The sequence below is a fragment of the Streptomyces rubrogriseus genome, from assembly GCF_027947575.1.
Classification (GTDB): Bacteria; Actinomycetota; Actinomycetes; order Streptomycetales; family Streptomycetaceae; genus Streptomyces; species Streptomyces rubrogriseus.
Genome location: NZ_CP116256.1, coordinates 1,199,128 through 1,256,798 on the forward strand (window position 1 = coordinate 1,199,128; position 57,671 = coordinate 1,256,798).

Here is a 57,671-nt window from a genome sequence, read left to right on the forward strand (position 1 = left end):
TGATGAGGTGGGCCCGGCGGTCGGTCGAGTAGGTGACCAGCCGGTCCGCGTCCACCCAGGAAACGTCCTTGATGGCGCCGTCGTGGCCCGCGTAGTGCACCCCGGGGACCAGTTCGCGCCCCGTCCAGGCGTACAGGTCGAGCCCGCCCTCGTAGTCGGCGACCGCCAGCCGCTTCCCGTCCGGCGACCACGCGGCCCGGTTCACGGGGTGCTCGCGCTGCACGGCGGCGACGTCGCGTCCGGTCACGGCGTCGGCCACGCCCACCCGCCCGGAGAACGATCCGTAGGCGACGAGCCCCGGCAGCTCGGCCGAGACGGCGACCGTGTTGACCAGACTGCCGTTGCCGACCGGTACCTCGGTCGCGGTGGCGCCGCGGTGGCCCCAGACCCGGATCGTGCCGTTGTCGCCGCCCGCCGCCAGCACCTCGCCGGCGGCCGAGACGTGATTGACGCCGTGCGTGGGCACCGACGCCTCCAGCGTGATCTCCCGCACCTCGTCGGGCAGGGCGTCCGCGGGGATCTCGGGCACGTCGATCACGGCGGGCCGGGCCGAGAAGGTGCCCGCGACCACGGTCCTGCCGTCCGCGGACCAGTCCACCGCGCGGGGCCACAGGTGCGCGCCGTACCAGCGCACCAGCGGGCGGCAGTCGGCGATGTCCCAGAGGGTGATCGTGCTGTCGTAGGCGCCGATGACGATCCGTGAGCCGTCCTGGGACCAGGCGACCGACTTCACGGCGGCGGTGTACGGGCCGACCTTGGTGACCAGCTCGCCGTCGGTGCGCACGATGTGCACGAAGCCGTCGTCGCAGCTGGCGGCGAGCAGGGTTCCGTCGGGGGACCAGCGGCACATCTCCGCGTGACCGGCCTGGGGCAGGTCGCGCAGCAGGGAGCCGTCGGTGTCCCAGAGGCGGATGGTGGCGTCCTCGCCGCAGCTGGCCAGGACACCCGTGGGCGCGGCGTCGACCGACATGCAGTGGTCGGCGTGGAAGATGACCCCCTCCTGGAGCACACCGGTACGGATGTCCCAGATCCGGCCCGTACCGTCCTGCGAGACGGTGACCAGGCGGTTCTCGTCCAGCCAGGCCAGTGCGTTGAGGTCGTCGGGCTGCCGGGCGAGCAGCTGGACCTGACGGCCCGTGGACACCTCCCAGACACGGCAGGTCTTGTCGGCCGACCCGCTGGCGAGGAGCCGGCCCGAGGGGGAGAACCGCACCCCGTTGACCAGCCGTGAGTGACGGCCCACCCAGCGGGGGGACGTACCGGAGCGGTCCCACAGGACCACCCGGCCGTCGTACCCCGCGCTGGCGTAGTGGGTGCCGTCGGGGCTGAACGCCACGGTGGTCTGGGGAGAGGCGTGGACGGCCGCGCTGTTGCTCGCGGCCTGCGGGTGGAACACGTCGACTGTCCGCATGGTCTTCTCGAACTCCTGACAGAGCAGTTGGAAGGAACAGAGAGCAGAGAGAGCAGAGAGGGGGGAAGAGAGGGGGAGGGGGCAGGGCGTGCCGCCGGGTCAGTCGCGCGTGGCAGTGGCCAGTTCCGCTCCCGCGCGCAGGCCCTCCTCGGTCAGCCTGCGCAGCGGCTCCGTGACCCGGTGCAGCAGGGGAAGTCCCACGACCTGGGCCAGACCGCCCAGCGGGATGGTCTCGACGGCCCGCGCGCGGACCGCGGGGTCCGGGCCCCGGGATCCGGCGTCCGTGGGGGCGGGAAGGCGTTCCAGGGTGATGCCGTACAGGACGGCCGCCGTCCACGCCGCGGTCGCGTGGTGGATGTGCAGCCCGGCGCCCGCGAGGTCGCGCAGCAGCGCCGCCGGCGTCGGTTCGCGCCGGGCCGCCTCCCGGACCAGGACCGGATCGACGCCCGTCCGTTGGACGGCCTCGTCCCAGTAGGCCTTGGTGTAGCGGCCGCCGGGGCCCGTCGGGACGATTCCGTAGACGTGCCCCTTGAAGAAGTGGGGGTAGAAGTCCAGCGCTCCGAGGGTGGAAGAACCCCGGTGGCCCCCGGCCGCGTCGTCCGCGAAGCACGGCGAGAACCGGGGCCCCTGCACGTCGTTGCCCACGAGGCTGTCACCGCCCCGGTGCTCCACCAGGTTGGGGACGGCGATGAAGAGTGCTCGGCCGCGTTCCCGCAGGAACGCGCTCAGGGCCTCGTCGTCCGGGGGCGTGCCGTGCGCGAGCAGCCGCCGTGCGTGGTCGGCGAAGTCGGCGGCCAGGGCGCGGGGGAGGACCACGGCCAGCGAGGGCGCGTACTCGTCCGGGATGGCCCGGGCCCAGCCGGCGCCACTGAGCGCGGCGAGCCGTACGGCGGAGCCGTTCCAGTGGTTCCAGTTGCTGTAGAAGGCGATCGGATCGTCCGGGCGGCTGCGGACGGCCTCCGCGACCAGGTCCAGGAAGTTCTCGGCGGGTACGACGTCGTCCTGGAGCACGAGTCGGTGACGTGCCTCGCCGTACGGGCCGGCCCACGCGGCGGCCGCGGTGCGCAGGGGGCCCGGCGGCCCCTCCGGGTCCGGGTCGAGGACGAGGGCACGGTCGTCGCCGTGCAGTCGGGCGAGCAGGGCCTCCGCCTGGTCCCGTCGCCGGGGGTGGGCCATGACCCTGATGCCGGGGAGGCGGGGGCGGTGCGGGCGGGAGCGGGGGGGAGGCCGTGGGCACCGGCCGAGGTCTGCGTCATGTCACATCCTTGGTGGACACGGGGCGGGTGCTCTCGCCCGGCCCCAGGTCGAGGGAGGCCGCTTCGTCACTCGGGTGGCCCGGCGGGGGAGCACCGGTCTGCGCTCCCCGGGGAGTGGGGCCGGGCCGGTCGGCGGGCGCGATCCGGTACGCGGTGGCCTGGATGCCGATCGCCGCGAGCAGGGCGATCCCACCGAACGCGGCGCACACCCACAGCGCCCCGCGGTCCAGCACGAACCCGGCGAGCAGCGGGATGAAGAGGCCGGAGATCGCCCAGGAGAGCTGGAAGAGCGACATGTAACGGCCGCGGATCGCCGCCGGAGCGCTGCTCGCCACCAGGGCGTTGGCCGCGGGCAGGCTGATCATCTCGCCCAGCGTGAAGGTCAGCATCACGGGGACGAGCACCACGATCGCCGTGGTGGCCGGCACCTTGGTCACCAGGTAGAGGCCGGTGAAGACCACGACGAAGATCAGCCCGGAGCGCACGATCAGCCGCTGCCGCGGAACGTGGGACACCCTCGCCGTCACCGGCATCTGCGCCAGCATGATGGCGACGCTGTTGATCCCGAGGAAGAGGGCCGGTGTCCAGTCGGGCAGCTCCATGATCTCCACGGCGTAGGCGGGCAGGATCGTCGAGGGCAGGGCCCAGGCGAAGGTGAGGAGCATGAAGAAGAAGCAGAACCCGGTGAACGCGTGATCCGTGAAGGCGTCCCGCCAGCCGGGGGCCGGCCGGCCGGGGTCCTCCTCCGTGGCCCCGGGCTCCGGGCCCGGCCGGGTCGCCGGGATCCGGACTCCGGCCAGCAGCACCGCGGCCACGAGTGACGTGACCACGTTCAGGGCCAGCACCAGGTCGGCCGCCCCGTGGCCGAAGACGACGGTCAGTCCGGAGCTGGCCAGGGCCCCGGTGGCCACGGTGAAGTTCTTGATGGTCCCGACCGCGGCATAGGTGGCGTCCAGCTTGCGGCCCGAGGCCAGATCCACCACGATCACCGGCCAACTCGCCCAGTACAGGCGGTCACCGGTCATGACCAGGAACGTGGCCACCGCGATCAGCGTCCACTCGGAGGCGAACGGGTAGAGGCCGTAGCCCAGCGCCGTGACCAGGTTGCTGGAGACCAGCACGGCCTTCGGGGAGAACCGGTCGACCAGCCAGCCGGCCAGCAGCGCCGTCGGCAGGGCGGCGAGTGTGCCCGCGCTGACCGCCGAACCGATGGCCGAGAAGGACAGCCCGGTGTTGTACGAGAAGTAGAGGAACGCCAGCGGGGCGAACAGACCCCAGCCGAAGGTGTCGATGAACACGGAGGAGAAGATGCGGCCGCGCTGCGGGATGCGGGGCAGGCCCAGACTGATCACGTCGTGCGCTCCCCGGTCTCGGGCCGTACCTTGTGCCAGGTGTCGCGGCCGGTCGCCAGCTCCCAGACCGCGCGCCAGGCCGACGTCGACTCCAGGAGTTCGAACGGCAGCAGCAGGGCCCAGCCCGAGCCGATCCGCAGCACCTCCCACACCGGGTCGCGCGAGACGCTGCGGACGCGCAGTGCCTCGCCGAGGAGCAGTGCGGCGGCGGGCAGGCGCAGCGCGCGGTAGCGCACGGCCGCGGCCGTCACCGGCAGCACGCCGAGCTGGCCGAGCAGGCTGAGGGTCATCAGCGCCACGGCGGTCCGCGGCCGGGCCGGCAGTGGCTTCCCGCGCAGGAAGCGGACCCCGATGTCCAGTTGGCCGCGGATCCACCGGGTGCGCTGCCGCAGCGCGGGCCCGACCACCGAGGTGCGGGTCCCGTACGAGAAGGAGACGATGCGTCCCATGCGCACTCCGGCGGCGGCGGCCCGCACCGCCCACTCGTACAGCTCCTCCACGCCGTCCTCGCTGAGCGGCCCGACCTCGCTCAGGGCCGTACGGCGGAAGTAGACCGAACTGCCGAGGAGCATGTGCATGCCGGTCCGGCGATTGACGTACTCCATGGCGCCGAAGAACGCCGCCGACTGGGCGAGCGTGATCCGGTTGACCAGGTCACCGCCCGCCTCGGGCAGCTCGATGGCGTCGACGACGTCCAGGCCGCGGGCGTCGAGCGCGGCCACGGCCTGCCGCAGCTGGCGCGGGTCCGGGACGGTGTCCGCGTCGTACAGGGCGACGAACGGGTCGTCGACCGAACGCAGCGCGTGGTTCAGGGCCTTGGCCTTCGGTGTCATCGAGGGCACCGGCACGACCCGCAGCCCGCCGCCGAAGTCCGCCCGCGCCGACGCGGCGACGTTCTCGGCGGCCGCCACGTCCTCGGGGTACCGGGCGTCGACGAGCCAGCACACGGTCAGCCTGTCGTGCGGATAGTCCAGGGACCGGAGCATGTCGGCGGAGCGTCGCAGGATCGCGGCGGTCTCCCGGTAGAAGGGGACGAGGACCGTGACCGGGGGGAGCGCCGACGTGGCGGCCCCTGGGTGTTCCCGGGGTGTGAGACGGGCGTTGGGGAGGAGAAATCCGGTCACCGTGTCCCTCCGGTCCTGACGGGAGGCCGCAGTTCGATCCGCAGGTCGGGTCCGATCCGGTCCACCGAGGTGATGCGGAACCGGTGCGCCTCGCGGATCGACCCGATCCCGAGCGGTCCGGTGGCGCTGACTCCCTCGGAACCCAGGAGGAGGGGCGCGACATAGGCGACGACGCGGTCGACGAGCCCGGCGCGGACGAAGGAGGCGGCGAGTGCGGGGCCGCCTTCGACCAGCACGGACCGCACCCCCCGGCCGTCCAGCGCGGCGAGCAGGTCGGGGGGCGGGAAGTGCCCGCGCGCGTCGGTCTTCAGACGCAACACGTCGGTGTTGTTGCTGTTGCTGTTGCTTTCGTCTTCGCCTTCGCCTTCGCCGGGGTCGGCGGTTCCGGTGGCCGGATCGGTCACCACGAGCGTCGGGGCCGCGCCGTCCAGCAGCCGGGAGTCCGGCGGCAGCTCACCGCGGGCGTCCAGCGCGATCCGCAGGGGAGGGTGCCCCACGACGTCGTGACGCAGGTCGAGCCGGGGATCGTCGGACCGCCAGGTGCCCGAGCCGACGAGGACCGCGTCGTGCCGGGCGCGCAGTTCGTGGGCGTCCGCCCGGGACTCGGCCGAGCTGATCCAGCGGGCGGAGCCGTCGGCGGCGGCGCTGCGGCCGTCCAGGGTCGCGGCGAACTTCCAGGTGACGAAGGGGCGTCCGACGCGTACGGCGGTGAGCCACATCTCCAGTACGGCCTCGGCCTCGGCCCGGAGGACCCCGCCGACGACCTCGACCCCGGCGTCGGCCAGCCGTCTCGCGCCGCCGGCCGCGATCCGGTTCGGGTCCGCCACCGCGTACAGGACGCGGCGGACCCCGGCCTCGATCAGGGCCCTGGAGCAGGGCCCGGTGCGGCCCTGGTGGTCGCAGGGTTCGAGGGTGACCACGGCGGTGGTCCCGCGGTGCCGCCCCCGAGCCCGCCGCAGCGCGTCGACCTCCGCGTGCGGGGTGCCCGGCCCCCGGTGGACACCGGTCGCGACCGTCGCGCCCTCCGCGTCGAGCAGTACGCAGCCGACCGCGGGATTCGAACCGGTCGACCCCACCTCGGCCCCGGCCAGCTCCAGCGCCCGGCGCATGGCGGCCAGTTCCCGCGGGGCGACCGCGGCCGGCTCCTCGGGGCGGCCGAGCCCCTCAGACCTCGAGCGCATGACCGGCTCGTTCGCGCTTGGCCGTCAGGTAGGCCTGATTGTTCTCATTGACGAAGGTCCCCGTGGCGACGACGTCCGATATGACAACGCCGTGCGAACGGAGCTGGTTTCCCTTCTCCGGGTTGTTGGACAGCAGACGGATTCTGGGCACGCCCAGAGCGCTCAGCATCTCGGCCGCCACCCGGTAGTCCCGCAGATCATGGCTGAAATTGAGCACTGCATTCGCTTCGAAGGTGTCCAGGCCCCCGTCCTGCAGCAGGTAGGCGTCGAACTTGTTGTACAGCCCGATACCGCGCCCCTCCTGTCGCAGATACAGGATGATGCCGCCTTCGTGGGAGCACATGGCGAGTGCCTCGTGAAGTTGTGGACCGCAGTCGCAGCGCTGAGATCCGAAGACGTCACCGGTGAGGCATTCGGAATGCAAACGCACCAGTGGATCGCTCTTCCTTTCCCAGCCCGGCATAAGGAGCGCGACGTGCTCGCGACCGTCGTGCAGTCCGTCGAAACTGACCATGGTGCTCGCCCGGCGTCCCAGGCCGGGGACGTCGATGGGAACCTCCACCCGGGCTCTCACCTGCACGGCGGGGGAGGGTGCGACGATCACGTCTTCGTTCTCTTCGGTGCGCATGGTCATCCCCACTGCGAGTCGTCCGTCGAATCGGTGAAGGCAGAGATCTCGAACTGCGATTCGTGCTGCGCTGTGTCAGTAAATGCGGCGAACGCTCCCAGAGAAAGGAACGCGGAAAGGGTGAACGCGGCGATCGCCGTGCGTAAAGGCGCGGTCTTGAACATACAGCTGCCCCCTGTTTTCGCCCGCCATCAATGCCGGGTCGAGTTGCCGTGATGTCTGCTGAAGATCTTCTGTCCCGCACCGGCCTTGTGCCAAGAGGAAAATGTGGCATGATCATGCATTGCCGGAATCTGAAGGATGTACAGATGTGTGTGAAACTGGACATACCGAACAATATTCAGGTGCTTGAGATCTGCCAGAAGGGGTTGCACTTCTATGCGCGAATTTTGAAAGGACGCTCAATAAATCAGGAAATCCCGGAGTGCTTGACGAGCCTGGGTCTTCTGCGGCGGGCGCCCGACGGCGGGGTGGTGGCCATTCCGCCGGGGCTGGCCGCCGGCGGCATCGTGCGGCCCCTGGAGGCGGCCATCGGCCGTCAGCAGCACGCGCTCGACGCGGTCCACGCCTCGATCCACCGCGCCGAGCAGGTCTACCGCGACAGCTACCGCGAGGACGGGGTGCAGGCCGCGCGGGTCATCAGCGGGGCGGACGTCATCAGCACCACCCTCGCCTCGGCCGTGGACTCCTGCCAGGAGGAACTCCTCACCGCCCAGCCCGGCGGCGGCCGACCGCAGGAACTCCTGGCCAAGGCCCTCGCCAGCGACCTGCCGGCGCTCCGGCGCGGGGTGCGGCAGCGCACGATCTACCAGCACACCATCCGCACCCACAACCCCACCCTCTTCTACGTCGAGCAGATCTCCGCCGCCGGGGCGGAAGTCCGTACGCTGGACGAGGTCTTCGACCGGATCATCGTCTGCGACCAGCGCATCGCCTTCGTCCCCGACCCTGGTGAACGGCGCAGCCAGACCGCCCTGGCGATAGAGCACCCGGGTCTCATCCGCTACCTCGTCGGCATGTTCGAGCACGCCTGGGAGCGGGCCACTCCGCTCCGCTACTCCCCCGGGGCGCACCGCCCGCCCCTGCTGGCCGACGAGACTCGCCGGTCCGTCCTGCAGCTGATGGTGAACGGCTACACGGACGAGGCCATCGCCGGGCGGCTCGGTATGAGCGTGCGGACCGTGGCCACCCATGTGCGCAAGGCGTCGGAGGCCTTCGGCAGTCGCAGCCGCGCCCAGTTGGCCTTCCTCATCGCCAAGACCGGCGTACTCGACGAAGGGCCCGTGCGGGCGGGTGACGACCCGTCGGCCCTCGCGGCCGACTGACCCGCACCGGCGGGGCGAGGCGTAGTCCGCGCCGGAGGAGGTGCCCTCCTGGAGGGAGGGGTGTCCCGGCGCCCCCGGCAGGACTCGAACCTGCGGCCAAGCGCTTAGAAGGCGCCTGCTCTATCCACTGAGCTACGGGGGCCTGGTGTGGTGGCCTCGGTCGTGCGTGCCCGGGTGTGGGCCGGTCCGTGACCTCGCCGGGGACAAGGATAGGGCTCCCGGCTCCATGTCCCGGACGCTTCCCCTCCGTGGCTCGATGTGGAGGTTCGGTGAAGCGATCCCGATAATCGCAGGCAGTTACGAATCGTGCATCGCTTTTGGCGCCTCGCGCATCGGGTGTTGTCCACTCGTTATGCCTGGCCTGTCCTCGCGTCCCAGTAGTCCCTTCCGTCCGGAGTGTCCGGTCGGCGCGCAGACATGCTCATCATGCTCATATGCTTCAGAATTCCCTCAAAATTGGGCATTCTTCACATGTGGTGACCTTGGACGTACGGCCTCAGCTGCTCGACGCACTCTCCGCCCTGCGCGACCGTGTCGCGGCCGCACGCTTCCCGCTGCCCCTCGCGGGGGCCCCACGCGCGCGTGCCAACCGTGACGAACTGCTCGCCCAGCTCGACGACTACCTGGTGCCCCGCCTGAAGGAGCCCGAAGCGCCGTTGCTGGCCGTGGTGGGCGGATCCACCGGCGCCGGAAAGTCGACGCTGGTGAACTCCCTGGTGGGACGCCGGGTCAGCGAGGCGGGTGTGCTGCGGCCAACGACCCGTACGCCGGTCCTGGTCTGCCACCCGGAGGACCACCACTGGTTCAGCGGCATGCGGGTGCTGCCCGACCTCACGCGCGTGTGGGTGCCCCACCGGGACCCGGACGACGACCTGCTGCTGCCCGGCGAGAACCCCGCGCGCGTGCTGCGGGTCGAGACCGCCGACACCCTGCCGCCCGGCATCGCCCTCCTGGACGCGCCCGACGTCGACTCCCTCGTCGCCGACAACCGCGTCCTGGCGGCCGAACTGATCTGCGCCGCCGACATCTGGGTGATGGTCACCACGGCCGCGCGGTACGCCGACGCGGTGCCCTGGCACCTGCTGCGCACCGCCAAGGAGTACGACGCCACCCTGGTCACCGTGCTCGACCGGGTGCCCCACCAGGTGGTGTCCGAGGTGTCGCGGCAGTACGGGGCCCTGCTCACCAAGGCCGGCCTCGGCGACGTCCCCCGCTTCACGGTCCCCGAACTGCCCGAGTCGGCCTGGGGCGGCGGCCTGCTGCCGGCCAGCGCCGTGGCACCGCTGCGCTCCTGGCTCGTCCACCGGGCCCAGGAACTCGAGGCCCGGCACCACGCCATGGCCCGCACGGCGCACGGCATCCTGGACTCGCTCAGGTCCCGGATGCCCGAGCTGGCCGGTGCCACCGCCGCGCAGTACGCCGCCGCGCTGCGGCTCACCGCCGCCGTCGACGGCGCCTACGACGCTGAGCACGCGCGCGTGCGGGGCCGGTTGCAGGCGGGCGCCGTGCTCGCCGGGGACGCGCTCAAGCGCTGGCGGGCCTTCCCCCTCGACTGCTCGCCGGAAGAGCTCCTCGACTCGCTGGTGGAGAGCCTGAGCGCCCTGCTGCTGTGCGCCGTCACGGCCGCCGACGAAAGCGTCGACGAGGCCTGGCGGCACGAACCGGCCGCGGGCGCCCCCGGACTCGCGGACCACGTCCCCGCGCCGGAGAGCGCCGAGCAACGCATCGGGGTGGCCGTACGGCGCTGGCGGCGCGAGCTGGAGGAGTACGCCGAGGACGAGGTGCGCGAGCTGGACCGGAACCTGGCCCCGGACCCCGGGGTGGTGGCCGGTCTGGTCGCCACCGTGCTGCTGGGCGGGCGGCGGGCACGCGTCGCCGGGGAACGGCTCGCCGAGCGGATCGGCGCCCACGGCGCGCTGCGGCTGCGCGACCGGGGCGGGCGGCTGCTCGAGGAACACGTCGACCGGGTCATGCACGTCGAGCGCGAGCGCAGGCTGGCGCCGCTCGACGGTCTCGAAGTGCACCCCGAGCCGCAGGCAGAGCTCATCGCCGCGCTGTCCGTACTGCAGAAGGAGAGGTGACCCGGTGACCGCCGTCACTGACCAGGACCCCACCGAGCACACGACGAAGGAGGCGGCGCGGCCGGACCGTACCGGCGATTCGGACACCCGGGACGAGCGGGACCGGGGGGATCGCGGAGACCCCGGGGACGGCCGGGACGGCCGGGACGAAAGGGACCGCCGGGGCCGCCGGGACGACCGGAATGACCGGGAACGCCGAGAGCACCGAGACAGCCGGGACGGTCGGGACAGTAGGGACGGCCGGGACGAGGAGAGCCTCGCCGAGAAGGCGGTCCTCCGTGAGCGCGCCGGGCGGAAGGGCGTCGGCCGGGAGCGCGCCACCGGGGATGTCCCGGACGCCGGGGATGCCGGGGACGTCGCGGACGCCGGGCGCGGGACGCGTCGGCGGGAACGCGGGAGCGAGCGCTCCGGCGACGGCTCCCGCGCGCGCGTGCCGGACGACCTCACCGGTGCGCACCGCCGCGCTGAACGCGCGGAACGCGCGGAGCGCGCCGATGCCCCGGCCGACGGTTCGGCCAACGGTCCGGCCGCTTCCGGCGACGGGGGCGGGGGCGGGGGCGGGGAGGAAGCCTGGGGCGACGGGCTGATCGCACGGCGGGTGGACGAGAACGGCGGGGCCGAGCAGTTCGCCGTCCTGCCGAGCAGGCCCGCCGCCTCCTCGGCCGCCCTGATGCCGCTCGCCTACGACGGGAACCTCAGGTCGCGCCTGGACGCGCTGCGCGAACTGGTGGGCCTCTCCCGGACCCGGCTCGACAGCGCGACCCTGGCCGAGGCGGGCCGCGTCCTGGACGAGGCCGCCGCGCGGCGCAGGCTCTCCGGACAGCACACCGTCGTCGCCATCGCCGGCGCGACCGGCAGCGGCAAGTCGCAGCTGTTCAACACCCTCGCCGGGGTGACGATCTCCGAGACCGGTGTCCGCCGGCCGACCACCGCCGCGCCCATCGCGTGCAGTTGGAGCGACGGCGCGGCCAGCCTCCTCGACCGGCTCGGCATCCCCGGCCGGCTGCGCCGCCGGCCGCTCCAGCACCCGGACTCCGAGTCACCGCTGCGCGGACTGGTCCTGATCGACCTGCCCGACCACGACTCGGCCGCCGTGCAGCACCGCGAACAGGTGGACCGCATCCTGGCGCTGGTCGACGCCGTCATCTGGGTCGTCGACCCGGAGAAGTACGCCGACGCCGTACTCCACGAGCGCTATCTGCGGCCGATGGCCGGCCACGCGGAGGTCACCCTCGTCGTCCTCAACCAGGTCGACCGGCTGCCCGGGGAGGCCGCCGAGCAGGTCCTCGACGACCTGCGGCGCCTGCTCGACGAGGACGGCATCGCGCTGGGCGAGTACGGCGAACCCGGCGCGACCGTGCTCGCCCTGTCCGCGCTCACCGGGGAGGGCGTCGGTGAACTGCGCGAGACGCTCGGCCAGTTCGTCGCCGAGCGGCAGGCCCCGGCCCGCCGTATCGCGGCCGACGTGGACGCCGCCGCCCGGCACCTGCGCCCCGTGTACGTCACGGGGCGGCGCACCGGGCTCAGCGAGGAGGCGCGCGAGGAGTTCGCGGACCGGCTGGCCGACGCGGTGGGCGCCACCGCGGCGGGCGAGGCCGCCGAACGCGCCTGGCTGCGCAACGCCAACCGGGCCTGCGGGACACCCTGGCTGCGGCTGTGGCGCTGGTACCACGACCGGCGCGATCCCGTCACGGGACGGCTGTCGACGCGCGCCCAGACGGACGAGGAGGCCACGGCGCGTCAGCGCGTCGAACAGGCGGTGCGCACGGTCTCGGACCGGGCGTCGGCCGGACTGCCGGCACCGTGGGCGCTGGCGATGCGCGAAGCGGCCGTCCGCGGCGCCCAGGGGCTCCCCGAGGCCCTCGACGAGCTGGCGGTGCGCGCGGGGCTGCCGCCGGGGCGTCCGCCGAGGCCCGGATGGTGGCCGGTGGCGGTCCTCGCCCAGGCGACCATGACCCTGCTCCAGGTGGTGGGCGGCCTGTGGCTGCTCGGCCAGATCATCGGCTTCGTGCCGCCGAACCTGGGCGTGCCCGTGCTGCTGATGGTGGCCGGCATCGTCGGCGGCCCCCTCATCGAATGGAGCTGCCGCCTGGCGGCCCGCGGCCCCGCCCGGCGCTACGGCCATGAGGCGGAACGCCTGTTGCGGGAGGCGGCCGCGGGGTGCGGCCGGGCCAGGGTGCTGGATCCGCTCGCGGCGGAACTGCTGCGGTACCGCGAGGTGCGGGAACAGTACGCGCGGGTCACGGGAGCGGGCCTGGGGGCAGGGACAGGGGCAGGGGCAGGGGCAGGGATGGGGACGGCGACGAGGTAGCGGCGCGCGTCCGCGGCTGCCACCGGGTGGCTCGACGGCCGCCACCCGTGCGGGTGGCGGAGTTCTCCACAGGCGCCGGGCCGGTCCACAGCCCTCGGCGGACCGGCCCGGGCGCGGGCAATCTGGCCTCCACGGCGATCGCGACGGACGCGGTCGCCCCGGCCGCCGTACGGGACAGACCCGTGCGGGAGGGAGGACTCGCGATGAACGAGACGATGATCTGCGCGGTGGGGAACGTGGCCACCACACCGGTCTTCCGCGACCTGGCGAACGGACCGTCGGTGCGCTTCCGGCTCGCGGTCACCGCGCGCTACTGGGACCGCGAGAAGAGCGCCTGGACGGACGGGCACACCAACTTCTTCACGGTGTGGGCCAACCGGCAGCTCGCCAGCAACGCCTCCGGGTCACTGGCGGTGGGCGACCCCGTCGTCGTGCAGGGCAGGCTGAAGGTGCGCACCGATGTGCGCGAGGGGCAGAGCCGGACTTCGGCCGACATCGACGCGGTGGCGATCGGCCACGATCTCGCCCGCGGCACGGCGGCGTTCCGGCGCACCGGCAGGACGGAGGCGTCGACCTCCCCGCCCCAGCCGGAACCCAACTGGGAGGCCCCGGCCGGGGGCACGCCGGGGGAGCCGGTCCCCGAACAGCGGCCGGACCCCGTCCCGGTGGGATGAGGCGAACCCGGGCGGGACGGACAGGATGGATTTGTCGATAATCCCTGTTCGAAAACGCTCTCGGCGATAACGATTCCGATTCGGATCACCGCGGGGACGACGATCACCGGCGAGCCCGGTCCCTCACGTCCTTAGGATGCCGAACGAGCCTTGTGAGGCTGCTGATTCTGCTGGTGGGACCGTTCCCCCCACGCCAACGGGTCCTGCTCGAAGGGGAATTTGGTGTTTTCTTCGCACGCTGCGCCGTCTCTGCCCGGTCGAGGGGCGGCGCGTCTCGCCGCCGGAGCGCTGGCGTCCGCGCTCGCGGTCGCCGGTGTGGTGACCGGTGCGGCTCCGGCCGCCGCCCAGGACGGGGCGGCGCGGGGCCAGGGCGGGGCGACGGCCACCATAGGCGGCCTCAAGACGCACGGCGCCGCGGTGATCCACGGTCAGGACGGCGACCAGCAGGTGCCGGCCGGTCTGTTCGAGATGTCCGTCGAGGGCGGCGGCATGCTGCAGACGTACTGCGTCGACATCCAGAACCCGACACAGAAGGACGCCAAGTACCAGGAGACCCCCTGGAGCGGGACGTCGCTGGGCACCAACAAGGACGCCGGCCGCGTCCGCTGGATCCTGCAGAACAGCTACCCGCAGGTCAACGACCTCGCCGCGCTCGCGAAGAAGGCGGGTCTCCGCGGCGGGCTCACCGAAGAGGACGCGGCGGCCGGCACCCAGGTCGCCATCTGGCGCTACTCGGACGACACGGACGTCGAGGCCGTCGATCCGCAGGCCGAGCGGCTCGCCGACTACCTGGAGGAGAACGCCCGCGACCTCGCCGAGCCCGCGGCGTCCCTCGCCCTGGACCCGCCGGCCGTCTCGGGCCGCCCCGGCGAACGGCTCGGCCCGGTGACGGTCCACACCAACGCGGGCGGCGCGACGGTGACGCCACCGGTGGACGCCACGAGCGAGGGCGCGGTACGGATCGTCGACAAGAAGGGCGAGCCCGTCACCAAGGTCACCGACGGCGCCCAGGTCTTCTTCGACGTGCCCGAGGACGCGGCGGCCGGTACCGCCCAGCTGTCCGTCCAGGCCTCGACGACCGTGCCGGTCGGCCGCGCCTTCGCCTCCGAGAGCCGGAGCCAGACGCAGATCCTGGCCGGGTCGAGTGAGTCGACGGTCGCGGCGACGGCGACCGCCACCTGGGCCGCCGACGGCGCGATACCCGCCCTGTCCGCAGAGAAGAACTGCGCCGAGGGCACCCTGGACATCACCGCGCTCAACAAGGGCGACGAGCCCTTCACCTTCGAGCTGCTGGACACCGAGTACACCATCGCGCCGGGCGAGACCCGGACGGTACCGGTGCCGCTGCCCGAGGACCGCGCCTACGACTTCACCATCCGCGGCCCGGCCGGCTTCGAACAGCGCTTCACCGGCGTCCTCGACTGCCGCACCCAGAGCGCCACCCTGTCCGACACCACCCACACCCTCAGCGAACCGGCCCCCGCCACCGTCGTCACGCCCTCCCCCGAGCCCAACCCCAACCTCGCCGAAACCGGCAGCTCCGACGCGACCCCGCTGATCGGCGGCGCGGCCATCGGCCTCGTGGTCCTCGGCGGCGCGGTCCTGCTGTTCGTCCGCAGGAAGAACGAGCAGTGACGAAGGCGCGGGGCCGGTGAGCGATTGACCCCGGCCCCGATCCCGGCCCACGGCGCAGACCGGGGCTAACGGCGCTTCCGACGCATGCCCTGGCGCGCCCCCGCCTTGCGGGCAGAGAGCAGCTTCTGCGCCTCGTGCCGCTTGCCCACGGCGGTCAGTTCGTTGGCGAGCGCCTCGGTCACGTCCTTGGTGAGCTGGTGGTCCTCACCGAGAGTTCGGCGGCTCCGAGTGCGAGTGTCCTTGAGCAGATGCACCGCTGTCGCATGCTCCCGCAGGGCGCTCAGGGTGACCGCGAGGCTGTAGGCGGACTGGAGGGTACGCAAGTGGTCCTCGCCGAGGATGCGACGACGGCCGTCGAGGGCGTGCTCGTCCATGCGGCGGGCGTCGGCGTACTGTCCGAGGTTGTGCAGGGTGGCGGCGAGGCTGTGGGCGGAGTCGAGCGTGTCGGGGTGGTTCTCGCCGAGGGTGCGGCGGCGGCGTTCGAGGGTGTCCTCGTCCATGCGGCGGGCGTCGGCGTACTGTCCGAGGTTGTGCAGGGTGGCGGCGAGGCTGTGGCCGGAGTCGAGCGTGTCGGGGTGGTCTTCGCCGAGGATACGGCGGCGCCGTTCGAGGGTGTCCTCGTGCATGCGGTGAGCGTCCTCGGGCTGTCCGAGAGCGTTCAGGGTCACCGCCAGGCTGTGGGCGGAGGCGAGGGTGCGGGGGTGGTCTTCGCCGAGGGTGCGGCGTCGTCGTTCGAGGGTGTCCTCGTGCATGCGGTGAGCGTCCTCGGGCTGTCCGAGAGCGTGCAGGGTCACTGCCAGGCTGTGGGCGGAGGCGAGGGTGTGGGGGTGGTCGTCGCCGAGGGTGCGGCGGCGGCGTTCGAGGGTGTCCTCGTCCATGCGGCGGGCCTCGCCGTAATGCCCGAGATTGTGCAGGCTGGCGGCAAGGTCGTGGGTGTAGGCGAGGGTTTGGGGGTGGTCGTCGCCGAGGGTGCGGCGGCGGCGTTCGAGGGTGTTCTCGACCATGCGGCGGGCCTCGGCGTACTGCCCGAGGGCATGCAGGCTGGCCGCTCGGTCGTGGGCGGAGACGAGAGTGTCGGGGTGGTCCTCGCCGAGGATGCGGCGGCGACGGACGAAGGTGTCCTCAATCATGCGTTGGGCATCCGTGTACTGCCCCAGGTTGTGCAGGCTGCTGGCGAGGCTGTGGGCGGAGTCGAGGGTGTCCGGGTGGTCGTCGCCGAGGGTGCGGCGTCGTCGTTCGTGGGTGTCCTCGTGCATGCGGCGGGCTTGGGAGTACTGCCCGAGATCGTGCAATGCGCCGGCGAGGCTGTGGGCGGAGTGCAGAGTATCGGGGTGCTCTTCGCCGAGGATGCGGCGGCGGCGTTCGAGGGTGTCCTCAACCATGCGGCGGGCCTCGCCGTAATGCCCGAGGTGGTGCAGGGTGGCGGCGAGGCTGTGGGCGGAGTCGAGGGTGTGGCGGTGGTCTTCGCCGAGGGTGCGGCGTCGTCGTTCGAGGGTGTCCTCGTGTACCCGGCTGGCCTCGCCGTACTGCCCGAAGTAGCTGATGACGTGGCCGAGGTAGTGGGCGGAGTCGAGGGTGTCGGGGTGGTCCTCGCCGAGGACGCCGGTCCAGTTCTCGTGGAGGGCGGAGATGAGGTCGCGGGCGGTGCGCTCCTGGCCGCTCTTGATCAGGTAACGCGCTGCCCGAACGAGCGCCTGGCGCAGCTCCGGGCGACTGGTCGCGGTGTCCTTCCGGGCGGCGAGGTGGGTCGTGTAAGCGGCCCACCCGGGCCAGGCCGCGGGCGTGTCGGGGTCGCCGGGGGCCACGGTGGTCAGGATCGTGGCGACGTCGTCTTCCGACCTGACGGTGTCGGCCTGACCGGACCGGTCGCGGAGGATGGCCTGGGTGAGCCGGTGGATCTGGAAGGTCTCGTGGTCGACGCGGGCGAGACCGTAACGGGCCAGGGACCGCAGGGCGGTCTGCGGCCACATGATGTTGTCCGGGTCGACGGCGATGGTGCTCAGCCGGTCGCGGACGGCTTCCAGCCAGGCGGTGGGGATCGGTTCGGGGCCGAGGAAGGCGCCGAGGCGGAGCAGGTCGGCGGCGTCCGGGTGGTCGCCTGTCAGGCGGTTGGTGGCGATGTCCACGGCGGCGGCCAACGGGGCGGGGTAGCCGGGCGGACCGCCGTTGGCCATGAGCGCGGCGGTCTTCTCGGTGAGCAGATGGCGATAGCGGTCCAGGGTCATGCCGCTGGTGATGACGCCGACCGCCTGGGCCAGGGCGAGGGGCAGGTCGCCGAGGTCGTCCGCGAGGCCGCCGGCCTGGTCGGGCGTGATGCCGGGCATGCGGGCGGTGAGGTAGGCCAGGGAGTCGCTGCGGGCGAAGACACCCAGGTTCAGGCTGTGGACCCGGTCGTTCCAGCCCGGGTTGCGGGACGTGATCAGGACGTGGCCGGGTCCGGTGGGGATCAGGCTTTCGAAGTCGTGGGGGTCGTCGGCGTTGTCCAGGATGATCAGCCAGCGGTCCTGGGTGTGCAGATGCTCCAGCAGCGTGCGGGCGTTGTGTTCGGCGCCGGCCTCCGGTTTGGCGATGCCCAGCCGGGCGGCCAGTTCGGTGTAGCGGACGAGAATCTGGTCGGCCTGCGCGGCGTCGATCCACCAGACGGTGTCGTACTGGCTGGCGAAGCGGTGGGCGTACTCCAGGGCGATCTGCGTCTTGCCGATGCCGCCCAGGCCGTGCAGGGCCTGGACCACGGCCTGCCGGCCGCCGAGCAAGCCCTCGCGGATCCGCGAGATCAGAGCCTCGCGCCCGGTGAAGTGCGGATTGCGGTCTCGCACGTTCCACACCCGCGGCAGGCCCGCGCCGCTGGGCAGCCGGGGACGCTGCCCCTGTGCGCCCCCTGCCGGAGCGGCGTGCACCGGTGCGGGGGTGCCGGGGAAACTGGGCGCCGTGCGCGGGCCGGTGGGACCGTTGACGGCCTCCAGTAGCGCCGTGATGGCGGCCTGCTCGTCCAGGCTGTGCAGGTCTTTGCGGATGACGGCGGTCAGGATGTCAGGGATGTCCGATGCCGTGAGGGGTTCGATGGTCACCGGGACGATGCGCTCACGGCGCGCGACGACGGAGGTCCACTCCTCCCGCGTCCACCGCGCGGGATCGAAGTAGTTGTTGGAGAACAGCGCCACCACCGTCGTGGCACGCCGCATCGCGTCGTTCATCCGCTCGATGAAGTTGTCGCCGATCCGCCAGTCCCAGACGTCCAGCTCCACGGCATGGCCGACCTCCCGCAGGTGCCATGCCGCCCACTCCGCCCAGGCCCGGTCCGGCCCGGCATAACTGACGAAGACCGACTCCACCGCTGCTGGCACGCTTCCCCATCCCCCTCGCTGCGACCCCGTCACGACGTCGCACCCAATGATTCCCCGCGGGCGGTGTCCGCAGGGCGCGAATCGGCGACGTCGGCGAAGTAACGCAGGCGCTCCACGGCACCGGTCACGGCGGCACGATGGCGGACGTAGAGCCAGCCGAGGCGGGTGACGGTGACGGCCGGGTGTCTGCGCCGCTGAGTGAGCGACCGCTGCGGCGGCCAAGGGGGTCCACGCGGGTATCCTGCTGCGGGAGTTGCGGGTGACGGGTACGAGCGGACGCAGTTTCAGGCGGGGGCAACGTGGTGCGCGTGCTTAAGGCGGTAGTCCCGGTCCTCGCCCTGGTGGCGGTGACGGCCGGGTGTTCCTCGTCCGAGGGCGGGGACGAGGAGCGGCTGACCGCGCAGCGGGAGAACTACTGCACGCAGCTGGGGGCGTGGCAGAAGGCGCGGAACGCGGCGGGCACGGACACGCCGGAGCCGTCGGGGTACGACGAGGTCGGGGCCGTCGCTCAGAACGCCTTCCTCGCGATGCGACCGCTCCGGGATGAGACCGTTGGCGGAGGCCGCACCTTGGCGGAGGCGACGGTGGCGGCGATGAGCAACAGTGACTCCGAGGCGGAGGGGCGCGTTGTGCAGTACTGCGACGATGTCGGCTTCGAGACGCTGACCCGCTAGCCGGGTTTGGATCACGACGATCACGTATGAGTGGCGGGGCGACGTCGACAACTCGGCTCTCGATCGAGCCTGAGATGTGCTCATCTCGGCACGACGGCATCGAGCCATGAGGCGAGCGCGCCAAAGTCGGCGCCATTGAGGCCCTTGGCCGGCTCGACCCGGTGCAGCAGTGAAGGCCCGGGGTGGCCGGCGTCGACCCAGAGGCGGTCTATCGCGCTGATCTCGTCGTCGACCCGGATGAAGGGTCGGCCGGCGGCCCACTCGACCATGGGGCGAGCTGGTCACGGCAGCACCGTAGCTCCGCGCGGCGGGGGAGCGGTGCCCTGGGGCTGGGCCGTCCCTCGGCCGTGCGAGGGTGTCCGAGGCCGATCGACGGCGACCGGCAGTGGCAGGCGAGGGTCCGGCGGCATTCAGGAAAGGCCAGGTCAGAGGCCCCGCTCGGAACGCGTTTCCGCGCAGGGGTGGCGGTGCGGCAAGATGGGGTGTATCTGCCCACTGCCTGATCAAGCTGCCGGACGGTTTCTCTTGGCTGAGTACATTTACACCATGCGCAAGGCGCGCAAGGCGCACGGCGACAAGGTGATCCTTGATGACGTCACCCTGAGCTTCCTGCCCGGCGCGAAGATCGGTGTGGTCGGACCGAACGGTGCCGGTAAGTCGACCGTTCTGAAGATCATGGCGGGGCTGGAGCAGCCGTCGAACGGGGACGCCTTCCTGTCCCCGGGCTACACCGTCGGCATCCTGCTCCAGGAGCCCCCGCTCAACGAGGAGAAGACCGTCCTGGAGAACGTCCAGGAGGGTGTCGCCGAGGTCAAGGGCAAGCTCGACCGGTTCAACGAGATCGCCGAGCAGATGGCGACCGACTACTCGGACGCGCTCCTCGAGGAGATGGGCAAGCTCCAGGAGGAGCTGGACCACGCCAACGCCTGGGACCTCGACGCCCAGCTGGAGCAGGCCATGGACGCGCTGGGCTGCCCGCCCGGCGACTGGCCGGTCGTGAACCTCTCCGGTGGTGAGAAGCGGCGCGTCGCGCTGTGCAAGCTGCTGCTCGAAGCCCCCGACCTGCTGCTGCTCGACGAGCCCACCAACCACCTCGACGCCGAGTCGGTGAACTGGCTGGAGCAGCACCTCGCCAAGTACGAGGGCACCGTCGTGGCCGTCACCCACGACCGGTACTTCCTGGACAACGTCGCCGGCTGGATCTGCGAGGTCGACCGCGGCCGCCTGCACGGCTACGAGGGCAACTACTCCAAGTACCTGGAGACCAAGGCCACCCGCCTCAAGGTCGAGGGCCAGAAGGACGCCAAGCGGCAGAAGCGCCTCAAGGACGAGCTGGAGTGGGTGCGCTCCAACGCCAAGGGGCGGCAGGCCAAGTCCAAGGCCCGCCTCGCGCGCTACGAGGAGATGGCCGCCGAGGCCGACAAGATGCGGAAGCTGGACTTCGAGGAGATCCAGATCCCGCCGGGCCCGCGCCTGGGCAACGTCGTCGTCGAGGTGAACAACCTCAGCAAGGCCTTCGGCGAGAAGGTGCTGATCGACGACCTCTCGTTCACGCTGCCGCGCAACGGCATCGTCGGGGTCATCGGGCCCAACGGCGCCGGCAAGACCACGCTGTTCAAGATGATCCAGGGGCTCGAGGAGCCGGACTCCGGCGACATCAAGGTCGGCGACACGGTCAAGATCTCCTACGTCGACCAGAGCCGCGAGCACATCGACCCGAAGAAGACGCTGTGGGCCGTCGTCTCCGACGAGCTGGACTACATCAACGTGGGTCAGGTGGAGATGCCGTCGCGGGCGTACGTCTCCGCCTTCGGGTTCAAGGGGCCGGACCAGCAGAAGGCGGCCGGGGTCCTCTCCGGCGGCGAGCGCAACCGGCTGAACCTGGCGCTCACCCTCAAGCAGGGCGGCAACCTGCTCCTCCTCGACGAGCCGACCAACGACCTCGACGTCGAGACCCTGAGCAGCCTCGAGAACGCGCTGCTCGAGTTCCCCGGCTGTGCCGTCGTCGTCTCCCACGACCGGTGGTTCCTGGACCGGGTGGCCACCCACATCCTCGCCTACGAGGGCGAGTCCAAGTGGTTCTGGTTCGAGGGCAACTTCGAGTCGTACGAGAAGAACAAGGTCGAGCGGCTCGGCGCCGACGCCGCCCGTCCGCACCGCGCCACCTACAAGAAGCTGACCCGGGGCTGATCTTGCGGCACATCTACCGCTGCCCACTGCGCTGGGCGGACATGGACGCGTACGGCCACGTCAACAACGTGGTCTTCCTCCGCTACCTGGAGGAGGCCCGTATCGACTTCCTGTTCCGCCCGGAGAAGGACTTCAAGCAGGGGTCCGTGGTGGCACGCCATGAGATCGACTACAAGCGGCAGCTCGTCCACCGGCACCACCCGGTCGACATCGAGCTGTGGGTGACGGAGATCAGGGCGGCTTCGTTCACTCTCACCTACGAGGTCAAGGACGGGGACGTGGTCTACGTCCGCGCCTCCACCGTGATCGTGCCGTTCGACTTCGAGGCTCAGCGGCCCCGGCGGCTCACCGCCGAGGAGCGGGAGTTCCTCGAGGAGTACACGGACGCCAAGGAGGAGGCCGTCGCCGCATGACGGTGCTCCACCTCGCCGACGAGGGGGAGGCCGCGGACCTCGCGGCCTTCCTCTCCCGGCTGCTCCACTACGACCGTTCGGCCGCGGTACGCCTCCAGGCGGCCGGCACGGCCCTCGCCGTCTTCGGCCGGCCGCCCTCCTTCGAGGTGCTGGCGGTGCGCGCGGTACGGCTGGCCAAGCCGTACGAGAACGGGCTCGACGACACGCTCGACGTGACCGTCTCCGCCGGTGAACTGCTCGAGTCCGTGGACGAACGGGCGGCCACCTCCGGCGTGCCGGGCGCGGTGACCGGGCCGCCCTGGGCCGGGGTGCTGCCCCCGCGCGGGGGCTGGCGGACCGAGGCGGGGCTGCCCGGCCCGGACGCCCTGCGCGCGCTGGTCGCCGCCGCGGTGGCGGAGTTCCGTACGCGCATGGAGGAGCTGGCCCCCGAGAACCGGACGCGGGCCGAGCTGGACCGGGTCGGGCGGGAGATCTGGTCCCGGACCGTCGGGGAGACCGGGCTGCCGGTGCGGGCCGTGCATGCGGCCCAGTCGCTCGGGTTCCTGCGGACCCGCGGAGCGTCCGGCCCCGGTCAGGGCTCACGCTCCGGCTCCGGATCGGACGAGGACGCGCCCAAGCTGCTGTCCTCCGGCGCGTGGCTCCGGCTGCGTACGCCCTTCGGGTCCGTCGCGCTGCGGCGGGCGGGGACCGGGGCCCTGGGCATCAGCGTGCGCTGAGGCCGTCCGGGCCTCCTCCCCCGCCGTCGCGGCCGCTCAGTGCTGGGGTTCGCTGTCGTCCGGGCGTACGGCGATGTGGTCGCTCTCCAGTTCCAGGGCCACGCGGTCGCGCATGCCGAGGGCGGCGGTGTAGTCGGCGGGCAGCTGGAGCCGGCCGGCGCGGTCGAGCATGGCGTACTCGCGGGCCACCACCGTCTCGTGGCCGGTCTCGGCGTCCACCTCGCTGCGGCGCAGGACCTCCGTGGAGGTGCGGCCGTCGCGGATGGCGACGGTGCGGCGGACCTCACCGGCCACCGCCTGGTCGTGGGTGACGATGACGACCGTGGTGCCCAGGTGCTCGTTGGCCGTGCGGAACGCGGCGAAGATCTGTTCCGCGGTGTGGGAGTCCAGCTCGCCCGTCGGCTCGTCCGCCAGCAGGACGGACGGGTTGCCCGCGAGGGCCACGGCGATGGCGACCCGCTGCTGCTGCCCGCCGGACATCTGCTGCGGGCGCCGGTCGCGGCAGTCCGCGACGCCCATCAGCTCCAGCAGCTCCAGCGCGCGTTCGGCGCGCTCCGCCCGGCGCCCGCCGGTGCCGGACAGCTGCATGGGCAGGGCCACGTTCTGCGCGGCCGTCAGGTAGGGCATGAGGTTCCGGGACGTCTGCTGCCACACGAAGCCGACCACCGTACGGCGGTAGGCGAGGCGGTCCTTCGCCGTCATCGCGAGCAGGTCGCGCCCGGCGACCCGGGCCGCCCCGGCGGTGGGCGTGTCCAGACCGGCCAGGATGTTCATCAGCGTGGACTTGCCGCTGCCCGAGGCGCCCACCAGGGCCATCAGCTCGCCCTCCCGGACCAGGAGGTCGAGTCCCTGGAGCGCCTGCACCTCCACCCCGTCCGCGCTGAAGATCCGGACCAGGCGGTCGCAGGTGATCAGGGCGTCGTGCCCGTAGGCGGGCCGGTCCCGGGACGCCGTGGCGCGGTCGGCCAGCTCCGCGAGGGTGGGGTCGGTCGTCATCGGGTCTCCTCCGTGTCCGCGTCCGCGGTCCGCCGTGTCTGCGTCCGCGCCCTCACCGCGCGTCGCCCGCCCTGAGTTCCGCCACCGCTCCGCGCCGGCCCGACCACCACGCCTGGACGGCCGCCACCCCCACCGCCAGGACCAGCACCGCCACCGCCGGGACGGCCAGCGACCAGGGGTCGGCGCTCAGCTCCGCGCGCCCCGCCGGGGACGTCGTCGCCGGCACCGCGAGGGTCGTCAGATCGATGCCGGGGGAGAGGAGGCGCACGGCGGCCCAGCCGGTCAGAATGCCGCCCAGAGCCGCGGGCAGCGCCTGCGGGAGGGACTCCAGGACCAGCAGGCGGCGGCCCTGGGCGCGGGTGAGGCCCATGGTGCGCAGCCGGGCGAGGAGTGCGGCGCGTTCGGGGGCGGCGCTCGCGAGGGACAGCAGCAGGGCCAGGGTGGCGTAGCCGGCGGCTGCGGCCACGGCGGCCGTGTAGATGCGCTCCCCGCCGGACTGCAACGGGGAGTCCACGTAGCTGCCGCGCTCCTCGGACCGCAGGTGGACGGTGCCGGCGTCGTCCGCCGCCCGGTGCACCGCGCCCGCGTCCAGGTCGGCGCCGGTCAGCAGCGCCACGTTCGGCCGGGTGGCCGCGGCCGGCAGTCCGGCCCGGTCCACGACGAGGAAGTCGTCGCCGTTCACGGCCGGAGTGCGGTCGCGGACCAGCACGATCCGCAGGGTGGCGAGGGCGCCGTCGGCCAGCCGCACCTGGAAGGTGCCGTCGCCCAGCCGTTCGGCGACCGCGGGGGAGGCCAGCGCCGGCCGGACGGCGTCCTCGGAGCCGCCCTCGGCGCCGTCGGGCCGTCCCAGCTCGCCCGCGGGGAAGGCGCCGAGGCCCGTCCGTCCGGCCAGCGCCGCGTAGTCGGCCGGGTCCACCGTCGCGAGCGGCAGCGACTGGCGGCCCTCCTGGATCTTGGCCTGGTAGTCGATGCCGACCTCGGTGACCTGCCGCACCCCGGGCGCCTGCCCGAGACGGCCGGCCAGCCCGGCGGGCAGCGCGGCCTCCGCCTCCACCCGGGCGTCGGCGCCGACCGAGAGCAGTGCCGCCCGGTCGCGGGCGTCGGTCACGCCGTTGAGGACCGACCCGCCGAACGCCGCCACGGTGAACGCGGTCAGCAGCGCGAGGAGGGGCAGTACGGCGGAGGCGGAGGTACGGCCCGCCCGGGCCAGCGCGAGCGGCCCGACCGCGCCCCGCAGCCGCCCGGCCGGGCGGGCCAGCCCGCGCAGCGGCAGCGGGTACAGGCGCACCAGCACCAGCGCGGCGATCACCCCGACCAGGACCGGGGCCACCGCCACCAGGTCACCGGCGCCGTCCGTCGCCCCGCGCCGGCGCAGCATCTCGACCGCGCCGAGCGCGAGGACCACGACGGTCAGTTCGGCGACGGTACGGCGCCTGGACGCCCGCGCGGACGCCACGTCGCGCTCGGCCGTCGTGGATCCGTACGGCGTGGTGGGCGGCGGCGGCCCGCAGCGGCAGCGCGAGAGCGGCCACGGCGGTGACCGCGGCGGCGGCCCAGAGCGCGGGGAGCAGCCGGGCGCCGGGCAGCGCCAGCAGGGCCGCGCCGAACCCGAGGGCACCCGCGGGCACGGCCACGACGGCCGTCTCGGCGAGCAGCCGCCCCACCATGCCCCGTACGGAGGCGCCGCGGGCCCGCAGCAGGGCCAGCTCGGCGCGGCGCCGCTCGGCGGCCAGGCCGCCCGCCATCAGCAGGACCACGGCGGCGACCGTGCCCGCGCCCGACGCGGCGACGACGACCAGCGGGCCGATGTCGCCGCGGAGTTCCTCGTACGCGGTGAAGGCGGTGTCGAGTCCCGTCGTGACGTCGGTGAGCGGGTTGATCGTCGCGTGCAGCCGCTCCAGGCCGGGACCGGACTCCAGGGAGGCCACGGCGGAGGCGAGCCCGTCGAGGTGGCGGCTGTGCAGGGCGTCCGCGGAGGGGGTCAGGTGCCAGTAGCGGACCGTCGAGGTCGCGCCCAGCACCGCGGGCGCCGCCTCGGGGGCGAGCAGCAGACCGCCGACCCAGTAGGAGGGGTTGGAGGCCCCCATCGGTCCCGGCACGCGCCGCAGGGAAGGGCCGCGCAGCACGGAGTCGACGGACCAGTAGGGGCTGTCGGCGTCCTCGGGCGTGACGATGCCGGTGACGCGGACGGTGAGGTCCTGGTGGGCCGACACGTGGATGACCGAGCCGACCTCGATGTGCAGCGTGCGGGCCGTCTCCTCGGTCACCGCGGCCTGCACCTCGGTGGTCTCGATGCTCGTCTCCCCGCCGGGTACCTCGGGCAGCCGGCCGGAGCGCAGCCGGGTGTGGTCGGCGAGGCCGTGCGGGGCGGCGAGGAGCATCTCCGCGGGGAGGCCGTCGGGCCGGGGCAGCCACTCGTCCGGCGAGGGCAGGGTTTCGGTGGAGCGGACGCCGTAGGAGGACCGCTTCCCGTCGATGACGAGCGGCCGTTCGACCGCGTCGAGGGTGGACCTGTACAGCTCGGTGAGGCGTTCGGGCCGGACGCTCTCCTCCGTGTGGGCCAGCCCGCCGTCGAGGTCCGGACCGGCGGTCACCAGGATGCTGCTCTCGTCGACCGGGGTGCGCTCCACGGCCTGGCGCAGCCCGGCGTCCGTGTACCGGTCCAGCGCCCGGGGGAACGCGGCGGCCAGGCACGCGGTCAGCGCCACCAGCACCGCCAGCGCGACGGCGGCGCCGGGGGCGGCCCGCAGCCGGGTGCGCACCCAGGGGGCGGTCACGGGGTTCACCGTCCGGTACCTCCGTGTCCTTCGGGGGCCGCCGTCGGGCGGGTGCGGCGCGGTGCCCGTGCGGCGGCGGTCACCGGCACGGTGCCGGTCACCGGCACGGTGGCGGCCTCACCGGCCGGTGGCGGGGCGGTCACCGGGTTCACCGTCCGGTACCTCCGTGGTCCTTGAGGGTCACCGTCGTGTCGGTGCGGCGCAGGGCCAGTGCCGCGGTGACCAGGAGCGGGACGACGGCCATGCCGGCCAGCAGCAGGGCGACGCGGTCACCCGGCAGGGCCACGTGCACGTCCGGCACGGGCCGGGTGGCCTGCGGGGTCAGTACGGTCAGCGGGATCACCGCCCGGGTCAGGACCGCGCCCAGGGCGGCGCCGGTCAGCAGCGCCAGGCCGGTCAGCACGCCCTGCTCGGCGGCGACCGTGCGGGCCAGCCGGCGGCGCGAGGCGCCCAGGGCACGCAGTACGGAGAACTCGGTGCCCCGCTCGCGCAGCGACCCGGCCGCGCTCACCGCGAAGCCGACCGCCGCGAGCGCCGCCGCCACCAGGGTCGCCGCGGCGAACGCGGCTCCGGGACCGGCGCCGAACGGGTCGTCCCGCAGCCGCTCGGCGACCTCGTCGCGCACCAGTACCTGGGCCGGTGCGGTGTCCGGGAAGGCCCGCAGGCCCGCCGCCGCCTCGTCGGTCCTGCCCGGCCCGGCCCGCAGCCACCACTCGGTGGGCGCGACGGAGGCGCCGTACTTGCCCTGCAGATGCCGGTTGACCGCGGGCAGGTCGACCAGCAGGGCACCGCCGAACTGCGCCGAGGGGGTCTCGGGCCCGGTGCCCGGCAGCTCGCGCACGGAGCGCACGATCCGCACCGGCACGTCGTGGCCGCCGATCAGCACCGTGACCCGCTGTCCGGTGCTCGCGCCCGAGGAGTCGAGGAACCGGTCGGTGGCCACGGCGGTCACCTCGGCCGGTTTCGGCTGCGCGACCCGCAGCCGCACGGTCAGCGTGGTGATCTTCCAGCCGCCGGCCTCCGAGTAGCCCGTGGAGTACTCGACGGCGAGCGGACCCGGCTTCAGCAGGCGCGGAGTGGACGGAGCGCCCGGCGCGTCCGGCGCGGCCGACGGCGGCGCCAGCTCCGACCCGGCCGTCCAGGCGTCCGGCAGCGGCACCGGCCGGGCGGTTCCGTCGGCGGCCGTGGCCGTCACCCGCCGTACCGTCAGGCGGTGTTCCTCGCTCTCGCCGCCGGGCTGGACCACCGTGAACTCGATGCCGGTCAGGGTGAGCGGTCCCGCGGCGACGTCCATGCCGAGGGTGTGCTCCCGGCCGTCGGCGGTCAGGGAACCGGCCGCCAGCCGGTACGGGCTGCCCCAGCGGTCCTCGACGGTGACCGTCACGTCCGCCGACCGGGAGCCGACGTGGGCCGGGTCGAGGCCCGGGACGGCCAGGGTCGCCGCCAGCGTGAGCCGGGCCGTGCCCGCCGGGATCGTCGCGCCCTTCGACGGCTGTTGCGGCGCCATGCCGGACAGCAGCCCGCGCGGCGACTCGTCGGCCAGGTCGGGGCGCATCAGCAGCAGGCCCGCCGCGCGCGAGGTGTCCAGCGCGAGCACCGTCGCCGTCCGGTCGCCGGACAGGGAGACCTCGGACCGGGCCGCGGGGGCGACCTCCGCCACCCCCGGGACGCCCGCGACCAGGTCGGTGCGGCCCTGGCCCGGCGTGCCCGAGGCCTGCACCCGGATCGGCGCCCCCGTGCGGAAGTCGGCCTGGTCGTCCTGCGACCGGGACCACGAGGCGCCCTGCCCGATCGCCACCGTGCCGAGCGCCACGGCGAGCACCAGCAGCAGTACCGGCCCCGCCCCGCGCATCGGACGGCGGCTCAGCTGCCAGCCCGCCAGCGCCGCCGCGAGGCCGCGCCCGCTCGCCGCCCGGCGCTCCGCGAGCCGCGCCACCAGCGGCAGCAGCCGCAGCGCCAGCACCGTCCCGGCCAGCAGCGCCAGCGTCGGCGTCGCCACGAACAACGGATCGATCCCCAGGGTGCCCGAGGCGTCGGTGTCGCCCGTCCCGGCGGCCGAGGTCTGCTGGTCCAGCTGCCAGTAGGCGATACCGGCGATCACCAGCAGACCCACGTCCGCGCCAGCCCGCAGCCAGCCCGGCAGCGCCCGGGGCCGTCCGCCGCCAGCCTCCGGCGCGAGGGTCAGCGCGGGCAGCGTCACGGCCAGCGTGCACCCGAGCGCCGCGACCGCCGCCACCAGCCACACGGTGCCGCTGCCGCCGCCCGTCGGTTCCCAGCCGAGCCCGATCCGGGCTGGCGCCCCCTGCCCGACCAGCAGCCGGACCAGCGGTCCCGCCAGCAGCGGCGCGCAGACCAGCGCGGGCACGGCCAGCATCAGCGCCTCCAGCGCCGATCCGGCCGCCAGCCGACCCGGGAGGCGCCGCGCGCCCGCAGCAGCCGCAGCTCGCCCGCCCGCTCGACGCTCAGCAGCCGCGCCACCAGCAGCAGCGCGCCGCCCGCGAGCAGCACCAGCTGCGAGGCGATGACCAGAAGGGTGGAACGGGACACCTCCAGCGAACGGTCCAGACGCTCCAGGATCGCGGGCAGTTCGGTGGTCGCCGCGGTGGTGCCGCTGAGCACCTGCTGCTCGCGCAGCCACGCCAGGCCGCCCCGGGCCGCGTCCCCGAGGGCCGGGGTCCGCCCGGTCGTCAGCGACGAGTAGTCCGCCGTCACCAGCCATCCGGACGCCCCCGCGCTGACCCGGCCGCCGCTCAGCGCACCGGGCGGGGCGAGCAGCGGCCCGTACGTCGTGAAACCGCCCTGCTGGAGGCCGCGTCCGGCCAGGTCGTCGAGGCGCCAGTACGGTGACCCGGCGTCGGCCGGCCGGTACAGGCCGCTCACCACGATGTCGACGGCCGGGCCGTCGAGCCGGTCGGTGAGGGTGAGCCGGTCGCCGGTACGGACGCCGATGCGCTCGGCGGCGGCCACCGGCACCGCCACCTCGACCGCGCCCTCGGAGTCCCCGCCGCCCTTGCCCCCGTCCCCGTCCTCGGGCAGCCGTCCCTCGTCGACGCGGACCTGCGTCGGGTCGAGCGCCGCGAAGAAGGTCAGGTCGGGCTCGCCGGACCGCTCGGTCGGGGGCCGCAGGGAGCCGGGCAGCGCGTACGGGCCCGAGCGCACCAGGGTCCTTACCGTCCGCGGCAGTCCGTCGAAGGTCCTCGCGGCGCCCTCGCGCACGGTGGCGTCGGCCGCCGACCGCTGGGCCGCCGGTACGTCCGCCTTCACGATCAGCGCGGCGTCGGCCCCGGTGCGCGGGTCCGCGAGGGAGTGCCGCAGGGCCGCGTCGCCGATGGCGCCCGAGTAGGCGGTCAGGGTGGCCAGCACCGTGGTGGTCAGCAGGACGGTGAGCAGGGCCGCGGCCAGCAGCAGGCGGTGCGCACGTGCCCGCAGCAGCACGAACCCGATGAGCCCCCCGTACCCCGCCACCCGGCCCCCCGCCGCTGTTGTCCAGACCTCTCCGGGATGTTGTCAGAGGAGGAGGTACGGAAGTAACCGCTTGGGACTTGGACTTGACCGGATTGTGACCGGAATCCGGTGCCGGCTGACCGGAATGCGCCCGTCAATCAGGGATTCGACGACGGAAACGGACGAGGGAATCGGACGACGGGACCGGTCAGCCCGGGGTGTTGATCATCGAGGCCGCCGCGTACGTCAGGTACTTCCACAGCGTCTGCTCGTGCTCCTCGGACAGGCCCAGCTCGTCGAGCGCGACCCGCATGTGCTTCAGCCAGGCGTCGTGCGCGGCCCGGTCGACGACGAAGGGGGCGTGCCGCATCCGCAGCCGCGGGTGGCCGCGGTTGTCGCTGTACGTCGTGGGACCGCCCCAGTACTGCATGAGGAACAGCGCGAAGCGGTCCTCGGCCGGACCCAGGTCCTCCTCGGGGTACATCGGCCGCAGGATCGGGTCCTCGGCGACCCCCTCGTAGAAGCGGTGGACGAGTCGGCGGAAGGTCTCCTCCCCACCGACCTGCTCGTAGAAGGTCTGCTCCTGAAGCGTGCCGCGCCGAATCTCATTCACGCCGTCCATGGTCTCAGACCCGGGGGCATAGGACTCAAGACCTAGGACCCGTCAGGGCCCTGCCCGCGGCCCGCCCGGCCCGTACTGTGGAGGCATGGGCGGGTACGAGGACCTGGACAGCCTCGCCGCCTCCGCGCGGGCGGAGCTGGTGCGGGAGATCGAGCTGAGCGGCGCCTGGACGGCCGACCCGGTGTGGCGGGAGGCGTTCCGGGAGGTCCCGCGCCACCTCTTCGTGCCGTACTACTACGTCGGCGTCCGGGGCGGCTACGAACGCCGGTGGGGCGAGGACCCCGACCCGGGCGCTCGCGAGCGCTGGGTGCGCGGCGCGTACGCCGACGCCCCGCTGGCGACGCGGATGCGCGACGGCGAGCTGCTCTCCTCCAGCAGCCAGCCCTCGCTGATGGCGATGATGCTGGTCGAGCTGGACGTGCGGGACGGCGACCGGGTCCTGGAGATCGGCGCCGGGACCGGCTACAACGCGGCCCTGCTCGCCCACCGGCTCGGCGCGGACGACCTGGTCACCACCGTCGACCTGGACCCCGAGATCACCGAGTCGGCCCGCCGGCACCTGGCCGCCGCCGGGTACCACCCGGCCGTCGTGACGGGCGACGGCGCCCGCGGCGTTCCGGAGCGTGCCCCCTACGACCGGATCCTCGCCACCTGCGCGCTGCCCTCGGTGCCGCGCGCCTGGCCGGCCCAGTGCCGTCCCGGCGGCCGGATCCTGACCCCGCTGGCCACCGGCCTCGTCGTCCTCACCGTCCGCGACGCCGAGCACGCCGAGGGGCGCTTCCTGCACACGCCCGCGTACTTCGTACCGTTGCGCGGCGCGGACCGCGCCGCGCCCGAGACACCGAGCCTGGGCGGCGTACCGCGCCGGGCCCGGGAGGACGACCTGTTCCGCTTCCTGCTGTCGCTGAGCCGGGGCGGGCTCGATCCGCAGGAGGCGTACGCGCTGTGGGACCGCGAGGACGCCCCGCGCCGCGAGCGCTACGGCATCACCGTCAGCGGCGAACGGGCCTGGGCGTGGCTGGACGACCCCGAGGGGCCGTACGCCTGGCCGTTCGCCTGACGCGGGCCCCTCTCGGGCGCATCGCCGTGCCTGTCCCCGCCTATCCCCGGCGGACCGTGATCGTCGTCCAGGCGCCGACGTGCACCCGGTCGCCGTCCTGGAGGGGCACCGGCACGAAGGGCTGGATCGGCTCCTCGCCGCCGTTGACCGTCGTGCCGTTCGTCGAGTTCTGGTCGACGACCGCCCAGCTGCCGTCCGGCTGCTGCACCAGCACCGCGTGCTGGTGCGAGACGCCCGGGTCCTCCGGCGGCACGGCCAGATCGATGTCCGGGGTGTCGCCGGTGGAGTGCCTGCGGCGGCCGATGGTGATCTGGTTGCCGGTGAGCGTGCGCTGCTGCTCGGGCGAGTACGCGGGCAGGTTCAGGCCCGCGGCCTCGGGGCCGGAGCGCTGCATCATCGCCATGAAGTACTCGCGGTCCGGACCGATCGTCGCCGACCAGGTGGTCGGCTGCTGGGGCCGCTGCGGCTGCTGCGGGAAGCCCTGGCCGGGCGGGGGGGCCTGGGTGGCGCCGGGCTGCGGGTAGCCGTAGCCGCCGCCCTGGGCCTGGCCCGGCCCCTGGCCGGGGCCCCCGGGAGCACCGGACGTCGGCGGGGAGAGCACCCAGTCGTCCCCGCCGAAGGACGGGCCGCCCTGCTGCGGGCGGTTGGCCTCCTGCGGGAAGGCGGGCGGAGCCGGCGGACCGGCCTGGTACCCCTGCGGAGCGCCACCGGGACCGCCGGGCCCACCAGGCGCTCCGGCGCCACCGGGCGGGGGCGCGACGGGGCCGGGCGGAGGCGGGACCGGACGCGAGGGATCGCTGCCGAAACCGGGCGGGGCCGGAGGGCCGGAGGGGCCGTTCGGACCACCGGGACCGCCGGGGCCACCCGGGCCGTTGAAGCCACCGGGACCACCGGGGCTGTTGGGACCACCGGGGCCGCCGGGGCCACCCGGGCCGTTGAAGCCACCGGGACCACCGGGGCTGTTGGGACCACCGGGCCCGTTGGGGCTGCCGGGGCCGTTGGGACCGCCAGGCCCACCGAAACCGCCGGGTCCGCCAGGACCACCGGGGCCGTTGGGACCGCCGGGGCCGTTGGGACCACCAGGTCCGCCCGGACCGTTGGGACCACCCGGGCCACCCGGACCGCCGGGCCCGCCGAAACCGCCGCCACCGTTGGGGCCGCCGGCACCGCCGGGCCCGTCGGGGTTGCCCGGGCCGCCGAAACCGCCGGGACGGCTGGGTCCGTCGGGGCCGCCGAAGCCACCAGGCCCACCAGGCCCACCGGGCGCGCCAGGCCCACCGGCGCCGCCGGGCCTGTCGGGACCCCCAGGACCGAAGGGGCCGCCGCGGTCACCTGCCTGGCCGCCTGCGGGGCCGCCAGGACCACCGGGACCACCGCGGCCCGACGGGTCGGAGCCGAAGGGCGGCGGGCCCGGGGGGATCGGTTCTGCGGGGCGGTTCACCTGGGACGGGCGGGAGCCCTGGTAGTCGTACGAGTCACCACCGCCGTACGACGGACCCGCGGGCGGCTGCCCGAAGTGCGGCGCCGGGCCACCGGAGGCCGGCGGGCGCGGGGCGGCCGGGGTGTACGAGGTGGCGGTGTTGGTCAGGAAGTTCCACCGGCACTCCTCGCAGAACGGCGCACCGCCCTCACGCGGGGTGCGGCACTGCGGGCAGAGCTGCGGCTCGCCGCCGGGACCGCCCGGACCGCCACCGGGACCACCGCCCGGCCCGCCGGGTCCACCCGGACCGGCGGGCGGAGGGAAGCCGTAGCCGCCGCCCGGAGGCGGTGGCGGCGGAGGGGGCGGCACGGCACCGGCCATGCGGTGACCGCAGACCTCGCACCAGTCGTCGGAACCCGACTGGTGTCCGTTCGGGCAGGTCGGCATGTCGGAGCTTCCCTCTCTTGCGGGCGTGTCGCGCGGTTGTTGAGCGTCACTTCTTCACACGAACGGTCTTGGTCGACCGGGTCTCGAGAGTCATCTCGTCGGCCTCCTCCACCTTCGCTTTCAGTCGCACAGTACCTGCCGCCGCGTCCACCACGTCCACCACCTTCGCAAGCAGTTTCGCCGTATCCGCGTTTCCGGAGACTCCCGCGAGCTGAACCGCACGGCCCAGTTTGGCCGTTGCTCCGTCGATGTCTCCCGCTTTGCGTAGATCGAGCCCTTGCTGGATGGCTTGTGCCAGTTCGGCCTGCCCGGTGTAGTGGGCGACTTGGGGGTTGATCGACGTGGAGGCGGTCATGTCGTCGGTCCACACGGCCCGTACGAGGCCCTGCGCGCCGAGGTTCCGGACGCTGCCGTCGGGCTCCGGGATGACCAGGGAGACGCGGGCGGCCAGCATCTCCCGGCCGAGGTCCGCGGCCGGTACCTCGACGCAGAAGTGGTAGTCACGGGACTCGTCGCCCCAGGAACCGGTGGGGTAGTCACCGGCCCGCGGCCCCGCCTCGGTGCGGCGGGCGGTCAGCTCCTCGACGGTCGGGGCGACCTGCTTGACGAACTTCACCGTGGTGCCGACCGGGGTCCACAGCCGCAGCGCGACGTCCGCGACCTCCTTGCCCATGGCCGTCTCCATCATCCGCGTGAAGTCGGCGGCCAGTCCCGCCGGATCGGCGACGATGTCGGCGGTGCCGAGCAGGGCGGAGGCGATCCCTGTGACTTCTTTCACCTCCCAGTCGGTGCCCACGCCCCGGGCGTCGCACGTGAAACGCCCGGCGCAGGCGTCGAGCGCGGCCCTGAGGTCCTCCGGCGACTCGTGCTCGTTGCGGCCGTCGGTGAGCAGGATGCCGTGCCGGATGGCGACGTCCGCGGTGGCCAGCAGCCGGTCGGCCAGCCGCAGCCAGGTGCCGATGGCGGTGCCGCCGCCCGCGCTCAGCCGGCGCAGCGCCTGCTTGGCCTGCTCCCGGGTGGTGGCGTCCGCGACCGCGAGCCGGCCGCCGCCCGGGTAGACCTCCTTGGCCACGTGGGTGCCGCCGACCACGGCGAAGTGCACGCCGTCGCGCAGGGTGTCGATCGCGGCGGACGTGGCGTCGCGGGCGTTGCGCATCTTGGTCGGCGGGTAGTCCATGGAACCCGAGCAGTCGACCATCAACGCCACGGCGGCGGACGGCCCCTGGCCGGGCGAGTACAGGTGGGGCGCGGCGACCGCGCTCCCGACCGTGCCGCCGCCGGTCGCGGTGACCGTGACGATGGCGTTGACCTCACGGCCGCCCTCGGGCAGGTACTCGTTCTGGTAGACGTCCACCGCGAACTGCGGCACGTTCGACTTCGAGAAATTGGCCATGCCGGATCGCATCCCCCTCTACGTCCCCACAGCGGTGGGGTCTTGGCTCACTGGCGCGGACCGCCCCCTGCGGTCCGCGAGGCCGCCCCTCCACCCGTGGCCGTGCGGCGGCCTCAGGCCGATCCTGCCCCCTGCGGCGGGGCCGGGAACGGCAGGAGGGCCACTGTTACGTTGTCGTGGCCCCCGCCGTCCAGGGCGTGGCCGACCAGAACGCGGGCGCCGTGCAGCGGGCGGTCGGCGGCGTCCGGGGGCACGGCCTCGGCCATTTCCTCGGCGGACTCCGCGTAGTTCCACAGGCCGTCCGTGCAGACCACGACCACACCGGCGCGGTCCGGCTTGAAGGACGCGGTGTGCGGCTCCAGTTCGTAGGCGTCGGCGCCCAGCCAGCCGGTGATCGCGTGGGCGCGCTCGTCGGCGTAGGCCTCCGCCTCGTTCATCAGACCGGCGGCGACCATCTGCGCGGCCCACGAGTCGTCCTCGGTGAGCCGGGCGGGCGGGGTGGCGCGGTCGGCCGGGACCCAGTAGACGCGGCTGTCGCCGACCCAGCCGACGACCAGCAGCCCGGCGGTGACCACGGCGCCGACCAGGGTGCAGGCCGGCGCGTTCTGGTGCGGGGCCTGCTCGCGGGCCGTGGCGGGCTCGTCGGCCAGCGCGTTGACGGCGTGCGAGGCGGCGAGGATGGCGTCGTGCATGGCCTGCTGCGGGTGCGTGCCGCGCGGCAGGGCGCCGAGCAGCGACTCACCGGCCGCCCGGGAAGCGGCGAGCGAGGCGTCGTCGGGGCGGGTCGCCGAGGACACGCCGTCGCAGACGATCGCCACCGAGGCGCGGGCGCCGTCGGGCAGCGCGGTGCAGCCCACCGAGAACGCGTCCTCGTTGCGGTGGTGGCGCAGGCCGCGGTCGCTGACGGCGGCGATCGGGCCCGACTCCTGCTCCATGTGGTCGCGTTCGCGGGGCTGGGCGTGCCCGCAGTTCTCGCAGTAGCCGTCGTCGTCGACCCGGCCCGCGCGGCAGGCCACACACACCTTCTCGGCCGCGGCCGGGGCGGCGGGCTGCCGGGGAGGAGCCGCGGCCGGTTCGGGGACCGGGGCCGGTGCGGCGGCCGGGGCCTGTTCCGCGGTCAGTCGCGGGTCGGGCGCCTGCAAGGGGTACTCGTCGGGCTCCCCGGCCGGTCGAACCGCACCCCGGACGCCGGCGACCCCGCCGGAGCCGCGGCCGCGGGCGCTGCCGACGGCGCGGCGGGCGGTGGCGGCGGCAGCGGGGAGCCGCCCGAGTCGGTGCCCGGCAGTTCGGCCGCCGCGTGCACCGGGGCGGGATGGCCGTGACCGTCCGAGTCCCGGGCCACGGGCCAGTCCACGCCGTCCGGCGCGGGCACCGCGCCGTTGATGGCCAGGGTCGGGCTGTCCTCGGGCCGGGCGGGCACGACGGACAGGTCGTATCCGCACGCACCGCAGAACCGGTCACCCGTCTCGAGGGGTTCCTCGCAGCTCGGGCACTTCGGCACGGCGGCCTGCTGGGGCATCTGCGACATCAACTACACCCACGTCCGGGGGCGGTAACGATTGGCACGTTCCACCAGGTCGATCCTCTCCTCGCCGCCCCGCGCCAGCCGGGCCAGCGTGCGGTACGAACGCTCCAGGCCGAAACGCAGGCCGCGTTCGTCCAGGCCGCTGCCGAGCAGCGTCCGTCCCCCGGCGGCGGGAGGGACGGAACCCCGACCTCCGGAGAGTACCCAGTCCAGCGCGCAACCGAGGACCTCGGCCGACAGCTGCTCGCGCCGCGCCGGATCCAGACCGTACACGTCCAGCGCCTCGACCTGCCGCGCGGCGGCGATCAGGTCGTCCAGGAACCGCAGGTCGCCCGCGGCCGCGGTGCGCTGCCGCAGCCGCGCCCGGACCGCCGCCACGCGCGCCGCGGTGCAGTGGACGGACGACTCGGGCACCGACTCCAACGTCCGTACGGCAGCCGCCCTATCACCCGCGGCCAGCTGCACCCGGGCCAGACCGAACGCCGCGCTGACGTGGCTCGGGTCGGAGGACCACACCAGCCGGTAGTACTCGGCGGCGTTGTCGAGCTGCCCCAGCACCTCCGCGCACAGGCCCAGCGCCAGCTTGGGCGCGATCTCGCCGGGGAAGGCGTCGTAGATCGCGTCGAAGGCCAGCGCGGCGTCCTCGTGGGCGCCGGTCACCAGCGCGGCAAGACCGCGGTACCAGACCACCCGCCAGTCGTCGGGGCGCTCACCCTCCAGGGTCTCCAGCGCCTCCAGGGCGCCGGACGCGTCGCCGTTCTCCAGCCGGGCCCGGATCTGCCGCAGCCGGGTCTCGGTCGACGGCGCCGGAGCCGCGGCCAGCGCGGTCAGCAGCTCGGCCGGCGCGGACGCCATCAGGCCCGCCAGGAAGCCCGCGTTGGGGTCACCGGCGTCGACCCGGGGAACCGGCAGCGCGAGCGAGGCGGTGGGCGCGTCGGCATCCTTGACCAGACCGGAGGCCCCGGTGCCGGGCCAGCCGGCCGAGCCCACCGAACTGACCGCACCCGGCAGCGCGGCGCTCGCGCCCCCGGACGCGGCCACCTGCGTACCCGCCGCCCCCGCCCCCGTACCCGCGCCGACCGGCGGGGCGTGTGCGACGGTCCCGCCCGGCGCGCCCACGGCCGGACCGGGCCCGCCCGGCAGCGCGGGCGCGGCGCCCGCTCCGCCCGGCAGGGCCGCACCGGAGCCGCCCGGCCGTCCCCTCGTACGCGGCGCCCTGGCCCCCAGCCGCGACACCTCGCCGTCCAGGCGCGGGAACAGCTCCGTGTCCGTCACCCGCACCTCGGGCCCGAACAGTGTGGAGACGGCGGGCCTGGCCCGGCCCGTCTGGAGCGAGACGACCTCGCGCAGCACACCCGTCAACTGCTCCGCCATCTCCTGGGCGGAGGCGAACCTGCGGGCCGGATCCGGGTCGGTGGCCCGCACCAGCAGCCGGTAGAACGACTCGTAGTGCCGGAAGACCTCGATGCTGTCGGGGTCCGGCAGGGAGTCCGCGTAGACGGTGGTGTAGCCCTGGAAGTCGAACGACAGCACGGCGAGGGTGCGTCCGACCGTGTACAGGTCGGACGCCACCGACGGGCCGACGTCGGCGACCTCCGGGGCCTGGTAGCCCACCGTGCCGTAGATCGCCGACTCGTCGTCGTCCATGCGGCGGACCGCGCCCATGTCTATGAGCTTGAGCTGGTCCTCGGTCTGGATGGCGTTGTCGACCTTGAAGTCGCAGTACAGCAGCTTGCGGCTGTGCAGGTGGCCGAGCGCTTCCAGCGCCTCGATGCCGTACGCGCAGGCCTGCTCGACCGGCAGCGGGTCGCGCCGTCCCTGCGGGGAGCGCCGGGCGTTGGCGATCTCCTTGAGCGACTTGCCGCCGACGTACTCCATGACGATGTAGCCATCGAGGGAGCCGGTGCGCTGGTCGAGGTGCTCGACGAAGTTGTAGATCCGCACGATGTTGGCGTGCTCGATCTCGGCGAGGAAGCGCCGCTCGGAGATCGCCGCCGCCATCGCGTCCTGGTCGCCGGTGTCCAGCAGGCCCTTGAGGACCACCCAGCGGTCGGAGACGGCCTTGTCCACGGCGAGGTAGATCCAGCCGAGCCCGCCGTGCGCGAGGCAGCCCACCACCTCGTACTGGCCGTGCACCACGTCCCCGGACTTCAGCTTGGGCACGAACGAGTACGGGTGGCCGCACTTGGTGCAGAAGCCCTCCGTGCGGCCCGGCCGCTCACCGCGCGCCCGCCCGACCGGCGCCCCGCAGTCCGAGCGTGAGCAGAACCGCTTGCGCTCGGGCACCTCCGGGTGGTCCATGACCATCTCGCGCGGGTCGGGGCGCGGCACCGCCGGTACCTCGACGAGACCGACGCCGAGGCGCCCGCGCCCGGTGGAACCGGTGTTCGAGCCGGAGCTGCGCACCGACACCGAACGGCCCGTGGAGCGGCCCGAGACCGCCCGGGAGAGCCGGCCGGACACCGAACGCCGGGACTTCGACGAGCGCGACGACTGGGACGACGTGCGCGAACTGCGGGCGCTGGAGCGCGAGCTGCCGCTGCCCGAGGAACCCCGCGACCCGCGCGAACCCCGGCCTCCGGCCCCGGCCACGCCGGTCGGTGTCGCGCCGAGCGCGCCGCCCGCCGCGACGACCGGCGCCAGGCCGCACGTGTCGCAGTACAGCTCGCCGCCGCCCATGTCCTCGTAGGTCCCGCCGCAGCCGGGACGCTGACACGTCCGCCCTGCCTCACTCATGACGCTGCCTCCCCCTCGTCGCTCCGGTCCTCGCTCATGCGCCGGGCCCCGTCCGGTCCACCGGACCGCCCTGGCCGGGCACGCGCCGCGCGTTGCCGAGCAGTTCGGCCGCCGCGTGCTGGTAGCGCAGCACGGCCTGCTCGGCGACGCGCAGGTCGCAGGGTGCGCTCCACAGCATGCGGCGCGCCTTCTCGTACTTCTCCGCCAGCTCGGGATCCTCGGCGTGGCCCAGCCGGGCCATCTTCGCCTTGTACGCGTCCAGCCGGCCGCGCAGCTCGGCACGGACCGCGAGCGGCGCGGTGACCGCCGTCAACGACTCCCTGGCCCGCAGCAGTTCGTCCTCGGCCTTCTCCTCCAGGGACTCCAGGAGCGGCGACAGCCGGTGCCACTGGGCGTGCCTGCGGTACTCGGCGGCCGCCGCCAGCTGCTCCTGGAGCACGATCGGCGGCCCGCCGACGACCGGCACCTCCGTCGCGGCGATCTTCGCCAGCACCTCGCCGCGCGCGGTGCGGGCCTCGGCGAGTGTGCGGTCCGCGCGCGAGAGCACGTCCCGCAGCCGGACGATCCGCTGCTCGGCGTCCTGGCGCACGGCCAGCACCGCGTCGATCTCGCGGCGCACCTCCTCCAGGGCGCGCGCCTCCCGGTCGTACACCGTGGTGTCCGGGCGGCCGCCGCCCGGTGCCGAACTGCCCCGGGCGGGCGTCCAGTAGGCCAGCGGGTCGGAGATCACCTGTTCCCGCAGCCGCGTCAGGGTGCGGGTGATCCGCTCCAGGTCGTCGCCCGCCGGGTGCTCGCCGGGGCGCACGCCCACGGAGTGCGCCAGTTTGCGGGTGCGCTGCAGCTCGGCGGCGAGTAAATCGATCCGGGCGGGCAGCGCCGACCAGACCGCGTCGGCGGCGACCACCATGTCCAGGGAGGTCGCGTAGAGCTGGTTCATCCGGTCCACCAGCGTCACCAGCGAGTACCGCTCGCTGAGCCGGCCGGGGCCGCCGTGCAGGGTGGGCGCGTTGGCGGTGGCGGCGGCCGAGCCGGCCACCGTGACGGCCTCGCCGCGCAGCAGCTCCGTCAGCTCCACCAGATCCTCGCGGCTGGACCAGCGGCGCCGGGAACGGATCTCCCGGGCGGAGCGCAGCGCGCCCGTGTACGCGTCGAAGTAGGTCCACAGCAGCGTGATCGACGCCTCCGCGGTCCCCCAGCGCTCGGCGGTGACGCCGGTCAGCTCGGCGCCCTCGAGGAGTCTGCGGCCCGCGTGGTCCTGGAGGGCGAGGAGCGAGGTCTCGATCGCCTCGTGCTCCGCGCCGAGCCGCGCCAGCGCACGGTCCACCTCGTCCCGGTCCATCACCGGCCCGGTGGGTCCCGTGTCGCCCATCGATCACCTCTCGCCGTCGCGGACTTGCGTGTGCCCTGCGTGTTCTTCGTCTTCGCCTGCGCGGCCGCCGGTCAGCTCCCGCGCAGGTACTGCGGGGTCGGCGGCAGCGACTTCGCCGGGTCGTCCATGGTCTCCGACAGCCACTCCTCGTACGAGTTCTGCCACCCGTCGGCCCGGTCCGCGCGCCACTGTTCGAGGACCCGGTTGACCCGGCGTACCAGATCGTCGGCGTCCTTCTTCATCGCCACGCCGTAGTACTCGGTCGTGAAGGCGTCGCCCTTCAGCTCGACCGTCGGGTCCTGCGCGGCCTGGCTCGCGGCGAGGGCGCCGTCGGTGACCACCGCGTCGACCTCGCCGAGCTGGAGCCGTACCAGGCAGTCGAGTTGGTTGGGGACGGTGGTGCGCAGGTCGACGCCCTCGGCGAGCCTGCCGTCCTTCTGGTCCTGCTCCAGCGTGCTCAGCGCCGTCGAACCGGCGGCCGTGCAGATCTCCTTGCCGGCCAGCGTGCCGTCGTACCCGGTGATCTTGGAGGACTTGGGCGCCAGTACCTGCTGGCCGGTCCTGAAGTAGGGGGCGGAGAAGGCGACGTCCTCCAGCCGGTCGCAGTTGATGGTCATCGTGCGGACCACCATGTCGACCCGGCCGTCCTGGATCGCGGGGACGCGCTGGTCGGTGGGTATCGCCTTGAACTGCACGGCGTCCTCGTCGCCGAGGACGTCCTTCGCGATCCGGTGCGCCAGGTCGATGTCGAAGCCCTCCAGTTCGGCGTCGCCGCCGCTGTTCGGGTCGCGGTATCCCCAGCGGAAGCTGTTCTGGTCGACGCCGACGACCAGCTTGCGCTTCTCGCCCTCGCGGGCGCGGATCGCGTCGATGGTGGGCCCGTCGTCCCCGGACGGCGCGAGGGTCTGCTTCTCCGGGTCGGTGCACTCCTGCGCGGCCCGTGCCTGGCTGCCTCGGGCGGTGCCGTGGCCGTCGTCCGCCGCACCACCGCCGCCTCCTGCGCTTCCGCCTCCGCCGTGCCAGGGGAGCGCCGGCAGGAGCAGGGCCGCCAGCACCGCGAGAACGCAGGCGAAGGCCATCGCCCCCACTCCGCCCCAGCCCTTCAGGCCGGTCCGCAACCGTCCCGCTCGCATCCTCACGCCCCCTTTCACGGGTCCTGCCTCCTCGGGCCGCACGGGCACCCCTTCCCACCGGCCTGCCGGGCCCGCACCCCGCCTCACCGGTACTCCGACAGCCTGCGGCCGATGCCTATCAGCGCGCCGGCCGCCCCCAGCGCGGCGAGCACGCCCGCGCCCTGCGGCAGGTAGCGCATCGCGTCCAGGCCGTCGCCCGCCGCCTGCTCGAACTCCGCCTTCTCGTGCTTCAGGGCGGTGGCGAGCGCGGCGTCGACGCCGTCGAAGCATTCCACCGTGGCGCCGTCGCCGCCGATCACCAGGTTCAGCGCCTGCTGGTAGTTGCCGTTCTCGTCCTGCGTACGGGCCGAGGTGTGGCGCTTCTTCCACTCCGTCATGTTGCCGTTCGCCGTGTCGACGGGCTGTTCGCCCGCCTTGTCGTCGGCGAGCCGTGCCGCCTCGGCCAGCGCCTTGCCGAGGCCGTCCATGTTCTTGCCGAAGGCCAGGTCGTAGGAGTCGTACGTCTTGTCGCCCACCTTGGTCGTCTCCGCGCCGCGGGAGACCAGGGTCAGGTTCTCGTTGCCCCGGGCCTTGAGGGAGGCGATGCGCGCCTCGTTCAGCGCGTTCAGGGAGCGGACGCCGTGCTCGTGGGAGTCGGTCAGGTTCGACCGTGCGACGCCGTGGCCGACGACCAGCCAGAGCAGTACGACGGCACAGGCGGCGGTCGCCGCGACCATGCCGTGGTTCAGGACGCGGTTGGTGCGCCGGTAGGTGCGGTGCTGGGCCCAGGCCAGCGCGGCGAGCAGGACGACGCCGAGGGCGATCGCCGCCCAGGGGTAGGGCTTGGCGTCGCCGTAGTCGGCGCCCAGCCGCTGGTTCTCCTTCTTGTAGAGGTCCTCCGCCGCCGGGAGCATCTCCTTCTGCATCTTCTCGTTGGCGTAGCGCAGATAGGCGCCGCCGACCGGGAAGCCCTGCCGGTTGTAGGTGCGGGCGCGCTCGACCAGGCCCTTGTACTCGGGCAGCAGGCGGTTGAGCTTGGCGATGGTGGTCGCCGCGGGCGACTTCGGCTCGGAGTTGGCGGCGGCCGTCACGAGCCCCTCGGCGGCCGCGCGGATCCCGTTGTCGTAGCGCGTGCGGGAGTCCTCCGTCTCCTGGCCGCCGGCCAGGAAGCCGCTGGAGGCCGCGGTGTTGGCCTCGGCGAGGGAGCGGTAGATGTCGGCCGCCGCGGAGCTGAGCGGCTGGCTGCGGGTCAGCACGTCGTCGGCGGCCGCGGCCCGCTCGTTCATCTGCCAGGCGGTGACGGTGCCGAAGGCGACGACGAGCAGGGCGAGCAGCGCGCCGATGATGCGCAGCCGCCCCGGTTCGGTGACCGCCGCCGCGCGCAGCCGGTCCACGCCCTCGGCGAAGGCGGTACGACGCGGCGCCGTGCCCGGCGGCGGTGCCGCGCTGCTCCCCGGCGGTTGAGTCACCGCTGACCTCCCCCATGGTCATCCGTCGCCGCAAGTATCGCCGTCCGCACCGACATTCGCACCGGCCTTCGTCCGATCTTGATGTGATCCCGGTGCAACGCACCACCCCTGCCCATGAATACGCCACGGGAACCGGTTCGGTTCCCCGTACCGGTTCCCGGTCGTCGTCGGCGGCGCGATACGCGGGCGGCCCGGACGGCTCAGGCGGTGAAGTGCTCCCGGGCCCGCTCACGGGCCCCGGGGGCCGCGGCCACCTGGTCGAGTCCCAGGAGCACCGCGCCGAGCACGGGCCGGGCCGTCACCACCCTGGGCACGGCCTTGGGGGCGCGGGCCGCCAGCAGCTCCCGTATCCGCTCGTCGAGCTGCGGATGCCGGGCCGCCAGCACGCTGCCGCCCAGCAGCACCGGCGCGGGTTCGGCCAGCAGGTCGAGCCGGGTCAGCGCGACCGTGGCCATGGCCACCACCTCGTCGGCCTGCCGGTCCACGACCGACCGGGCGAGCGGGTCGCCGCCCGCGGCCGTGGCGAACAGCACCGGGGTCAGCTCGTGCCGCCGTACCGGCTCGACCCGCCGCAGGTGCAGGGCCTCGATGAGCGCGTACATCGAGTCGAGGCCGAAGTGGGCCGGCAGGGTGCGGGCCAGCTCGGTCGGCTCCCCCCGGCCGTCCTCCGCGCGCGCGGCGTGCCACAGCGCCTCCTCGGCCAGTCCCCAGCCGCCGCCCCAGTCCCCGGAGATGCGGCCGATGGCCGGGAAGCGGGCGGTACGGCCGTCGGGGCGCATGCCGACGCAGTTCACGCCCGCCCCGCACACGACGGCGACGCCCAGCGGTTCGTCGACGCCCGCCCGCAGGACCGCGAACGTGTCGTTGCGTACCTCGACGCTCCCGCCCCACGCGCGGGCGTGCAGCGCGGCGGCCAGCTGTTCCTCCTCCACGGGCAGGTCGGCGTTGGCCAGGCACGCCGACACGTGGTCGACGGCGGTGACCCCGGCCGCGTCGAAGGCCCGCGTCACCGCGTCCGCCAGGGCGTCCACGGCCCGCTCGACACCCACGGCGGGCGGCCGGAAGGCCCCGCCGCGCGCCGTGGCGAGTACCTCGCCGTCGGCCGCCACCACGGCCACGTCGGTCTTGCTGTTGCCCGCGTCAATGGCGAGGACGCTTGCGCTCAGGCCCACGCCAGGTGCTCCCGGTTGTGCGCGATCAGCCGGTCGGTGAGCTGCTCGGCGTACGCGTACTGGCCGACGAGGGGGTGGGCGAGCAGCGCCCGGAAGACCCGGTCCCGGCCGCCACGCAGGGCCGCGTCCAGGGCCAGGTCCTCGTACGCGGTCACGTTCGCCATCAGCCCCGCGTACAGCGGGTCCACGTCCGCCACCGGCAGCGGGGAGGCACCCTTGCCGCCCACCGCCGCCGGCACCTCGATCACCGCGTCGTCGGGCAGGAAGGGCAGCGTGCCCCGGTTGTAGGTGTTCACCACCTGGTACGGGGAGCCCGCGCCGCCGAGCAGGGCGGCGGCGAGGTCGACGGCGGCCTCGGAGTAGTAGGCGCCGCCGCGCTTGGCGAGCAGCGCGGGCTTCTCGTCCAGGGCCGGGTCGCCGTACATCTCCAGCAGTTGCCGCTCCATCTCCGCGACCTCGGCGGCCCGGGACGGCTTGGTGCGCAGCTCGTCGACGACCTCGTCGTGGGCGTAGTAGTAGCGCAGGTAGTAGGAGGGGACGACGCCGAGGCGGTCCAGGAGCGGGCGGGGCAGGCGCAGGTCGGCGGCGACCGACTCCCCGTGCTCGGCCAGCAGGCGGGGCAGCACGTCCTCGCCCTCGGGGCCGCCGAGCCGTACGGCGGTCTCCCAGGTGAGGTGGTTGAGGCCGACGTGGTCCAGGTGGACGTCGGCGGGCGTCACCCCGAGCAGCCCGGCGAACTTCCGTTGCAGTCCGATCGCCACGTTGCACAGGCCGACCGCCCGGTGCCCGGCCTGGAGCAGGGCGCGGGTGACGATGCCGACCGGGTTGGTGAAGTCGATGATCCAGGCGTCCGGGTTGGCCCGGCGCACCCGCTCGGCGATGTCCAGCACCACCGGCACCGTGCGCAGCGCCTTGGCGAGCCCGCCCGCGCCGGTCGTCTCCTGGCCGACGCAGCCGCACTCCAGCGGCCAGGTCTCGTCCTGCTGCCTGGCCGCCTGTCCGCCGACCCGCAGCTGGAGCAGTACGGCGTCGGCGCCGTCGACGGCCGCGTCCAGGTCGGAGGTGGTGACCACGCGGCCGCCGTGCCCCTGCTTGGCGAAGATGCGGCGGGCGAGGCCGCCGACCAGCTCCAGCCGGTCCGCCGCCGGGTCGACGAGGACCAGCTCCTCGACGGGCAGCGTGTCCCGCAACCGGGCGAAGCCGTCGATCAGTTCGGGCGTGTAGGTCGAACCGCCGCCGACCACGGTGAGTTTCATGCAGTCATCAACCCTTTACTCCGGTCAGTGTGACGCCCTCGACGAACGCCTTCTGCGCGAAGAAGAACACGAGGATCACGGGGGCCATGACCAGCACGGTCGCGGCCATGGTGAGGTTCCAGTCGGTGTGGTGGGCGCCCTTGAAGGACTCCAGGCCGTAGGAGAGGGTCCAGGCGCCGGGGTTCTCGGAGGCGTAGATCTGTGGGCCGAAGTAGTCGTTCCAGGCGTAGAAGAACTGGAAGAGGGCCACGGCGGCGATCCCCGGCTTCGCCATCGGCAGGACGACCTTCAGCAGGGTGCGCAGCTCCCCGCAGCCGTCGACCTTCGCCGCGTCCAGGTACTCGTCCGGGATGGTCAGCAGGAACTGGCGCAGCAGGAAGATGGAGAAGGCGTCGCCGAAGGCCATCGGGATGATCAGCGGCCACAGCGTGCCGGACAGGTCCAGCTGCTTCGCCCAGAACAGGTACATCGGGATGATGATCACCTGCGGGGGCAGCATCATCATCGAGATCACCAGCATCAGGGACAGGTGCCGGCCCCGGAAGCGGAACTTGGCCAGCGCGTACGCCACCGGGATCGACGACGCCACGGTCAGCACGGTGCCGAGCCCCGCGTACAGCAGCGTGTTCTTCCACCAGGTGAGGAAGCCGGGCGTGTCCAGGACGGCCCGGTAGTTGCCCCACTCCCAGGTGTGCGGCCACAGGTCCCGGGTGAGGGCCTGCTGGTCGCTCATCAGCGAGGTGAGGACCACGAAGACGAACGGCAGCGTGAAGAAGAGGGCGGCGGCCACGCCGAGCGAGTGGACGGCGATCCAGTGCAGCAGCACGCGCCGGCGGGCGGTGCGCTCCTCGGTGGGCGGCGGGCCGGCGGCCGCCGCGGGCCGGGCCGGCACCTGGGCCGTCGGTACCTGGGTGGTCATCGGTCACCTGCCTGGATCAGACCGCCCCGGCGGCGCATCAGCAGCGCCGTGAACGCCATGGCCAGGGCGAACAGCACGAGCGCGACCACACAGGCGGAGCCGTAGTCGAAGCGCTGGAAGCCGAGGTTGTAGACGAGCTGGGGGAGGGTGAGGGTCGACTTGTCGGGATAGCCGGGCTCGAAGGACTGGCCGGAGCCGCCGATGATCCCGGAGGCGACCTTCCCGGCGACCAGCGGCTGCGTGTAGTACTGCATCGTCTGGATCACACCCGTGACCACGGCGAACAGCACGATCGGCGAGATGTTCGGCAGCGTCACGAACCGGAACCGCTGCCAGGCCGACGCCCCGTCCAGCTCGGCCGCCTCGTACTGCTCCTTCGGTACGTCGAGCAGCGCCGCCATGAAGATCACCATCAGGTCGCCCACGCCCCACACCGCGAGCGCGGTCAGCGCGGGCTTGGACCAGGCGGCGTCCGTGAACCAGCCGGGCGCCGGGACGCCCAGGCCCTCCAGGACCGAGTTGACCGGCCCCGTGCCGGGGTTGAGGAGGAAGACGAAGGCGAGCGTCGCGGCGACGGGCGGGGCGAGGTAGGGCAGGTAGAAGAGGGTCCGGAAGACCCCGGCGCCCGTCCTGATCTTCGTGATGAGCAGCCCGACCCCGAGCCCGAACACCACCCGGCAGGTCACCATCACCAGGACCAGCCAGAGGGTGTTGCGCAGCGCGGGCCAGAACAGCGGGTAGTCCTGGAAGACGTACGTCCAGTTCTCCAGGCCCCGGAACTCCGGGACGCCGAAGCCGTCGTACTTCATCAGCGAGAAGTACACGGTGGACACCAGCGGGTAGGCGAAGAAGACGCCGAACCCGACGAGCCACGGCGACATGAAGGCCGCCGTCCGAAGCGCCGAGGAACGGCGCTTCGCGCGGAGCGTGTTGGTGGCCATGGACCGCTACTTCGCCTGCGCGATGTCGCGGTCGATCTGCGCGGCGGCCTTCTCCAGACCGGCCTTGAGGTCCTTCACCTTGCCCGACTCGTACTGGTAGCCGAGGTCCTGGAGGGTCAGCTGGTAGGTGGCGCCGTTGACGGAGGCGGGCGGGGAGTTCGACTCGGGGTGCTGGGCGATGTCCAGGAAGGTCTTGAACGCCGGGTCGGTCTTCAGGTCGGGGGACTTGAGGGCCGGGAAGGTGGAGGGCACGTTGCGGATGGCGTTGGCGAAGGCGACGACCGCCCCGGTGTCGGTCGTCATGTACTTCACCAGCTCCCACGCCGCGTTCTGCTTCTTGCTCTGCGGTGCGATGCCCATGACCGTGCCGGACAGGAATCCCTTGCCGTACTCGGCCACCTCGTCGTCGGCGACGGGCATCGGCGCGGTGCCGATCTCGAAGTCGACCCCGGCGTCCTTCGCCATGCCGAGCCGCCACTCGCCGTCCAGCTGCATGGCGACCTGGCCGGTCTGGAAGGGGTGCTTGGCGCCCCACTCGTCGCCGAAGGTGTTGCGGTACCTCTCCAGCTTCTCGAAGCCGCCGAGGTCGTCGACGAGCTTCTTCTGGTAGGTGAACATCTCGGCGAACGCCGGGTCCTCGGCGACGCTGGACCTGCCGTCCTCGCCGAAGTAGGCGTGGTCCCACTGGGACATGTAGTGGTCGACGACGGTCTCGTAGCCGTGGTAGTTCGGCATGAAGCCGAGCTGCTGGTACCCGTCGCCCTTGGTCTTCGTCAGCTTCTTCGCCACCTGGGCGAACTCGGACCAGGTCTTCGGCGGGGCCTTGATCCCGGCCGCCTCGAAGGCGTCCTTGTTGTAGTAGAGGCCGTAGGCGTCGCCGAGCAGGGGCAGGGCGCAGCGCGTCCCCTCGAACTGCGTGTACTCCAGCATCGGCTTCGGGATGAGGGCGTCCAGGTCGAGCTTCGACTTCTCGACGAACGGCTTCAGGTCGAGGAAGGCGCCCGAGGAGCAGAACTTGCCGATGTTGGAGGTGGTGAACGAGGACACCACGTCGGGACCGCTCGAACCGCCCGCGCGCAGCGCCTGGTTGAGCTTGTCGTCGTTGATGTTGCCGACGACCTTCACCTTGATGTTCGGGTGTGCCTTCTCGAAGCGGTCCACGTTGGCCTGGACGGCCTTCACCTCGGCGGGCGCGCTCCAGCCGTGCCAGAAGGTGATGGTGGACTCGGCGTTCGGGTCGTCGGAGGCGCCGGTCTCGGACTGGCCGGTGCAGGCGGTGGCGAGCAGGGCGAGGGAGGCGGAGGCGGCGACCGCGAGGGCCGCTTTTCTGGATATTCCGGGCATGGCGAAGCTCCCAGGGGCAGGGCGGGACAGGTGGGTGGGGCGGGGGCGGGGTGGCGCGGAGGTCAGCGCGAGGTGTCGAAGACCTCGTCGCGGGTGGTCGCGAGCGCACTCTCCAGTGCGCCGCGCAGGACGGGGTGCTCGGTCACGTCACCGACGGCGAGCCGGGGCCGGGAGGCGGCCAGCTCCTCCAGCTCGTCCCGGACCAGGTCGCGCAGCGCCTCGCCGCCCGCGGTGAGGGAGGTGCCGCTGAGGACGACCAGCTCGGGGTCCAGGACCGAGACGAGGGAGGCGAGGCCGGTGGCCAGGCGGGTGGCGTAGGTCTGGAGCAGCCGGCGGTGCGGGTCGTCGTCGGCGTCGGCCCGCGCGGCACGGGCCACCAGGGCGGCGGCGACCTCGGTGTAGGGCCCCGACGGCACGTCGGCGACCCCCAGCTCCCGGGCCAGTCCTGCCAGCGCCTGGGAACCGGCCAGCTCCTGGAAGCCGCCGCTGCCGGTGCGGCTGACCTTGCGGACCAGCGGGGCGCCGGGCACCGGCAGGAACCCGACCTCGCCGGCGCCGCCGGTCCAGCCGCGGTGCAGCCGGCCGCCGAGGACCAGGGCGGCGCCCAGGCCCTCCTGGTTCCACAGCAGGACGAAGTCCTCGTGGCCCCGGGCCGCGCCGAGGCGCTGCTCGGCCACGGCGGCGAGGTTCACGTCGTTCTCGTACTCGACCGGCATCGGCAGCGCGGCGGCGAGTTCGTCCAGGAGGGTGGGGGAGTGCCAGCCGGGCAGGTGGGAGGCGTAGCGCAGCCGTCCGGTGCCCGGGTCGAAGGCGCCCGGCGTGCCGATGACGAGGCGGTGGACGTCGTCGCGGGCGAGTCCGGCGGCCTTCACCGCGCCGTCGAGGGCGTCGGTGACCTGCCGGACGACGGGGGTGACGGCGCGTCTGCCCGGGGTGGGCAGCTCGTACCGGCCGACGGTGCGTCCGGTGACGTCGGCGACCGCGGCGAGGACGCGGTCCGGGGTGACGTCGATCCCGGCGGCGTACGCGGCGGCCGGGTTGACCTCGTAGAGCTGGGCGCCGGGCCCGGGGCGCCCCTCGGTCGTCCCCCCGGCCAGGACCAGCCCCGCCGCCTCCAGGCGGGCCAGCAACTGGGAGGCGGTCGGCTTCGACAGGCCGGTCAGCTTGCCGATCCGGGTCCGGGACAGCGGTCCGTGCTCCAGCAGGAGGTCGAGTGCGGCCCGGTCGTTCATGGCGCGCAGGACGCGCGGGGTGCCCGGCGTACCGGCGGTTCCTGCCATGCGTGTCCACACCTGCCTCTCGACCGCTCAGCTTTTCAGGGGGCGGTGGGGGAAGTCCACCGCGCGGATCACGGGAAACGTTCCGGCGGGACACCCGAGGTGCGTCTGTTAGGAAAGTTTCCTGTTGGCTGGAGAACGTAGGCCCGCCCGCAAGGAGCCGTCAAGAGACCGCCCCCGAGGCAACGCAGTCGTTACCTCGGGGGCGGGAAGCGCACCGGGCGCGGGTTACTTGCTGGTGCTGGGCGGCGGAATGGGGGACGCCGCCATCGACTGCGGCGACACGGAGCTCGCGTACGCCGACGGTGCCGCGACGCCCGCCGTCGGGTCGGCGGCGGCCGGGGCGCCCTCCAGCGGGACCGTGGCGCCGCCGACGATCGCGATGCCGGCCGCGTCGAAGGCCCGCTTGATCCGCCAGCGCAGTTCACGCTCGACGGTGAGCGACTTGCCGGGCATGGTCTTCGCGGAGACCCGCACCACCATCGAGTCGAGCAGTACGGAGTCCAGCCCGAGGGTCTCGATCGGCCCCCAGAGCATCTCGTTCCAGGGCTCCTCCTTGCTCATCCGCTCGCCGACCGCGGAGAGGGTCTCCTTCACCTTGTCCAGGTCCTCGTCGGAGCGGACCGTGACGTCGACCCCGGCCGTGGACCAGCCCTGGGAGAGGTTGCCGATGCGCTTGACCTCGCCGTTGCGGACATACCAGATCTCGCCGTCGACGCCGCGCAGCTTGGTCACCCGCAGCCCGACCTCGATCACCTCGCCGGAGGCCACGCCCGCGTCGATGCTGTCGCCGACGCCGTACTGGTCCTCCAGGATCATGAAGACGCCGGACAGGAAGTCGGTGACCAGGTTGCGGGCGCCGAAGCCGATCGCGACACCGGCGACACCGGCGGAGGCCAGCAGCGGGGCCAGGTTGATCTGGAAGGTGCCGAGCACCATCAGGGCCGCGGTGCCGAGGATGAGGAAGCTGGCCACCGAGCGCAGCACGGACCCGATGGCCTCGGAGCGCTGGCGGCGCCGCTCGGCGTTGACCAGCAGCCCGCTCAGCGCGGTACCGCCGGACGCCCCGCTCCTGCGGTTCATCCGCTCTATCAGCTTGGTGATCGCCCGCCGCACCACGGCGCGCAGCACCACCGCGATCACCACGATGAGCAGCACCCGCAGCCCGATCGCGAGCCACGTCGACCAGTTCTCCTCGACCCAGCCCGCGGCGTTGGTCGCGCTCTCGTGGGCCTCCTTCAGCGAGGGCACGGTCGGCGCCGTCGGGGACGGCGACGGCGAGGGTGACGACGCAGAGGACACAGACGGCGAACCGGCGGCCAGCAGGGGCAGGACGGCGGCGGACAGGGACACGGCGGAAACCTCCAGGTGCGGCGGCCCGTCCTGCGCGGTCCGGTCCGAGGTCCGGTCCAAGGTCACGGAAAGGTCACCGGACGGGCAGATGCACCACACTAACGGGGCACCGGACGCGGTTCGGCCCGGAACGGGCGGGCGAGACGCTGCTCACCCACGCCTGAACCGGTCACGCCCGCGACCACGGGCCCCGTGTGGTCGAAAACACTCCCAGCCCGTTACCGGGACATGGTGGCGCTACGACCAGGCATGAGGGGAGACTGAACCAGATCGTCCCGGCGCGAGCCACGCGCCGCCGACGCCCAAGGAGGCACCCGTGCCGCATGTCCTGGTCCTCAACGCGTCGTACGAGCCACTCGGCGTCGTACCGCTCCGCCGCGCGCTCGTCCTCGTCCTGGAGAACAAGGCCGTGTGCCTCGAGGAGTCCGGCGCCTTCCTGCACAGCGCGACCGTCACCGTGCCCGCACCCAGCGTGGTCCGGCTCAAGCGGTTCGTGCGGGTGCCCTACCGGGGCCCCGTCCCGCTCACCCGCCGTGCCCTGTTCGCCCGCGACGGAGGCCGCTGCATGTACTGCGGCGCCGTCGCCACCAGCGTCGACCACGTCATCCCGCGCAGCCGCGGGGGTCTGCACGCGTGGGACAACGTGGTGGCGTCCTGCCGCCGCTGCAACCACGTCAAGGCCGACCGCCACCTGGTCGAGCTGGGCTGGCGCCTGCGCCACAAACCGGCCCCGCCCACCGGTCTGGCCTGGCGCATCATCGGCACCGGCCACCGGGACCCGCGCTGGTTGCCGTACTTGCAGCCGTACGGCGCGGAGGACGCCATGGCCCGGATCGACGGCATCTCCGCCTGACGTCCGGGCCTCCGCCTGCTCCGGCTCAGCGCACCCAGTTCTTCAGCGGCTCGGTGTCCAGGACGATCCCGACCGGCTCGGGCAGCGCGACCTCCTTGCCGAAGGGCAGCGTCTGCACGGTCTCGTACCGTCCCCCGTCCGGTCGGCTGTGCACCTTGACCTCGCAGGTGTCCCGGTCGATCAGCAGGTACACCGGGATCCCCGTCCCGGCGTAGGCCCGGGGCTTGTCGACCCGGTCGCGCCGGTCGGTGTCCGAGTCGTACGAGGTGACCTCGACGACCATGAGGACGGGGGCGGGGTCGGCCCATTCGCCCTGGCCCACGAAGGCTTCCGCCGGGGCCAGTGAGCCGTCCGGCCGGGCACGGCCGCCCCGGTACGCCTCGACCACCAGTCCCTGTGTCGGATCCAGCCACAGGTCGGGTCGGTGCTGCATGCAGATCCGCGTCAGCCATTGGATGACGCGTCCGTGGTCGCCGTCGGGCACGGCCTTCCCCGCGAGGTGTCCGTTGATGAACTCGAGCCGCGCGCCTTCTATGCTCCGGTCTGCGTGGCGGGCGAGTTCCTCGAACTCGGTGACGAGCATCTGCGGCCTGTCGGCGGTCACGGTCACAAGGCTCCTCCGGGTCTGCGGGGGTCCACACCCTCAGCGTAGGGGAGATCAGGCCGGTCAGGGGTGGCGCCAGGTGAGGGTGTAGCGCCAGAAGAGGCGTCGGCGCAGTCGGGCGCCGGGCAGGGCTTCCCGTGCCGCTTCGGTGATGTCGGAGAACGTCATGTCGGCCGGCCGGGTCCGGGCGGTCATCGAGGGCGGGCGGGGTCTTGCGCGGCCCCTGTTCTTGAGCCACCCGAGGGCGGCATTGGGGACGACGGCGGCCGCGCCGAGCAGGTGGTCCGTGGCGGTCCGCGGCCGGTAGAGGCCGACGACGACCAGGGTGCCGCCGGGGGCCAGGTGCCCACGGAAGGTGTCGAGGGCCTCGGTGAACGGCAGGTGGTGGAGGGTGGCGACGCAGGTGATGACGTCGTGGGGCCCGGCGGGGAGGTCCGTCAGGGCGTCGGCGACGGTGAAGGAGGCCGCCGTCGACGTGGTGGTCAGGGCGCGTGCCCGTGCGGTGATCGCCGGATCCGAATCGACGCCGCGGACCTCGTCGGCCCGGGTGGCGAGCAGGCGGGCCAGGTCACCGGCGCCGGAACCGACGTCCAGGGCGCTGCCGAACCGGTGGGGGAGCTGCCGCAGGAGCCAGCGGTGGTAGTGGGCGTTGTGGTCCCACGGGTGAGCGGCGTTGAACCGGTCGAGCGCCTGGAGGAGCCGATGCGGCAGTGACGTCATGTGTTCCTTCGACGATTCGTCCCCGGGGCACAGTTCCCGGGGTTGCGAGTGCCCGTGCGTGGCCGGGCCCGGTGACCGGTTTGGGTGATCCGTGCCCGGGTTACGTGTTTTTTTGGCCGGGTCTGTAGGTATTCGGGAGGGGGTGGATGTGACCAGGGCCACGTTGGCGGTATTGGGGCGTCTGTCCTCGCGGGGACTGGGTAGGGGCTGCCGTAACTCGCCACAAGCGTGCTCGGTACGACGCCTCACCCAGAGCCCGATCAAGAGCCCGAACCACCGTCCGACCCAGAGCTTGAACCAAAGGAGACCCCCGTGGCTGCACTGGCGCCCCTTCTGCTGCCGGCCCCCTCCAAACCCGTGGCGGAGCCGTCCACCCCCTGGGCGGAGCCCTCCGCCGCCTCCGAGACCCCGCACTACTGCGTCTTCGGCGCCACCGGCAGCTGCGCCGAGACCCCGCTGACCAGCGAACCGCCGCTGCCCGATGCCGAGCCCCTCACCAGCGAGTCGCCGTTCGCCGACGCCGTACCGCTGACCAGCGAGTCCTCGCCCGAACTCACGGCCGACGTGCCGGAGCAGGGCGGCCCCTCCTTCGCCGTCCCCGTTCCGGAACCCACGAGGTCGTAGAGGAAGCAGATGCCCGCAGCCCAGCCGGCCGAGCCGCCCACCGAGGACCTTCCCGAGGATCTGACCAGGCTCGCCGCCCTGCACGGCGTCGCCACCTCCTACCGCCCCTCCCCGGACCGCACCGTCCCGGCCACGGCCACCGCCGTCACCCTCGCGCTGGCCGCCCTCGGCGTGGACGCGAGCACCCCCGGGGCCGTCCGGGCCGCGCTCGCCGCCCGGGACGCCGAGCTGCGCGAACGGCTGCTGCCGCCCACCGTCGTCCGCTGGGACGGCGGCGGCACCCCGGCCGCGCTGGCCGCCCTGCCCGCGGGCTCCCGGCTGCGCGTCGAGACCGAGCAGGGCGAGTACCGAGACGGAGTCGACGGGCTTGCGCACGGGATCCACCGGCTGACCGTCGGCGCGCCCGACGGCCGTACCGCCCAGGCCCATCTGATCGTCGCGCCCGCCCGGCTGCCCGCTCCCGCTGCACGCTCCTACGGGCTTCTCGTCCAGCTCTACTCCCTCCTGTCCCGCCGCTCCTGGGGCATGGGCGACCTCGGCGACCTCGGTGAACTGGCCGCCTGGGCCGGTCGCTCCCTCGGGGCCGGGTTCGTGCAGGTCAACCCGTTGCACGCGGCCGTACCCGGCGCTCCCACCGACCCGTCGCCGTACCGGCCGTCCTCGCGCCGCTTCCCCGACCCGGTGCACCTGCGGATCGAGGACGTGCCCGAGTACGCGTACGTCACCGACCACGAGCGCGCCCGGCCCCTGCGGGAGCGGGCCGGGCGGCTGCGCGAGGGCGTGCTGGAGAAGGACGCCCTGATCGACCGGGACGCCGTGTGGGAACTGAAGCGCGAGGCACTGGAACTGCTCCACGAGGTTCCCCTCGGTCCCGGCCGCCGCGCCGCCTACTGCGACTACCTCGCCGCACAGGGCACCGCCCTGGAGGACCACGCCACCTGGTGCGCGCTCGCCGAGGTCCACGGCTCCGACTGGCACCGCTGGCCCGAGGGACTGCGCGACCCCCGCTCGGCCGACACCGACCGGGCCCGCCGCGAGCTGATGGACCGCGTCGACTTCCACTCCCGGCTCACCTGGCTCACCGACACCCAGCTCACCGCCGCCCAGCGCACCGCGCGCGAGGCCGGCATGCCGGTCGGGATCGTCCACGACCTCGCCGTCGGCGTGCACCCGCGCGGCGCCGACTCCTGGGCCCAGCAGGAGTACTTCGCCGCCGGGATGTCGGTGGGAGCGCCGCCGGACGCCTTCAACTCCCGCGGCCAGGACTGGGGGTTGCCGCCCTGGCGCCCGGACCGCCTCGCCGCGTCCGGGTACGCGCCGTTCCGGGAGCTGCTGCGCGGTCTGTTCCGGTACGCCGGGGCGCTGCGCGTCGACCACGTCATGGGCCTGTTCCGGCTCTGGTGGGTGCCCGAGGGGCGGCCGCCCACCGAGGGCACCTACGTCCACTACGACGCCGAGGCCATGCTCGCCGTCCTCGTCCTGGAGGCCCGCCGGGCCGGTGCCGTCGTCATCGGCGAGGACCTGGGCACCGTGGAGCCCGGGGTGCGCGAGGCGCTGCGCGAGCGCGGGGTGCTGGGCACCTCGGTGCTCTGGTTCGAACGGGACTGGACCGGCGACGGCCGCCCCCTGCCGCCCGAGCGGTGGCGCGCCGACTGCCTGGCCACCGCCACCACCCACGACCTGCCGTCCACCGCCGCCCGCCTCACCGGCGAGCACGTCGAACTCCGCGACCGGCTCGGCCTGCTCACCCGCCCGCTGGAGGTGGAACGCGCCGAGGCCGCCGCGGACACCGCCGAGTGGCTGGAGGTCCTGGCCAGGCTCGGGCTGCTGCGCGGCACCGGCGGCGACACCGGAACGCCCGCCGAGGAGGCGGAGATCCAGGCCGTGCACCGTTTCCTGCTGTGCACCCCCGCCCACATGGCCGGCATCTGGCTCCCGGACGCCGTCGGCGACCGCCGCCCGCAGAACCTCCCCGGCACCTGGGACCAGTACCCGAACTGGCGGCTGCCCGTCGCCGACGCCGAGGGCCGCCCGGTGACCCTGGAGGAGCTGGCCGCCTCGCCCCGGCTGCACGCGCTGATCGACGTCGTGCGCGATGCCGCACGCGCCGCCGTACGGGAGCGCGGCGGCGACCGGGACGGCTGAGCGGGACGCCCGCGCCGGACGCCCGCGGACCCCGTACGGGCACCCCGGGCGCGCGGCCGCCCGGACCGTTCGCTAACTTGGCACCGTGGACAAGAAGAACGCCCTGCGCGCCGGCGCCCTGGCAGCCGGTACGACGCTGATGATGCTGCTCATGTCGTCCCCCGCGCTCGCGCTGACGCGCGACGACGGCGACGACCCCGGCACCGGCCTGAGCGTCGTCGAGACGCTGGGCCTCTACGTCCTGGCCCCGCTCGCGCTGTTCGCGATCATCGCGGGTCTGGTCATGGTCCTGGACCGGTCCCACCCGGACCACCGGGTGTCGGCTCCCGGTGCGAAGAACAAGGCCAAGGCCAAGGTCGCCGCGAAGGCCTGACCCGACGCCCGGCCGCCCGCCCCAGTCTCACCGAGGGCGCCGTCCCCGCCGCACGCACGCGGAGGGGGCGGCGCCCTTCGGCGTTCCCGCGGGCGGCCCCTACTTCTCCGTACCGGCGAGGAGGTCCCGCAGCAGGTCGGCCAGCTGACCGGCCCGTTCCGCGTCGAGGGAGGCCAGCGCCTTGGTCTGGGCGTCCAGGCCAGCGCCGACCGCCTCGTCGATCAGCTCGAGGCCCCGTTCGGTGAGGGTGACCTGGAGTCCCCGGCGGTCGTGCGGGTCGGGGGAGCGGCGCAGCAGGCCCGCTCGTTCCAGCTTGTCCAGCCGGCCGGTCATGCCGCCGGTGGTCAGCATCAGCGTGGCCGACAGCTGCCGCGGCGAGAGCGTGTACGGCTCCCCGGAGCGGCGCAGGGTGGCCAGGGCGTCGAACTCCCCGCGCGAGATGCCGTAGCGCTCGTACGCCTTCTCCATCCGGTCGCCCATCGCGCGCGCCAGCCGGAAGACCCGGCCGAACACCTCCATGGCGGCCGTGTCCAGATCGGGCCGCACCGCCGCCCACTGGTCGATGATCACGTCGACGGGGTCCTTGCGCGGTCCGGGCTGCGGGGGGCGTTCAGTCATGCGACGAGTATCGGTTCCGTTCCGCTCGGCCGCAAGAAAGTGGCTTGACGGAAACTTGCTTAGAAGTAAGCTACTTGCCATCGAGCTTCATTCGTCTCCGAAGGGTGCCCTCATGGCCGCCACCCGCCCCGCCGTCATCGCGCTCACCGCCCTCGCCCCGGTCTCCTGGGGCAGCACCTACGCCGTGACCACCGAGTTCCTGCCGCCGGACCGGCCCCTGTTCACCGGGCTGATGCGTGCCCTGCCGGCCGGGCTGCTGCTGCTCGCCCTCGCCCGGGTGCTGCCGCGCGGCGCCTGGTGGGGGAAGGCGGCGGTGCTGGGCGTGCTGAACATCGGGGCCTTCTTCCCGCTGCTGTTCCTCGCCGCCTACCGGATGCCCGGCGGAATGGCCGCCGTCGTGGGCTCGGCCGGCCCGCTCCTCGTCGTCGGCCTCTCGGCCCTCCTGCTCGGGCAGCGGCCCACCGCCCGGTCCGTGCTCACCGGCGTCGTCGCCGCCGCCGGCGTCAGCCTGGTGGTGCTGGAGGCGGCCGGGGCGCTGGACCCGCTAGGCGTGCTGGCGGCCCTCGCCTCCACCGCGTCCATGTCCACCGGCACCGTGCTCGCGGGGCGCTGGGGCCGCCCCGACGGCGTCGGCCCACTCGCCCTCACCGGCTGGCAGCTGACCGCGGGCGGCCTGCTCCTCGCGCCGCTCGCCCTGCTGGTCGAGGGTGCCCCGCCCGCCCTGGACGGCCCGGCGATCGGCGGCTACCTCTACCTGGCGCTGGCCAACACGGCGCTGGCGTACTGG

45 protein-coding genes, 1 tRNA gene and 3 pseudogenes (2 of these 49 only partly in view) are annotated in these 57,671 nt (G+C 73.5%); 16 read left to right on the forward strand and 33 right to left on the reverse strand.

Features of this window, described 5'->3' with window-relative positions; translation table 11 throughout:
* The 7 genes from Sru02f_RS05280 to Sru02f_RS05310 form a co-directional block, all read right to left on the reverse strand.
* Positions 1–1,411, reverse strand: the 5' portion of a protein-coding gene (locus tag Sru02f_RS05280) for a WD40 repeat domain-containing protein (RefSeq protein ID WP_109032867.1). The gene continues 470 nt to the left of window position 1, outside the view; 1,411 of the gene's 1,881 nt are visible here — the first part of the coding sequence; the start codon lies at positions 1,409–1,411; the stop codon falls past the left edge of the window.
* Positions 1,412–1,510: 99 nt separating this feature from the next.
* Entirely contained in the window at positions 1,511–2,587 is a 1,077-nt protein-coding gene (locus Sru02f_RS05285) for a hypothetical protein (protein ID WP_373103390.1), read from the reverse strand.
* A 76-nt stretch (positions 2,588–2,663) separates the two neighbouring features.
* Positions 2,664–4,019, reverse strand: a complete 1,356-nt coding sequence (locus Sru02f_RS05290; RefSeq protein ID WP_109032869.1) for an MDR family MFS transporter — start codon at positions 4,017–4,019, stop codon at positions 2,664–2,666.
* Positions 4,016–5,143: a glycosyltransferase gene (locus Sru02f_RS05295; RefSeq protein ID WP_109032870.1), complete on the reverse strand. Its 1,128-nt coding sequence runs from the start codon at positions 5,141–5,143 to the stop codon at positions 4,016–4,018. The genes Sru02f_RS05290 and Sru02f_RS05295 overlap by 4 nt, the downstream gene beginning before the upstream one ends.
* Positions 5,140–6,252: a bifunctional diaminohydroxyphosphoribosylaminopyrimidine deaminase/5-amino-6-(5-phosphoribosylamino)uracil reductase RibD gene (ribD, locus tag Sru02f_RS05300; RefSeq protein WP_109033090.1), complete on the reverse strand. Its 1,113-nt coding sequence runs from the start codon at positions 6,250–6,252 to the stop codon at positions 5,140–5,142. Before ribD ends, Sru02f_RS05295 begins: the two co-directional genes overlap by 4 nt.
* A 55-nt stretch (positions 6,253–6,307) precedes the next feature.
* Entirely contained in the window at positions 6,308–6,952 is a 645-nt protein-coding gene (locus Sru02f_RS05305; protein WP_109033091.1) for a GTP cyclohydrolase II, read from the reverse strand.
* 2 nt (positions 6,953–6,954) lie between these two features.
* Complete coding sequence (locus Sru02f_RS05310; RefSeq protein WP_159107550.1) at positions 6,955–7,116, reverse strand: hypothetical protein; 162 nt, start codon at positions 7,114–7,116, stop codon at positions 6,955–6,957.
* A 264-nt stretch (positions 7,117–7,380) separates the two neighbouring features.
* On the opposite strand from Sru02f_RS05310, the gene Sru02f_RS05315 reads away from it, so the two are divergent.
* Positions 7,381–8,277 (forward strand): helix-turn-helix domain-containing protein, encoded by an 897-nt coding sequence (locus tag Sru02f_RS05315; RefSeq protein ID WP_239106631.1) that lies wholly within the window; start codon positions 7,381–7,383, stop codon positions 8,275–8,277.
* Positions 8,278–8,346: 69 nt separating this feature from the next.
* Here the strand turns inward: Sru02f_RS05315 and Sru02f_RS05320 are convergent.
* Positions 8,347–8,419 (reverse strand) — tRNA-Arg (locus tag Sru02f_RS05320).
* Between the two features lie 331 nt (positions 8,420–8,750).
* Between Sru02f_RS05320 and Sru02f_RS05325 the strand changes: the two genes are divergently transcribed.
* The 4 genes from Sru02f_RS05325 to Sru02f_RS05340 all read left to right on the forward strand — a co-directional run bounded on the left by Sru02f_RS05325 (position 8,751) and on the right by Sru02f_RS05340 (position 14,978).
* Positions 8,751–10,358: a dynamin family protein gene (locus tag Sru02f_RS05325; RefSeq protein ID WP_109032871.1), complete on the forward strand. Its 1,608-nt coding sequence runs from the start codon at positions 8,751–8,753 to the stop codon at positions 10,356–10,358.
* A gap of 4 nt (positions 10,359–10,362) precedes the next feature.
* Entirely contained in the window at positions 10,363–12,669 is a 2,307-nt protein-coding gene (locus tag Sru02f_RS05330) for a YfjP family GTPase (protein ID WP_373103392.1), read from the forward strand.
* A gap of 203 nt (positions 12,670–12,872) precedes the next feature.
* Complete coding sequence (locus Sru02f_RS05335; protein WP_109033093.1) at positions 12,873–13,343, forward strand: single-stranded DNA-binding protein; 471 nt, start codon at positions 12,873–12,875, stop codon at positions 13,341–13,343.
* Positions 13,344–13,565: 222 nt separating this feature from the next.
* The gene (locus Sru02f_RS05340) at positions 13,566–14,978 is read left to right on the forward strand and encodes a Cys-Gln thioester bond-forming surface protein (RefSeq protein ID WP_109032873.1); all 1,413 of its coding nucleotides are present in this window, start codon (positions 13,566–13,568) and stop codon (positions 14,976–14,978) included.
* Between the two features lie 65 nt (positions 14,979–15,043).
* On the opposite strand, the gene fxsT is transcribed toward Sru02f_RS05340, so the two are convergent.
* Complete coding sequence (fxsT, locus tag Sru02f_RS05345; protein WP_167469633.1) at positions 15,044–18,322, reverse strand: FxSxx-COOH system tetratricopeptide repeat protein; 3,279 nt, start codon at positions 18,320–18,322, stop codon at positions 15,044–15,046.
* Between the two features lie 308 nt (positions 18,323–18,630).
* Here fxsT and Sru02f_RS05350 point away from each other — a divergent pair, with 308 nt between their 5' ends.
* The gene (locus Sru02f_RS05350; RefSeq protein ID WP_244941889.1) at positions 18,631–18,996 is read left to right on the forward strand and encodes a hypothetical protein; all 366 of its coding nucleotides are present in this window, start codon (positions 18,631–18,633) and stop codon (positions 18,994–18,996) included.
* An 80-nt stretch (positions 18,997–19,076) separates the two neighbouring features.
* On the opposite strand, the pseudogene Sru02f_RS05355 reads toward Sru02f_RS05350, so the two are convergent.
* A pseudogene (locus tag Sru02f_RS05355) lies at positions 19,077–19,271 on the reverse strand (hypothetical protein); the annotation flags it as partial.
* 250 nt (positions 19,272–19,521) lie between these two features.
* On the opposite strand from Sru02f_RS05355, the gene ettA reads away from it, so the two are divergent.
* The 3 genes from ettA to Sru02f_RS05370 are packed head-to-tail and all read left to right on the forward strand — an operon-like array spanning position 19,522 to position 22,315.
* Positions 19,522–21,186 carry an energy-dependent translational throttle protein EttA gene (ettA, locus tag Sru02f_RS05360; protein ID WP_109032875.1) on the forward strand — a complete coding sequence of 555 codons (1,665 nt, stop codon included), beginning with the start codon at positions 19,522–19,524 and terminating at the stop codon, positions 21,184–21,186.
* Positions 21,187–21,188: 2 nt separating this feature from the next.
* Positions 21,189–21,599, forward strand: a complete 411-nt coding sequence (locus Sru02f_RS05365) for an acyl-CoA thioesterase (RefSeq protein ID WP_109032876.1) — start codon at positions 21,189–21,191, stop codon at positions 21,597–21,599.
* Positions 21,596–22,315, forward strand: coding sequence for a hypothetical protein (locus tag Sru02f_RS05370; RefSeq protein ID WP_164270452.1), 720 nt, complete (start codon positions 21,596–21,598; stop codon positions 22,313–22,315). The genes Sru02f_RS05365 and Sru02f_RS05370 overlap by 4 nt, the downstream gene beginning before the upstream one ends.
* 36 nt (positions 22,316–22,351) lie before the next feature.
* Here the strand turns inward: Sru02f_RS05370 and Sru02f_RS05375 are convergent, their stop codons facing one another.
* The 6 genes and pseudogenes from Sru02f_RS05375 to Sru02f_RS05400 form a co-directional block, all read right to left on the reverse strand.
* Positions 22,352–23,311 carry an ABC transporter ATP-binding protein gene (locus Sru02f_RS05375; RefSeq protein WP_109032877.1) on the reverse strand — a complete coding sequence of 320 codons (960 nt, stop codon included), beginning with the start codon at positions 23,309–23,311 and terminating at the stop codon, positions 22,352–22,354.
* A gap of 52 nt (positions 23,312–23,363) precedes the next feature.
* Positions 23,364–24,716: an FtsX-like permease family protein gene (locus Sru02f_RS05380; RefSeq protein WP_373103394.1), complete on the reverse strand. Its 1,353-nt coding sequence runs from the start codon at positions 24,714–24,716 to the stop codon at positions 23,364–23,366.
* Positions 24,652–26,088 carry an ABC transporter permease gene (locus Sru02f_RS05385; protein WP_373103397.1) on the reverse strand — a complete coding sequence of 479 codons (1,437 nt, stop codon included), beginning with the start codon at positions 26,086–26,088 and terminating at the stop codon, positions 24,652–24,654. Before Sru02f_RS05385 ends, Sru02f_RS05380 begins: the two co-directional genes overlap by 65 nt.
* Before the next feature lie 5 nt (positions 26,089–26,093).
* Positions 26,094–26,231: a hypothetical protein gene (locus tag Sru02f_RS05390; RefSeq protein ID WP_159107551.1), complete on the reverse strand. Its 138-nt coding sequence runs from the start codon at positions 26,229–26,231 to the stop codon at positions 26,094–26,096.
* Positions 26,232–26,236: 5 nt separating this feature from the next.
* Positions 26,237–29,553, reverse strand: a pseudogene (locus tag Sru02f_RS05395) (FtsX-like permease family protein).
* A 187-nt stretch (positions 29,554–29,740) separates the two neighbouring features.
* Positions 29,741–30,154, reverse strand: coding sequence for a globin (locus Sru02f_RS05400; RefSeq protein ID WP_109032879.1), 414 nt, complete (start codon positions 30,152–30,154; stop codon positions 29,741–29,743).
* Positions 30,155–30,239: 85 nt separating this feature from the next.
* On the opposite strand from Sru02f_RS05400, the gene Sru02f_RS05405 reads away from it, so the two are divergent.
* On the forward strand, positions 30,240–31,214 hold the full coding sequence (locus Sru02f_RS05405; RefSeq protein ID WP_109032880.1) for a methyltransferase domain-containing protein: 975 nt from the start codon (positions 30,240–30,242) through the stop codon (positions 31,212–31,214).
* A 40-nt stretch (positions 31,215–31,254) separates the two neighbouring features.
* Here Sru02f_RS05405 and Sru02f_RS05410 read toward each other — a convergent pair whose 3' ends face one another.
* The 4 genes and pseudogenes from Sru02f_RS05410 to Sru02f_RS05425 all read right to left on the reverse strand — a co-directional run bounded on the left by Sru02f_RS05410 (position 31,255) and on the right by Sru02f_RS05425 (position 38,405).
* Positions 31,255–33,081 carry an FHA domain-containing protein gene (locus tag Sru02f_RS05410; protein WP_109032881.1) on the reverse strand — a complete coding sequence of 609 codons (1,827 nt, stop codon included), beginning with the start codon at positions 33,079–33,081 and terminating at the stop codon, positions 31,255–31,257.
* Between the two features lie 46 nt (positions 33,082–33,127).
* The gene (locus Sru02f_RS05415; protein WP_109032882.1) at positions 33,128–34,474 is read right to left on the reverse strand and encodes a vWA domain-containing protein; all 1,347 of its coding nucleotides are present in this window, start codon (positions 34,472–34,474) and stop codon (positions 33,128–33,130) included.
* A 113-nt stretch (positions 34,475–34,587) separates the two neighbouring features.
* Positions 34,588–36,002 (reverse strand): annotated as a pseudogene (locus Sru02f_RS05420) (PP2C family serine/threonine-protein phosphatase).
* A 3-nt stretch (positions 36,003–36,005) separates the two neighbouring features.
* A complete protein-coding gene (locus Sru02f_RS05425; RefSeq protein ID WP_457853526.1) occupies positions 36,006–38,405 on the reverse strand; it encodes a tetratricopeptide repeat protein in 2,400 nt (799 codons plus the stop codon).
* On the opposite strand from Sru02f_RS05425, the gene Sru02f_RS38110 reads away from it, so the two are divergent.
* Positions 38,383–38,688, forward strand: a complete 306-nt coding sequence (locus tag Sru02f_RS38110; protein ID WP_455569444.1) for a hypothetical protein — start codon at positions 38,383–38,385, stop codon at positions 38,686–38,688. The two genes, Sru02f_RS05425 and Sru02f_RS38110, sit on opposite strands and share 23 nt — an antisense overlap.
* A gap of 81 nt (positions 38,689–38,769) precedes the next feature.
* Here the strand turns inward: Sru02f_RS38110 and Sru02f_RS05430 are convergent, their stop codons facing one another.
* The 10 genes from Sru02f_RS05430 to Sru02f_RS05475 form a co-directional block, all read right to left on the reverse strand.
* Entirely contained in the window at positions 38,770–40,104 is a 1,335-nt protein-coding gene (locus Sru02f_RS05430) for a hypothetical protein (RefSeq protein ID WP_109032885.1), read from the reverse strand.
* 71 nt (positions 40,105–40,175) lie between these two features.
* Positions 40,176–41,237 (reverse strand): glutamate ABC transporter substrate-binding protein, encoded by a 1,062-nt coding sequence (locus Sru02f_RS05435; RefSeq protein ID WP_109032886.1) that lies wholly within the window; start codon positions 41,235–41,237, stop codon positions 40,176–40,178.
* An 83-nt stretch (positions 41,238–41,320) separates the two neighbouring features.
* Positions 41,321–42,685, reverse strand: a complete 1,365-nt coding sequence (locus tag Sru02f_RS05440; RefSeq protein WP_109032887.1) for a hypothetical protein — start codon at positions 42,683–42,685, stop codon at positions 41,321–41,323.
* Positions 42,686–42,885: 200 nt separating this feature from the next.
* Positions 42,886–43,857: an N-acetylglucosamine kinase gene (locus Sru02f_RS05445; RefSeq protein ID WP_109032888.1), complete on the reverse strand. Its 972-nt coding sequence runs from the start codon at positions 43,855–43,857 to the stop codon at positions 42,886–42,888.
* Positions 43,848–45,113, reverse strand: a complete 1,266-nt coding sequence (locus tag Sru02f_RS05450) for a 6-phospho-beta-glucosidase (protein WP_109032889.1) — start codon at positions 45,111–45,113, stop codon at positions 43,848–43,850. Before Sru02f_RS05450 ends, Sru02f_RS05445 begins: the two co-directional genes overlap by 10 nt.
* Positions 45,114–45,120: 7 nt before the next feature.
* Positions 45,121–46,032 carry a carbohydrate ABC transporter permease gene (locus tag Sru02f_RS05455; protein ID WP_109032890.1) on the reverse strand — a complete coding sequence of 304 codons (912 nt, stop codon included), beginning with the start codon at positions 46,030–46,032 and terminating at the stop codon, positions 45,121–45,123.
* Complete coding sequence (locus Sru02f_RS05460; RefSeq protein ID WP_109032891.1) at positions 46,029–46,973, reverse strand: carbohydrate ABC transporter permease; 945 nt, start codon at positions 46,971–46,973, stop codon at positions 46,029–46,031. The genes Sru02f_RS05455 and Sru02f_RS05460 overlap by 4 nt, the downstream gene beginning before the upstream one ends.
* A 6-nt stretch (positions 46,974–46,979) precedes the next feature.
* Positions 46,980–48,317 (reverse strand): ABC transporter substrate-binding protein, encoded by a 1,338-nt coding sequence (locus tag Sru02f_RS05465; RefSeq protein ID WP_109032892.1) that lies wholly within the window; start codon positions 48,315–48,317, stop codon positions 46,980–46,982.
* A 62-nt stretch (positions 48,318–48,379) separates the two neighbouring features.
* On the reverse strand, positions 48,380–49,597 hold the full coding sequence (locus Sru02f_RS05470; protein ID WP_109032893.1) for an ROK family transcriptional regulator: 1,218 nt from the start codon (positions 49,595–49,597) through the stop codon (positions 48,380–48,382).
* Positions 49,598–49,822: 225 nt separating this feature from the next.
* Entirely contained in the window at positions 49,823–51,007 is a 1,185-nt protein-coding gene (locus tag Sru02f_RS05475) for a mechanosensitive ion channel family protein (RefSeq protein WP_373103706.1), read from the reverse strand.
* A gap of 256 nt (positions 51,008–51,263) precedes the next feature.
* Between Sru02f_RS05475 and Sru02f_RS05480 the strand changes: the two genes are divergently transcribed.
* The gene (locus Sru02f_RS05480; RefSeq protein ID WP_011028487.1) at positions 51,264–51,800 is read left to right on the forward strand and encodes an HNH endonuclease; all 537 of its coding nucleotides are present in this window, start codon (positions 51,264–51,266) and stop codon (positions 51,798–51,800) included.
* Between the two features lie 25 nt (positions 51,801–51,825).
* Here Sru02f_RS05480 and Sru02f_RS05485 read toward each other — a convergent pair whose 3' ends face one another.
* On the reverse strand, positions 51,826–52,410 hold the full coding sequence (locus Sru02f_RS05485; RefSeq protein ID WP_109032895.1) for a Uma2 family endonuclease: 585 nt from the start codon (positions 52,408–52,410) through the stop codon (positions 51,826–51,828).
* 57 nt (positions 52,411–52,467) lie between these two features.
* Entirely contained in the window at positions 52,468–53,124 is a 657-nt protein-coding gene (locus Sru02f_RS05490; protein ID WP_109032896.1) for a class I SAM-dependent methyltransferase, read from the reverse strand.
* A gap of 312 nt (positions 53,125–53,436) precedes the next feature.
* On the opposite strand from Sru02f_RS05490, the gene Sru02f_RS05495 reads away from it, so the two are divergent.
* The 3 genes from Sru02f_RS05495 to Sru02f_RS05505 all read left to right on the forward strand — a co-directional run bounded on the left by Sru02f_RS05495 (position 53,437) and on the right by Sru02f_RS05505 (position 56,266).
* A complete protein-coding gene (locus Sru02f_RS05495; protein ID WP_061444727.1) occupies positions 53,437–53,748 on the forward strand; it encodes a hypothetical protein in 312 nt (103 codons plus the stop codon).
* A gap of 9 nt (positions 53,749–53,757) precedes the next feature.
* The gene (malQ, locus tag Sru02f_RS05500; RefSeq protein WP_109032897.1) at positions 53,758–55,893 is read left to right on the forward strand and encodes a 4-alpha-glucanotransferase; all 2,136 of its coding nucleotides are present in this window, start codon (positions 53,758–53,760) and stop codon (positions 55,891–55,893) included.
* A gap of 85 nt (positions 55,894–55,978) precedes the next feature.
* Positions 55,979–56,266, forward strand: coding sequence for a hypothetical protein (locus tag Sru02f_RS05505; protein ID WP_109032898.1), 288 nt, complete (start codon positions 55,979–55,981; stop codon positions 56,264–56,266).
* A gap of 99 nt (positions 56,267–56,365) precedes the next feature.
* Here Sru02f_RS05505 and Sru02f_RS05510 read toward each other — a convergent pair whose 3' ends face one another.
* Positions 56,366–56,884 (reverse strand): MarR family winged helix-turn-helix transcriptional regulator, encoded by a 519-nt coding sequence (locus Sru02f_RS05510; RefSeq protein ID WP_109032899.1) that lies wholly within the window; start codon positions 56,882–56,884, stop codon positions 56,366–56,368.
* A gap of 112 nt (positions 56,885–56,996) precedes the next feature.
* On the opposite strand from Sru02f_RS05510, the gene Sru02f_RS05515 reads away from it, so the two are divergent.
* Positions 56,997–57,671, forward strand: partial view of an EamA family transporter gene (locus Sru02f_RS05515; protein ID WP_109032900.1) — the 5' portion only. It continues 288 nt past the right edge of the window; the window shows 675 of its 963 coding nt (coding positions 1–675); its start codon is at positions 56,997–56,999; the stop codon falls past the right edge of the window.

What these genes read in the sequence shown, in the direction of transcription:
- Sru02f_RS05455 (WP_109032890.1), bottom strand. Translation starts at nt 46,032, where the DNA reads ATGACCACCCAGGTACCGACGGCCCAGGTGCCGGCCCGGCCCGCGGCG.
- Sru02f_RS05465 (WP_109032892.1), bottom strand. Translation starts at nt 48,317, where the DNA reads ATGCCCGGAATATCCAGAAAAGCGGCCCTCGCGGTCGCCGCCTCCGCC.
- Sru02f_RS05435 (WP_109032886.1), bottom strand. Translation starts at nt 41,237, where the DNA reads ATGCGAGCGGGACGGTTGCGGACCGGCCTGAAGGGCTGGGGCGGAGTG.
- Sru02f_RS05490 (WP_109032896.1), bottom strand. Translation starts at nt 53,124, where the DNA reads ATGACGTCACTGCCGCATCGGCTCCTCCAGGCGCTCGACCGGTTCAAC.
- Sru02f_RS05370 (WP_164270452.1), top strand. Translation starts at nt 21,596, where the DNA reads ATGACGGTGCTCCACCTCGCCGACGAGGGGGAGGCCGCGGACCTCGCG.
- Sru02f_RS05510 (WP_109032899.1), bottom strand. Translation starts at nt 56,884, where the DNA reads ATGACTGAACGCCCCCCGCAGCCCGGACCGCGCAAGGACCCCGTCGAC.
- Sru02f_RS05410 (WP_109032881.1), bottom strand. Translation starts at nt 33,081, where the DNA reads ATGCCGACCTGCCCGAACGGACACCAGTCGGGTTCCGACGACTGGTGC.
- malQ (WP_109032897.1), top strand. Translation starts at nt 53,758, where the DNA reads ATGCCCGCAGCCCAGCCGGCCGAGCCGCCCACCGAGGACCTTCCCGAG.
- Sru02f_RS05430 (WP_109032885.1), bottom strand. Translation starts at nt 40,104, where the DNA reads ATGGGCGACACGGGACCCACCGGGCCGGTGATGGACCGGGACGAGGTG.
- Sru02f_RS05310 (WP_159107550.1), bottom strand. Translation starts at nt 7,116, where the DNA reads ATGTTCAAGACCGCGCCTTTACGCACGGCGATCGCCGCGTTCACCCTT.
- Sru02f_RS05470 (WP_109032893.1), bottom strand. Translation starts at nt 49,597, where the DNA reads ATGGCAGGAACCGCCGGTACGCCGGGCACCCCGCGCGTCCTGCGCGCC.
- Sru02f_RS05305 (WP_109033091.1), bottom strand. Translation starts at nt 6,952, where the DNA reads ATGCGCACCGAAGAGAACGAAGACGTGATCGTCGCACCCTCCCCCGCC.
- Sru02f_RS05450 (WP_109032889.1), bottom strand. Translation starts at nt 45,113, where the DNA reads ATGAAACTCACCGTGGTCGGCGGCGGTTCGACCTACACGCCCGAACTG.
- Sru02f_RS05285 (WP_373103390.1), bottom strand. Translation starts at nt 2,587, where the DNA reads ATGGCCCACCCCCGGCGACGGGACCAGGCGGAGGCCCTGCTCGCCCGA.
- Sru02f_RS05335 (WP_109033093.1), top strand. Translation starts at nt 12,873, where the DNA reads ATGAACGAGACGATGATCTGCGCGGTGGGGAACGTGGCCACCACACCG.
- Sru02f_RS05415 (WP_109032882.1), bottom strand. Translation starts at nt 34,474, where the DNA reads ATGGCCAATTTCTCGAAGTCGAACGTGCCGCAGTTCGCGGTGGACGTC.
- Sru02f_RS05460 (WP_109032891.1), bottom strand. Translation starts at nt 46,973, where the DNA reads ATGGCCACCAACACGCTCCGCGCGAAGCGCCGTTCCTCGGCGCTTCGG.
- Sru02f_RS05405 (WP_109032880.1), top strand. Translation starts at nt 30,240, where the DNA reads ATGGGCGGGTACGAGGACCTGGACAGCCTCGCCGCCTCCGCGCGGGCG.
- Sru02f_RS05375 (WP_109032877.1), bottom strand. Translation starts at nt 23,311, where the DNA reads ATGACGACCGACCCCACCCTCGCGGAGCTGGCCGACCGCGCCACGGCG.
- Sru02f_RS05400 (WP_109032879.1), bottom strand. Translation starts at nt 30,154, where the DNA reads ATGGACGGCGTGAATGAGATTCGGCGCGGCACGCTTCAGGAGCAGACC.
- ribD (WP_109033090.1), bottom strand. Translation starts at nt 6,252, where the DNA reads ATGCGCCGGGCGCTGGAGCTGGCCGGGGCCGAGGTGGGGTCGACCGGT.